Source organism: Corynebacterium sp. HMSC27B11, assembly GCF_001815985.1.
In the GTDB taxonomy this organism is placed as follows: domain Bacteria; phylum Actinomycetota; class Actinomycetes; order Mycobacteriales; family Mycobacteriaceae; genus Corynebacterium.
In genome coordinates, this window is record NZ_KV823538.1 from 1 (window position 1) to 57,671 (window position 57,671).

The following is a 57,671-nucleotide window of genomic DNA, read 5'->3' on the forward strand; positions in this document are numbered from 1 at the left end:
AAACCAGTCCAACTTTCGGGGGCTAGTTCAATCCCCCCTGCACAGTCCCCGCACAGTGCGGCTTCACTTGCTCGCATAGCCCCACGCAACGTTTGTGACGGGAGTGGCAAAAGTGAAATGTGTCCTGCGTTATAATCAGGCCATGTCTGCGCCGCTCTATGCCGATGCCGATCGGTGGATGGATCGTGACGACTCGCCCGCCGGCGGTCGCACGGTCCGCGGCCTCATTGCCCCAGCCATGGCGCTGCCCAAGCGCTTCCTCAACTTCATCTCCACCACGCCCGGGATCCTGACGATCATTTCCTTCCTGCTCGTCGCCGCGATCCTCGCCGCCGGTGGCGCGATGGCGCTGAGCTCCACCTGGCGGCAGAACGACCTCAACACCCTAGTCAGCCGCACCGAACCGCTCTCCAACGCGGCCCAGGAACTCTTCAACTCCCTCTCCGTCGCGGACTCCGCCGCCACCACGGAGTTCCTCGAAACCAAGGAACAGAGCTCCACCCAGTCGCAGAGCTACGACCGGCACATCGCCAACGCCAGCCAGGAGATCATCAAGGCCTCCGCCGGAATCGACAACGTCGACTCCCGTGAGATGGAGCTCGTCCTCCAGCTGCAGACGGATCTGCCCCGCTACGTCGAGCTCGTCTCCGAAGCGAGCGCGAACGACCGCTTCCGCAACCCCGTCGGTGCGTCCTACCTGACCCAGGCCTCCCACCTGATGCAGCGGACCATGCTGCCCGCCGCCGAGGAGCTGTACACCATCACCTCCACGCAGGTCAGCGAGCAGCAACGCCACGTGATCTCGCCGATGTGGTTCCCGCTCTCCGGGCTCATCGCCGCGGTCGTGCTGCTGACCATCGCGCAGCTGTGGCTCTCGGCCAACACCAACCGCGTATTCAACATCGGCTACCTGATCGCCACGATGCTCATGGTCATCGCCCTGCTCGTAGCGTCCATCAGCGCGGGCTGGACCTGGAAGGCCGGAACCAACTGGATCCAGTCCTCCATGGGCCCGCTCGAAACACTCACCCAGCAGCGCATCGCCGCCCAGCAGGCCCGCACCGGCGAAGCGCTGGGCCTGGTGCAGCGCAGCTACGGCGACGACAACCAGGAGGAATTCTCCAGGACCATCGCCCGGATCGACAACGAGCTCGAGTCCATCCGCGACTCCGTAGTCTCCCCACACCGCATCGTCCTGGCCCTCGAGCACCTCCAGAAATGGGACGCCGCCCACGCCGTCATGGTCTACGAACTGCAGCACGGCAACTTCAAGGCCGCCTCCGCCGCCGCCCTGGGCTCCCCATCCGACGACGACCAGCAGGCCGTCGTCGCGAACTCCAACCGCTCCCCCAAGGACGTCCAACTCGACCTACGCACCAGCTACACGCTCTTCGACGAGGAGCTGCAGGAGCTGATCAGCGAGTCCCGCGAGCAGCTGCGCGACGTGCTCACCGCAGGGCAGTCGGCCGCACAGCGGACCGCGACGATCGTCGCCATCATGACCGCCGTCGCCGCGATCGCCACGCTCGCCGGCACCAGGCCGAGGGTGAGGGAGTACCTGTGATGATCAACACCAACCGCCGCAACGCCCGCGCAGGCCGCTCCCGCCTGCGCCGGAGCACCGCCGCACTCCTCGGCACCACGACCCTGCTCACCGGCTGTGCCACCACTCCGACCAGCCCGTCCTGGCCGATCGTGGCCCGCGAGCCCGACGCCGACCTGCCCGCGCAGGCGCGCATCTACGACACCGCAGACCTCGAGCCCGTCCACACCGAATACGCGGAACCCCTCGGCTCCCTGGCCCCCACCGCAGCCAGTGTGAAGGAGAACGTGCCGAATATCTCCAAGCGCGGCCGCCTCATCGTGGGCGTGGCGCAGTCCCTCTACCGGCTGGGATACCGGGACCCGGAGAGCTCCGACCTGATCGGCTTCGAGGTCGATCTCGCCCGCGAGATCGCCCGCGATATCTTCGGCGACCCCGACAAGGTGGAATTCCGCTACGTGGAATCCCGCCACCGCGAGGACGCCCTCCGCACCGGCGACGTGGACCTCGTGCTGCGCACCATGACCACCACGCGGGAACGCCAGAAGGCGCTGGAGTTCTCCATCCCCTACCTGCACATCGAGGAGCGCCTACTAACGCAGAAGGGCTCCGGCATCGAATCTGTCGCCGACCTCAAAAACAAGACCGTCTGCGCCTCCCAGGACTTCCCGCCCGGCATGGTGGCCCACCACCTCCACCCCAAGCGCATCCTGCAGACCCGCACGTGGACCGATTGCCTCATGGCCATGCAGCAGGGGCAGGTGGACGCCATCTACTCCGACGACGCGATCCTCTCCGGGCTCGCCGCCCAGGACCCGGACACCCATCTCATCGGAGCATCCCTGGGCGAGGGCTACTACGGCGTGGCCATGGCACCATCCGGCAAGGTCGTGGGGCCCGGCGCGGAGTCCCTCGACGAGGACGACGAGCACGTGAGCTGGCAGAGCGAGGGGCTCACCCGGCAGGTCAACCGCACCCTCGAGCGGCTGCGGGACACCGGGGAGCTGAACCGGATGTATAAGCACTGGCTCGAGCAGTACCTGGGGCCCGCGCGAGAGCTGCCCGCCCGCTACCGCACGCCAGAGGAATCCGCTGCGTTGAAGAAGGAACGCGAGGAATACAACAGGGAGCAGATTCCGGGCATCGAGGAAGAGAAGGGAGGCGAGTAGAAGATGAGCGAGAAGGACGCAGCAGAGCCGAAGGTCCCGGAGCAGGACCGCAACGTGGACCCGGATGCCGGGCCACCAACCGAGGCCGTGGACCGCACCGAACCGGACGCAGCGACCGGGCCTGACGTCGTCACCGGCGGCACCGCGGAGCACCCGGAACCGGACGTGACCACCGGCCCGGCGACCGAACCCGGCGCCGCGAGGAAGGACGAGGGCGACGGCGACGGTGGCACCGAGGCCGTCGTCTTCGACCCCTTCGCCGACGACGATGACGAGGAAGAATTCGACCTCGCGGACCTCGGCGACCTCTCCGACCTCATCGAACCCGGCAGCACCGCCCAAGGGCGCAGCCAGGCTGACGTCCCCACCTCCGCCACCGAGGTCGGCAGCAGTACCAGCGGAGCGACCACCGACCCCGTCAAAGTCGACTCCGGGGAACGCTCCCGCCGGGAGGCGCTCTCCACCTTCCGCGAGCTGCGTGGCGCGGCGCGCGAGGGCAAGAACGTCGCCGACGGCATGGTCCACCTGCCGTTCATCACACCCACCGTCCCCGAAGAAGCGATCATTGACCCCAGCGCGGCCATCGCGAAGGGCATCGACCCTCCCACGCTGAAGGCCGGGGACCTCATCGCAGGACAATACGAAATCCTGGGCCCCATCGCCCACGGCGGCCTGGGATGGATCTACATCGCGACCGACCACAACGTCGCGAACCGCTACGTCGTCCTCAAGGGCCTGATGGCGACCGAGAACGAGCACGAACGCGCCGTCGCCGACTCCGAACGCGCCTTCCTCGCGGACATCACCCACCCCGGCATCGTGAAGATTTTCAACTTCATCGACGATCCTCGCTCCCCCGGCGGATTCATCGTCATGGAGTTCGTGGGCGGGCCGTCTCTGCGCGAACGGCGCCGCGAATCCCCCGACAACACGCTGCCGGTAGACATCGCCATCGGCTACATGCTGGAGGTTCTGCCCGCCCTGGACTACCTGCACTCCCGCGGGGTGGTCTACAACGACCTCAAGCCCGACAACATCATCATCACCGAGGACCAGGTCAAGCTCATCGACCTCGGCGCGGTCAGCGGCATCGGGGCGTACGGGCACATCTTCGGCACCAAGGGCTTCCAGGCGCCCGAGATCGCCAGCACCGGGCCGACCGTGGCCAGCGATATTTACACGGTGGGGCGGACGTTGGCCTCGCTGGTCGTGAACCTGCCCATCACCGATGGCGCCTACGATCCCGAGCTGCCCACCCCGGAGGAGGAACCGCTGTTCCAGCGGTATATGTCCCTCTACCGGCTGCTGCTGCGGGCCACCGACCCGGACCCGAATAAGCGCTTCAGCTCCGCGGTCACGCTCGCGAACCAGATGGTCGGCGTGCTGCGCGAGGTGCTGGCGATCCGGGATCGGGTGCAGCACGCGCACCTGGACACCCGCTTCACCGCGCAGCGCTCCACCTACGGCACGAAGCACATGCTTTTCCGCACCGACCAGCTCATCGACGGCATCCCGCGGTCCGTGGAGATCGCTGCCTCGGAGGTCATCGCGGCACTCCCACTGCCGCTGACCGAACCGAGCGATCCCGGCGCGTCGCTGCTCTCCGCTGCGCGCTACACGGAGCCCGGGGAAGTGCTGGACACGCTGGAGTCCGCGGCCAAGCAGCCCCAGATGTCCAGCTCCGTGGAGATCCCGCTGACGATGGTGCGGGCGCGGCTGGACATGGGGCAGGCCCAGGAGGCGCAGGACAAGCTCGACGAGGTGCAGGACTGGCTGGGCGGAGACTGGCGCTTCCGGTGGCTCTCCGGTGTCGCAGCACTCCTGCGCAGCGACTTCGTGACCGCGCAGTACCACTTCAACGAGGTGCTGCACCTGCTGCCCGGCGAGCCGGCGCCGAAGTTGGCGCTCGCGGCGACGAACGAGCTGCTTATGCAGCAGCAGGGGGTCAACACCACCAAGCTGCTGGACGACGAGACCGCCCAGCTGGGTGCGATGCTCTCCTATGCCTACCGCACGCCGATCACCGAGGATGTGAAGGTGCCGCCGGCGCGGCACTTGTCTCAGGAGCCCGCCACACTGCGGATGCAGACGATGCGACTGTACGGGCTGGTGTGGGCCACGAACCCCACGACCGTGTCTTCCGCCTTTGGTCTTGCGCGGCAGCTGACCGCTGAAGGGCTGGTGGACGCCGCGGTCGGCGTGCTGGACCGGGTGCCGCTGGCCTCGCGCCACCACCGGTTGGCGCGGCTGACCAGCATTCTCATGCTGATCAGCGACCGGAGTAGGCTCTCGGAGTCCCGGATCCGGCGCGCGGCGCGGCGGTTGGAGATCATGCCGACGAACGAGCCGCGGATGCAGCAGGTCCGCCTCGCGGTGATGCTGGCAGGGCTGAACTGGATTTACATCAATAAGAAGAAGGGCAACGACGTGAGCAGCGAAAGCCCGCTCTTCGACGTGCCATTCACGGAGCGAGGGCTGCGGCTGGGGCTGGAGCAGGGGCTGCGGATGCTGGCGCGGCAGGCACAGTTTGATCTGCACCGCTTCCGCCTGGTGGATATGGCGAATATGATCCGCCCGCGCACCTGGTTCTGATGCGCTTAGCGCGCTCCCACCGAGGCGCTCGCCTAGGATCAGACCCATGATGATCCGCTCGGCACGCCGCGCCACCGGTCGCGGCCTCGCACGCGGTGCCACCCGTCGCGCGCCGCATCGCACCACGCGCCGCACGTCGCGCTTCGTGGCCGCGCTCGCCGCTGCACTCGCGGGGATGCTCGCGCTCGCCGCTTGCTCCTCGGAGAACGCTTCGAACGGGCCCCTGCGTGTCTTCGCCGCGGCCTCGCTGAGCGTTGCCGGCGATGACCTGCTGGAGCTCTACGCCGCCGAGCACGACGGCCAGCAGATTGAATGGAACTTCGCTGGCTCCTCCGCCCTCGTCCGCCAGATCGAGCAGGGCTCCCCGGCCGATGCGTTCATCTCCGCTGACGAGAAGAACATGGACAAGGCCCTGAAGCTGCCGGAGTTCAGCAACGTCACGGACCGCGAGGAGCCGCGCATCGTCGCCACCAACCAGCTCGTCCTGGCCGTCGCAGAAAACCCCAAGACCCAGATCAACTCTCTCGAGGACCTAGCCAAGGGCGCGCGCGTCGCCATCTGCGCCCCGGAGGTCCCGTGCGGCACCCTCGCCCACGAGGCGCTGAAGAAGGCCGGCACCCCAATCGAGCTGCAGAACCCCTCCGAAGAGGCCAACGTCTCGAACGTCGCCACCAAGGTCGCCACCGGCCAGGTGGACGCGGGCTTTATCTACGCCTCCGACGCCGCCGCCATCCAGCGCCAGGGCAAGAAGATCACCACCCTGCCGGCCGAGCACGTTTCCCCGAATAAGTACCCCGCTGCCAGCACGGATGCCGGGGCGAATCACTCCGCCACCGAGTTCGTCCGCTGGCTCGCCTCCCCAGAAGCCCAGCGCATCCTCGCTGAGCACGGCTTCGGCCCTGGAGAGTCCGAAGAGTGAGCACACGCGCCTTCCCCCTCTGGACACTCGCGCTAGCAGTCCCGGCCTTCGCGCTGATCGCGGGCCCGATGCTGGGGCTGCTGCTCAACATTCCGTGGCCGAAGGCGCTGCAGCTCGTCACCGCCCCTGAGGTGCTGACCTCGCTGGGGCTCTCGCTGTCCACCGCCGCGATCGCCACCGCGCTCTCCGGGCTATTCGGTGTCCCTCTGGCGCTGTGGCTCGCTCGCCTCCAGCGCCGCCGCCCGGGGTTGTCGCAGCTCATCCAGCTCGCTGTTTACGCCCCGCTGGTGCTCTCCCCCGTGGTCAGCGGCCTGGCACTCGTGTTTTTCTGGGGACGTCCCGGCCTGCTTGGCCCCTTGCTGGATCGCGCGGGCTGGTCGGTCGCCTACACGACGTTGGGAGTCGTGGTGGTGCAGGTTTTCGTCGCCCTCCCCTTCGTCGTCGCGACCGCGGTAACGGCGCTGCGCTCGGTTCCGGATTCCGTTCAGGACGCCGCCGCCGTGGACGGCGCGAGCAGGTCCGAGGCGCTGCGGTTGATCATTCTGCCGATCGCGTGGCCGGGGATTGCAGTGGGATTGGTGTTGGCCTTCGCCCGCTCGCTGGGCGAGTACGGGGCTACGTTGACCTTTGCCGGTAATGTCGCCGGCCGGACCCGCACCCTGCCGCTGCTCATCGAGTTGGGCTTGAGCTCCAACGATATGGACTGCGCGCTGGGGGCCTGCCTGGTGTTGCTGGCGGTGTACGTCCTGGTCGTAGGCGGTATCGCTGGGCTGCGCCTGGTGCAGCCCAGCCGCCGTGGCTAAGGCGTGTCTGCCGCGAAAGTTAAGCTGTCTAGCGAAAGCTAATTCTTGCCCCAAGGAGTGTGGAGAATATGTCCGACCCGCAGCCGCAGCTGACGCATGTGCGCGGTGATGGCTCCGCCCACATGGTGGACGTCACCGCCAAGTCCGAGACCACCCGCACCGCGACGGCGGAGGGCTTCCTGCGGACGCGGGAGGACGTCCTCGCCATGATCTTCCAGGACGGCGACGGCGACCAGGCCGGACTGCCGAAGGGAGATGCGCTGCCTGTGGCGCGAGTCGCCGGGATCATGGGTGCGAAGAAGACCCCGGAGATTATTCCGCTGTGCCACCCACTCCCGCTGGGCAAGATCACCATTGACTTCGAGAAAGTCACCGATCCCGCCCCTGCCGTGCGGATTCTCGCAACGGTGAAGACCCGCGGTGTCACCGGTGTCGAGATGGAGGCGCTCACCGCCGTGAGCAGCGCGGCTCTGACGGTGTACGACATGATCAAGGCCGTGGATAAGCACGCCGAGATCACGGGCCTGCGGGTGCTGGCGAAGGCCGGCGGCAAGTCCGGGGATTGGAGCGTTAATGACTAGCACGGAATCGGCGCAGGAACTCCGGGCGAGGAACGCCGGCCGCACGGGGCTGGTGATCGTCGCGTCCACCCGGGCGGCCGCCGGCGAGTACGAGGACCGCTCCGGCATCATCGCTGTGGAGTGGCTGCGGGAACGGGGCATCGACACCCCGGATGCGCTGATCGTCGCCGACGCGGACGTCCCCGCAGTCATCGATCAGCTCTTCACCGGCGACGGGAGCACGGGAGTTGCGGGTGCCGGTGCCGGTAACCTCCCGGAGCTCGACGCACTACCCGACGTGGTGCTCACTTCCGGGGGCACCGGGATCTCCCCCAGTGACGTCACCGTGGATGCGGTGGAGCGCGTGCTCACTCGCCCACTGCCGGGCATCGCCGCTGAGTTCTTCCGGGTCGGAGGGGCCAAGGTGCCGACGGCGATCCTCTCCCGCTGCGTCGCCGGGATCGTCGACCGCCCCAAACCGGCCTTCGTGATGACGCTGCCCGGGTCCCGCGGCGGGGTGCGTGATGGGCTGGAGGTGCTGGACGGGGTGCTCGAGCACCTGCTGGACCAGCTCGCGGGTGGCGGCGACCACGAGGCCAAGGCTGCACAAGCCCCGACGGCAGAAGCTTCACCACCTGCGCCCACGCACGTTCCTGAGTCAAGCGCTGCCGAGCAGAACCACACGCTGCACGGGAGCGGCTGCTGCCACAGACCAGCCGTCCCCGATCCGCCGCACGTCGCGGAACAGACGGGCGTCGTCGTCCACACTCGGATCACCGAGGAGCCGCTGGAATCGCTGCTCAGCTCGGCGAAGGACGTCACCGCCACCCCAGCGATGGGCGCAGTCAGCACCTTCGAGGGTGTGGTGCGCGACCACGATGGTGGCGAGCTCGTCGACACCCTGACCTATAGCTGCCACCCCAGCGCGGCGCACGTGCTGCGGGAAGTGGTGGAAGAGGTCGTGGCCACCCACCCCGACGTCCGCGCCTGGGTGGCTCACCGCACCGGACCGCTGGAGATCGGTGACCTGGCGTTCCTCGTGATCGTCGCCGCTGCGCACCGCGGCCCAGCCTTCGCCGCCACCGCGGAGCTGGCCGACCAGGTTAAGGCGCGGGTGCCGATCTGGAAGGAGCAAAAACTCCGCAGCGGGGCCACCACCTGGGTCGGGCTCGATAGCTAAAGCCCCGCAGCAGGGGCTGCGGGGCTGCAGGGCTGTGAGATGTGGGCGGGTCCCACCCTCGGGTTCCGGCGAGCCCCGCCTCGCTTGCCTCTCCTCTCCCCTTTTTCCGCTCCCGCGCGCCCTCCACCCCCACCGTTTTGCAGAGTTTAAGGTCGCAAAAGCCACAAAAACCGACATCAAACTCTGCAAAACGCATATGAGAGTCGACCAAAAGCGGATAAGGGAGAGCGAATCATGAAAGGCCAAGACCACACCCCTCAGCCGTGCCACCCCCCGCCCTGCGACACTTCATTCTGCGTTTGATTCCACGTCATCTCGGCGTCCTAACCTCTCGGATTGTCCAACAAAGCAGCGCAACAATCGGAGATGAATAACCCCTTGCCATCCGACAATCCCACCCCAAACCGCAAGGTCAGCCGCCGTTCCCTGCTGGGCGGCGGCTCCATCCTCGCCGCCACCGCAGCCGCCACCGGGTTCGTGACGAACGCCCAGGCCCAGTCCTCGCACAGCTCATTCTTCGGCTCCAGCAACGGCTCCTCCAACCCAGGCGGAGCCAACCCCGACGCTGGCGTCCACGGCAAGCTCCCACTGCGCTTCCAGCCCAACGGCCGCTTCAAGATCGTCCAGTTCAACGACACTCAGGACGACCACCTCACCGACCGCCGCACCATCGAATTCATGGGCAAAGTCCTCGACCAGGAGAAGCCGAACTTCGCGCTCATCAACGGCGACGTCATCACTTCCGGTCCGAAGAACCCCCGCCAGGTCTACGAAGCCATCAACAACGTGGTCCTGCCGATGGAGTCCCGCTCCATCCCGTGGGCGATCACCTTCGGCAATCATGATGAAGACTCTGTCGAGGACGCCAACACCGGCGTGTATGAGCGCCACATGGCCGAGTTCGTTCGCCAATACAAGCACAACCTGAACCCGGTGGCGCCCGACCGCCCCTTCGGCCACTCCGATGCCCAACTGTTGATCGCGTCTGCCAAGAATCCGGCACAGGCCAGGTTCGCGATTTGGCTGCTCGATTCGGGCAACTACCTGCCCGAGGCCGACCCCGTGCAAGACAACGACGACGTTCCCAGCTACGACTACATCCGCCCAGCTCAGGTGGAATGGTACGTCGGCAAGTCCATCGAGGCCGAGAAGCGCTATGGAGCGAAGATCCCCGGCCTCATGTACTTCCACATCCCCACCTACGAGCACCGCGACATGTGGTTCGGAGGCCCGGCCAAGCACCTCGCGGCTAGCCACGCCAAGGCCAAGTCCACCTTCAACATCGAGGGTGTGAAGAACGAGGACGTGTACTACGGCTCCTTCAACTCCGGGATCTACGGCGCAGCGCGCGACCGGGGTGATGTCCTGGGCATTTACTGCGGCCACGACCACATCAATAGCTATAAAGGCGACTACTTCGGCGTGGAACTCGGCTACTGCCCGGGCACTGGTTTCGCCCCTTATGGCCTGATGGACGGCACGTGGCAGCAGCACACTCTCCGCGGTGCGCGTGTGTTCGAGCTCAATGAGAACTCGGAGAAGATCTACGAGTCCACCCGGCTGCTCTTCGCCAAGGACATGGGCGTGGACATGCAGCCGAAGAAGCAGCCCATCGCGAAACCAGCCGCGCTGCCGAGCTACGTGAAGTTCCCGCGCTAGCCGCGCGGTGCTACTCCACAGCGGGGCCACCACCTGGGTCGGCCTGGATAGCTAGAGCCCCGCGCACCCTCCCCTCCCCCGTTTTGCAGAGTTTAAGGTCGCAAAACACCCAAAAAGCAGCACTAAACTCTGCAAAACAAAGGAAGAAGCTGGTGGCCCGCAAGCCACCAGCTACCCCCTCACTGCTCGGCGAGTCCTACTGCTCGGCCAGCTCCATCGCGTACTGCGCGATAGCCAGCTCCTCGTTCGTCGGAACCACGAAGACCTTGATCTTCGAGTCATCCGTGGAGATCACACGCGGACCCTCCACGCCCTCCTTGTTGAGGTTGCGATCCTCGTCGATCTTGATGCCGAAGCCCTCCAGATCAGCCATCGCATCCTTACGCACGAACGCAGCGTTCTCGCCGACACCAGCGGTGAAGGTGATCGCATCCGTGTGGCCCAGGATCAGCATGTAAGAGCCGATGAAGCGACGCAGCTGGTGGATGTAGATGTCGTAGGCCAGGCTGGCGTCGTGATCGCCTTGATCCATCAGCTCCTTGATCTCGCGGAAGTCGTTGACACCCGCGATGCCCTTCAGACCGGAGTTCCGGTTGAAGAGGTTATCGATCTCGTCGACCTTCATGCTGCCGGCGCGTGCCAGGTGGAAGATCACACTCGGGTCGATGTCACCGGTACGGGTACCCATGACCAGACCAGCCAGCGGGGTCAGGCCCATGGAGGTGTCGATCGCCTCGCCGCCGCGGATCGCCGCGGCAGAGGCACCGTTGCCCAGGTGCAGGGTAATCTGGTTGACCTTCTCCGGCTCGCGGCCCATGATCTTCGGCACCGCGCGGGAGACGAACTCGTGGCTGGTGCCGTGGAAGCCGTAGCGGCGGATGTTGTACTTGTCCGCGACCTCCTTGTTGAGGCCGTAGTGCGCCGCGTGCTCCGGCAGGGTGGAGAAGAACGCCGTATCGAAGACCGCGACGTGCGGCACGTGGCCCAGCAGGGCGCGGGCGTTCTTGATGCCGTCGATGTTCGCTGGGTTGTGCAGTGGCGCCAGCGGGACGAGCTTCTCGATCTCAGCGACCATCTTGTCGTCGATCAGCACGGGCTCGGAGAAGGTCGCACCACCGTGCACGACACGGTGACCAACCGCGATGAGGTTCAGGTCCTGCGGGCCGCAGCCCAGCAGGGACATCATGCCGAACGCACGCTCCAGGCCCACCGAGTGGGACAGGATCGGGCGGGAGTCCTCCATCTTCGTGGTGGCCGTGGCGATCTTAATGTGGCCCTTCGGCTCACCGATCTTCTCGACGATACCGGTGATGAACGGCTCTTCGTGCGCATCTGCGCTCGGGTCCAAGACCTGGAACTTGATGGAGGAGGAACCGGAGTTCAGAACCAGGACGAATTCGATCTCGCCTGCTGCTGGATCGTGCTCGGAGGGTGCCATGATGATTGTCCTTTCGGGGGGCAGTGGTGAGGGGTGAGTGGTGGTTTTATAGTCGGGTGCTTAGCCGGCCTGGATCGCGGTGATCGCCACGGTGTTGACGATGTCCGGGACGGTCGCGCCACGGGACAGGTCGTTGACTGGCTTGTTCAGGCCCTGCAGAATCGGGCCGACCGCCAACGCGTTCGCCGTGCGCTGCACCGCCTTGTAGGTGATGTTCCCACTGTTCAGGTCGGGGAAGATGAAGACGTTGGCCTTGCCTGCCACGTCCGATTCCGGCATCTTCTTCTTACCGACGGAAGCGACGGCAGCCGCGTCGAACTGCAGTGGTCCGTCCAGCTGCAGGTCCGGGTTGTCTGCCTTCGCCTTCTCGACAGCGGCGGCGACGGCCTCGACGTCCTCGCCCGCACCGGAGGTTCCGGTGGAGTAGGACAGCATCGCGACCTTCGGGTCGATGCCGAACTGGGCGGCCGTCTTCGCGGACACCGCAGCGATCTCGGCGAGCTGCTCGGAGGTCGGGTTCGGGTTAACCGCGCAGTCGCCGAAGGCCCACAGGTAGCCGTCCATGACCATGAGGAAGATGGAGCTGACCACGGACGCACCCGGGGCGGTCTTGATGATCTGGAAGCTCGGGCGGATGGTGTGCGCGGTGGTGTGCGCCGCGCCGGAGACCAGCCCGTCGGCCAGGCCCTTGTGAACCATCATCGTGGCGTAGTAGGAGATGTCCTTCATGGTCTCCCGCGCCTCGTCGATGGTCACGCCCTTGGCCTTGCGCAGCTCCGCGAAGTCCTGGGCGAACTCCTCGAGCTGGGTACCGCTATTCGGGTCCGTCAGCGTCGCACCGGAGAGGTCCAGCTGCAGCTCGCGGGCACGGTGCGCGATCGCGCTCGGGTCGCCCAGGATGGTCAGGCGGCAGACATTCTGCTCGAGCAGCTGGTGGGCCGCCTGCAGGATGCGGTCGTCGTCGCCCTCCGGCAGGACGATGTGCGCGTTCTTCTCACGGGCCTGGATGATGAGGTTGCGCTCGAAGAGCTCCGGGCCGACGATCGGCTCGCGAGTCTCGGACTTGTGGACGCTGCCCAGCTCGACGTAGCTGATGGCCTCGCCCTCGCATTCCAGCGCGGAGGAGGTGCTGGCTGGCCCCTCCAACATGGCGATGCCCGCCGGGACACGACCGATGCGGACGAGCTGGCCGAGCGACTGCTGCACGGAGATGCGGTCGGCGTCGGAACCTGCGACGAGGATGTGAGAGGCGCCCAGCGCGCCGGCAAGGCGGGCGTCGAAGGAGACGGACCCCGTACCAACGAGGACGTCGGCGCTGGTGGTGCTGCCGAATTCCAGAGCCTGAGGGAAGTCCGGGTGGGACGGACGGATGTGTTCAAAAAGGTCGGCGCTGCTGCCGCCACCGGCGTTAGCTGCCTCGATGATCTTGGGGCGCTGCGCTGCTGCGCTAGCCAGGGGGCTCACGACTGCTGTGACGGTCACCTAGTTCATCCTCCAGGGCTTCGTAGCGGTTAGCCGACCACAGTTCTCTTATGTCAGTGGTGGGCTCGCAGCCCGCCACTATTACTGTGATCGGCTTCACTTTCTAGGTGAAACCATAACGTAACGCGCGTCACAACGCACGCCCGCTTCGCGACCCTCTACACCCCTTTCCTACCCCTATCTATCTCCATGATTGAGCCTTCAGGGGGTCGAAAACGGCAGCACCCCCGAGTGCGCTAGCGCCGTTCCCCTGCGTGCACCCGGCTATAGCGCTGGTCGGCGTAACGATCCGCATCCGGATCCACGCCCTGCTTGCCTGCCGTCATCTCAGCGGAGCCTTCTGCGTCCGCCTGGGCAGTCGGCGTTGCGCCAGCGCCCTCGATGTCCGTCTCAGCGGAGCCCTTGGCAACCGACTTAGCGCGTGCCCCGGCCTTGCCTCGCCACAGCCCCCAGAGCACGATGACGGCGAGGACGGCCAGGCCGATCTCCACCGCGCGCAGGCTCACCGTTCCCCCGGCGACCAGGCGGGAAGAGTTCAGCAGCACGAGCAGGAGCCCCACCAGACCACCGAGGACGGTGGGGTTGGCGCGACTGACCGCCCAGGCCGCGATCGGCGCGGCGATCACACCGCCGACCAGCAGGCCGGCCACTGGCTGCCACAGGGACAGGAACTGCGGGCCCAGCCCGAAGATGAACCCCGCGGAGGCCGCAATAGAAACCAGGAACTCCGCGGCGTTGACCGTCCCAATCACCTTCCGCGGCTGAGTCTTAGCGACCGTCAGCAGCGTGGAGGTGGTCATGGGCCCCCATCCGCCGCCACCGCTGGCGTCCAGGAAGCCACTGGTGATGCCAAGAACCCCCAGGCCGATGCGAGAGCGAGGTGCCCGGCGCGCGGTGTCCCGCTGCTTTTCCTCCTTCGTCTTCGACGCCTGCTTGGCGCTGGAGAGGAAGAGCGAGCGGAAAAGCAGCCACAATCCGAGCAGCAGTAGGAAGCTCGTCACCACGGGTTCCGCAGCGGCGGTGGAGATCTTGGAGAGCACCGTCGCCCCCAGGAAGGCGCCGATCGCGCCCGGCACGCCGAGGGCAAAAACGGCCGGCCAGTGCACATTGCCGAGCTTCCAGTGGGCCGCACCGGAGCAGGCGGTCGTGCCCACCTCGGCGAGGTGGACGGCAGCGCTGGCCGCGGCGGGGCCGATACCGGTGATCAGCAGCACCGTCGTGGCGGTGACTCCGAAGGCCATGCCCAGGGCTCCATCGACGAGCTGTGCAGCCAGACCAGCGATGGCGAAAAGCAGGATCTTCCTCATGCCGGCACCCTCTCCGCAGTCCAGTGGCTCGCAGTGACACCATCAGCCACGCCGGTCAGGGACGCCACCCGTGCGGTCACCAGCGGGGCGATCGCGGTGCCGAGTGGGCCCGCAGCGATCGCGCCCGGCACATCGACCCCCTTATCCAGCAGCAGGCCCGGGGCGAAGAACAGCGGCAGCACCGCGGTGGGTGCGGCCTGCGCCCCAGCGCGCTGGTCCAGCTCCTCGCGGTGCTGGGCCACGCTAATTCCTCCGCCGGTGGCGAAGATCGCCCGGGCGGGAATCCCCAGCAAGCGGCCGACCTCGGCGGCCAAATCCTCGACCGCCTCGTTGGCACCCGGCACAGAGGATCCGACGGCGTACACCACCGCGTCTCCCACCGAAGCGGCCACCGCGCGGTGGCCGTGAGCCTTTCGCCACTGCCCCACGAGGAGCTCAGCCACATCAGCACCCAAGCCAATCGGCTCGGTGGCACGCAGGGCCACCCCGTGGTTCCGCTCCGCCTCCGCAATGGCCGCGGGGACGTCCTTGCGCAGGTGGAAGGCGCTGGTGAACAGCAAGGGCATGACAACAGCCCGACGATGACCAGCGGCTCGCAGCTCGCCGACCACGGCGTCCAAGGTGAACTCGGAGAAGTCCAGGAAAGCTGCACGCGCACCGACCTCACGGGCAATCGCGTGCACGACCTCCTCGGCACCGCGGCGTCGCGAGCCGTGAGCCAGCACGATCACCGGCTCCGGCTGGGCGAAAGACTCGGCACACATCAGCTGCTCACCAAGCCCGCGGTCAATGTATCCCCGGTCGAGGGATTGATCAGCAGGAAGGAGCCCGTCTGACCGCCCCGGACATAGGCCTCCACTGGCAGCGGGTCGGCCACCGCCACGCGGATACGGGCGACGTCGTTCTGCTCCAGGGCGGTGGCCGGCTCCCCGGCCTCCCCCGCCTCCGCAGCCGCGCCATCGGCGATGCTCAGCTGCTCGTCGATGCCCAGCACGCGGGCGCGGACCTCTGCCGGACCGTAGCGCAGCAGCAGGTTAGAACCGACGCGCACCGGCGCGTCCGCCAGGTGGAAGGCCAGCGCAGAGAACTGGGTAACCGGCTCGGGCAGGGTCTCGTCGGAAAGGATGGAGCCGCGGGAGATGTCCAGCTCATCCTCCAGGCGGAGGGTAACGGACTGCCCGGCGGTGGCGCGCTGCTGCGGGCCGTCCGGGGTATCGATGCCAGCGACGCGGGAGCTGCGGAAACCAGCATGAACCGCGTCCCCGACCGCGACCTCGCCGGAGGTGATGCGACCGGCGTAGCCCCGGTAGTCGGTGGCGTGGTCCCGAATGACGAACTGCACCGGGAAGCGGAACTCCTCGGCGGCCACGGCGGCGGGACGGGCGTCCTCGAGGATCGTCAGCACGGATTCGCCCTCGTACCACGGGGTGTTCTCGGACTTGGAGACGACGTTATCGCCCACCAGCGCGCTGATCGGGACGATGTCCACGACCGGCAGCTTCTCCTCGCCGAAGGCGCCGCGCAGCTCGTCGACGAGCTCGCGCACCTGGCCCGCGGTGGTTTCGAAGGCCTCCTGGGAGTAGTCCACCGCGTCGATCTTGTTCACGGCGACGACGACCTGCGGGATGTCCAGCAGGGCGGCGACGGTGAGGTGGCGGCGGGTCTGCTCGATCACGCCGTTACGGACGTCGACGAGGATGACCACCAGGTCGGAGGTGGACATGCCGGTGACGGTGTTGCGGGTGTACTGAACGTGGCCCGGGGTGTCCGCGAGGATGAAGCTGCGGCGGTCGGAGGCGAAGTAGCGGTAGGCCACGTCGATGGTGATGCCCTGTTCGCGCTCGGCGCGCAGGCCGTCGACCAGCAGCGAGAGGTCGGGGTTCTGCAGGCCACGGGCGGCGGAGACACGCTCCACGGACTCCAACTGATCGGCCAGGATGGACTTGGTGTCGTGCAGCAAGCGGCCCACGAAGGTGGACTTGCCGTCGTCGACGGAGCCGGCGGTGCACAGGCGCAGGGTCGGAGCTTCCTCGTAGGACGTCGCCGTGGTTGCGCTCACCTTTTCGGCCCCGGTGGTCGTGGTGGATTCGGTGAGGGTGGTCGGGGCGGTCATCAGAAGTAGCCTTCCTTCTTGCGGTCTTCCATGGCGGATTCAGAGAGCTTGTCGTCGGCGCGGGTCGCGCCGCGCTCGGTGGTGGTGGAGGTGAGGATTTCCTCGATCACCTCTTGCGGGGTGGTGGCGTCGGAAAGCACCGCGCCGGTGCAGGACATGTCGCCCACGGTGCGGTAGCGGACCGTCTTGGTGACCGTCTCCTCGCCCTCGCGGGGGCCACCCCACTCGCCGGCGGAGAGCCACATGCCGCCACGGTTGAAGACCTCCCGCTGGTGGGAGTAGTAGATCGGTGGCAGCTCGAGCTTGCGGTCGCGGATGTAGTGCCACACGTCTGCCTCAGTCCAGTTGGAGATCGGGAAGACGCGCATGTTCTCGCCAGCCTGCAGCTTGCCGTTGTACAGGCCCCACAGCTCGGGGCGCTGACGGCGGGGGTTCCAGCCACCGAAGCCGTCGCGGATGGAGAACACGCGCTCCTTGGCACGTGCCTTCTCCTCGTCACGGCGAGCGCCGCCGAGGACGGCGTCGTAACCGCGCTGCTGGATGGTCTCGACGAGGGGGACGGTCTGCAGCGGGTTGCGGGAACCGTCCGGGCGCTCCTGCAGCGCGCCGCTATCGATCCAGTCCTGGACGTGCGCGACGTGCAGGTTGATGCGCGGATCGGCAGCGATGCGGTCGCGGAACTCGAGAACCTCCGGGAAGTTGTGGCCGGTGTCCACGTGCAGCAGCTCGAAGGGAACCGGCGCGGGGTGGAAGGCCCGCTTGGCTAGCTCCAGGACGACGACGGAGTCCTTGCCTCCGGAGAAAAGCAGTGCCGGTCGGTCGAACTGGCCGGCGACCTCCCGCAGGATGTGGAGGGATTCGGCCTCCAGCTCCGCGAGGTGCGGGCTGGAGAGCTCGGTGTTCTGTTGTGCGTTGGTCTCTTCTGCGTTGATAGTCGTGGTGCTCATACGTGTAGTCCGCATTCTGTTTTGTTGGTTCCTGCCCAGCGCCCGGAGCGGGGGTCCTCCCCCTCGGCGACGGGCAGGGTGCAGGTGGCGCAGCCGATGGACGGGTAGCCCTGCTTAGTCAGTGGGTTGATGATGAGGTCGTTGTCTTCGATGAAGCGCTGGACGTCGTCGTCGGTCCATGCCGCGATCGGGTTGAGCTTCAGCCGACCGGTGCGGTCCACCTCGATGACGGGGGTGTTCGCACGCAGCGGGGAGTCGACGCGGCGGACGCCGGAGACCCAGGCCTCGAAGGGGTCGAGCATCCTCGCGAGGGGCTCGACCTTGCGCATTCGGCAACAAGCCGTGGGGTTGCGCTGGTACAGGTTCGGCCCGTACACGTCGTCCTGCTCCGCGCGGCTCAGGGTCGGGGTGATGCGGCGCAGCGGAAGGTTGTAACGCTCCTCGACGGCGGCGGCGGTGTCGAGGGTTTCCGGGAAGTGGTACCCGGTGTCGAGGAAGACGAGCTCGGCATCGGCCTGCTGGCCATCAAATGCCCGCTGGGCCAGCTCGGCGAGGATCGTGTCCTGCATGCTGAGGGTGATGGCCACGGGCCCGTCCAGCTGCTCGGCTGCCCAGGAGAGTATCTCTGCGGCGCTGGCGTTTTCCAGCTTGTCCTTCCAGGTGGCGACCAGCTCTTCGTGGTAGCTGCGACGGTCGTCGGGGATCGGGGTGGTTGTGGTCTGGGCAGGCTGCCCATCTGGCTGGGCGGGGCTGACCTCGGGGGCACGCCAGTTGTCGTTGTGGGTGTTGAGGCTCAACAGGGGCTGAGGCTGTTGAGTGATGCCTGCCTGGGAATTGCGCTCCGGCACTGCGGCTCCTCGTTGCGTTCTTGTCGTCGTGTTTGTCGTCGTTTGTTCTGCCGTGTGGTGAGCCCGGCTTCCCCTCGGAGGAGTAGAAAGCCAGACAGACCGCTCGGTCTAGGATTAGGGCACATACTAGGCGGGAATTGTGACACATGCAATAGAAGCGCAAAAGCCCGCCCGAGAAAAGAGCGACCACCTGCACTTTTACTTAGACCGCCTGGTCTACTTCCCAGCCCTAAACGACGAAAATATAGCCCCAATAACGAAGTAATCCCCCGTCCGATAGCATCAACCTCACAAATACCCCCCTCACCACCGAAGAAATCACATGACCGGATTGCCTTTGATGGGCGTCTTCGTTCTCGCGATCGTGGCGCTCATCCTGATGATCTCCAAGCTGCGTATCCACCCATTCCTGTCGCTGCTTTTCGTCTCCCTCGTCTTCGGACTCATCGGAGGCGTGCCACTGCTCGATGCGAAGGACGCCGATGGTGAAGTCATCACCACCGGCATCACCAGCCTCATCGGCGAAGGATTCTCCAGCACCTTCAAGTCCTTCGGCCTCGTCATCATCTTCGGCACGCTGATCGGTTACGTCCTGGAGAAAACCGGCGCCGCCTTCCAGCTCGCCGACGCACTCGTGCGCCTCATCGGCAAGAGGCACCCAGTGCTGGCCATTCAGCTGATGGGCTGGATCGTGTGTATCCCGGTGTTCTCCGATTCCGGGTTCGTCATCCTCAACCCGGTGCGCCGAGCCCTCGCGCAGCGCACCGGCGCCTCCCCCGTAGCGATGGCCATCGCCCTCTCGGCGGGACTTTTCACCTCCCACGTCTTCATCCCACCAACCCCCGGCCCCATTGCCTCGGCCTCCAACCTCGGCCTGGAGGATAACCTCCTGCTCGTCATCGGCCTGGGCATGCTCGTGTCCATCCCGGTGCTGATCGTCTCCTACTTCTTCTCCGTGTACATCGGCAAGAAGATCACCACGCCGGAGTCTGAGGTCATCCCAGATCAGGACGTCGAAGCCGCCTACGAGGAGCTGCGTAACTCCTACACCCGACTGCCGAGCACCCTGACCTCGGTGCTCCCGATCATCGCCCCGATCATCCTCATGGCCGGTGGCTCGATCGCAAACATGTTCAAGTGGACCGAGGGGCTCGGACGCCTCATCGTCTTCCTGGGCAACCCAATGCTCGCCCTCGCGATCGGCTTCCTGCTCGCCGTGATCCTGCTGGCTGAAACCCACATGATGGACCGCTTCCACCAGTTCACCGAGGAGGGCCTGCGCATCGTCGGCCCGATCATCTTCATCACCGCAGCCGGTGGCGTGCTGGGCAAAGTCATCGCCGAGACGGATGTCGTCGACTTCATCTCCAACAACGCCACCGAACTGGCAGGCCTCGGCCTGTTCTTCCCGTTCCTCGTCGCCGCCCTCTTCAAGACGGCACAGGGTTCGGCGACGGTTGCCATGGTCACGACCTCCGGCATCGTCGCCCCGCTCCTGCCCGTTCTTGGCCTGGAGACCCCACTGCAGGTCGGCCTCGCCGTCATGGCGATCTCCGCCGGCTCCCTGACCGTGTCCCACGCGAATGACTCGCACTTCTGGGTCGTCACGAACTTCTCCAAGATGACCCCTCAGCAGGCCTACCGCTCGCAGACCGTGGTGACTGGCCTCATGGGCGTCACCGCAATGCTCTTCGTGTGGGTATTGAGCCTGTTTATCGTCTAGCACCACGAAAGTTTCCCTAAGCCGAGGCCCTTCGGGGCTTCGGCTTCGTGCTTTCCACACCATGCCCAACGAAGGATTTACACTCGAAGCCATGAAATTTGCCGTCATGCCGGACTCGTTCAAGGGAGCGCTCAGCGCCGGCGAGGCCACCGCCGCCATCACCCGCGGGCTCCTGCGGGCGATACCCGACGCCCAGATCAGCACCATCCCCATGGCCGACGGCGGGGAGGGCACCGTCGAGGCCATGCTCGCGGCCCACCAGGGTGAGCACGGCGACGCCGGAGAAAGCACCAATGACTTCCCGCGCCGCGTGAGTTGCAAGGTCTCCGGCCCCCACGGCCCCACCGCCCCACCCGTGGTGGCGACCTACGCCCTGCTGGACGAAGCCACCGCCGTCATCGAGATGGCAGCCGCCGCAGGACTGCCGCTCATGGGCGAGAACCGCGACGTCGAGAACTCGACCACCTACGGTGTCGGCGAGCTGATCCGCGACGCCGTCGACAACGGTGCGACGCGCATCCTCATCGGAGCGGGTGGTTCCGCCACCAACGACCTGGGCTGCGGGGCGGTCGCCGCGCTCGGCGCCGTGTTCCGCGACGCGTCCGGCGAGGAGGTCCTCCCCACCGGGGCCACGCTGGCTGATGTCCATTCTCTCGACCTTTCCGGCATTCCGGACGCCATCACCGCGGCCTCGATCACGGTTCTCGCTGATATCGATAACCCGATCCTCGGCCCCCGTGGCTGCGCAGCCATCTTCGCCCCGCAGAAGGGTGCGGACGCCGAGTGCGTGGCCCGGCTGGAAAGCGGCGCGGAACACCTGACGAAGGTTCTCGCCCGGAGCTGCGGGACATCGATCGCGGACCTGCCCGGCGCGGGTGCAGCCGGTGGCTTCGCCGGCGGGCTCGTAGCAACCCTGGGAGCGAAGATTCGCCCCGGCATCGACGCACTCTTGGACGCCGTGGGTTTCGACTCCCTCGCCGCGGGGGTGGATGCCGTCATCACCGCAGAGGGCCAGATCGATGGCCAATCGCTCTCCGGGAAAGTGCCGGTGGGCATCGCCCGGCGCGCGGGCGGCATCCCGGTATTCGTGCTGGCAGGATCCGTCGGCGCGACGGAGAACAACAGCGGCGCGGCGAGTGACATGCAGCCGCTCTACGACGCCGGGATCACCGCGGTCTTCACCATCGGCCAGCGCCCGGAGCCGCTCCATGCCGCGATCGCTGGCACGGCCGGCAACCTCGAATCCACGGCCGAGAACCTGGCCCGCACGCTGGCCGCCCACACAGCATGAACCGCAGACCCATGAAGCACGCCAAAAACCTCACCCGCATCGCGCGCAACTCCGTCAGCAGCCTAGCCGCGGAGGTCCGCTCGCGGATCAAGGAGAAGAAGGCCCGCCTCGCCCCGAAGCCCGGAGCACCACGCCCGGTCAGGCCGGGAATCCGCGACCTCGATGCCACCGGCGTCCTCACCGTCCAGGACCACGGCACGGACATCCCCCTGCACTGGTACGAGGTCGGCCCCAGCGGCGACTCTGCCGCGGAGACGGGCGACGCGGAACCGCTGACGATCGTCTTCATCCACGGCTTCACCCTCGGCGCGGACTCCTGGTACCGCCAGTTCCGCGGGCTACGTAAGGAGCTGCCGGGCGTGCGTCTCCTCACCCTTGACCTGCGCGGTCACGGCAAGACCGGCGCGGTGCCACCCTCGTCGTGTTCGACGGACACGGCGGCGCAGGACGTCCTGGCCGTCGTCGCCGAACGCGCACCGGCCGGAAAGCTGATCCTCGTCGGCCACTCCCTCGGCGGGCAGATCGCATTCGCCGCGCTACGGCGCGCACCGGAGGACGTGCGGCAGCGTATCGCGGGGTTCGTGCTGGTATCCACAGCCATCGACCGCTTCGCCGCGAACGGTATCCCGGAGCTGCTGAATCTGCGCAGTGTCGGCTGGCTGGCCGGGCTGCTGAAGGCCTCGCCGAAGCGGGTTCGCAAGCTGCGCGACAAGATCGCCGGCCTGATCGCCCCGGCGCTCGCGATCGCGGTGTTCTCCCGACCCACGAACCGCCAGGTCATCGACCTGCACGCCTACATGATCAACGAAACGCCACTGGACACGTACCTAGGCTTCCTCGATGACCTGCGCGGGCACGATGAATACGACGCCGTCCCGTATCTTTCCGGTCTGCCCGGGATCGTCCTCGTCGGGGACAACGACGACGTCACCTCACGCGAACAGGCTGAAAAGATCGTTGCTGCGTGGCCGGGCGCGGAGCTGATCGAGGTCGCCAACGCGGGCCACATGCTCCCCTTGGAGGCTCCGAAGGAGGTCAACGCGGCGATCGCGCGACTGGCAGAGAGGGTCGCGGGAGGTACGACGCACCCCCAACAGCGCTGAGACATCGTTACTGAAGCATGAGCTGACGTGTACACCCCACACCACGGTCCAGAACGCCAGAGTCCCCGGCCAAAGGACCGGGGACTCACGAGGCACAAGTGCTAGAGCTGGAGCCAGCAAAAGCGAATGCCACTGTCTACTGTGGCGCTGACACCAACTGCGCGTCGAGCTGACGGTTTTTCAGGTCCTTGCGCAGGATCTTTCCGGTGGCAGATTTTGGAACAGCGTCCACAACCTCCACGATGCGAACCTTCTTATCCGGCGCCACCCGCTCCGCAACCCACGCCTTCAGCTCCTCCGGGTCAATCTCTGCCGGAACGCCAGCGGAATTCTGCTGCGGGACAACAAAAGCTCGAGGAATCTCTTCGCCATCCCCCTCGCGCACGTAGCCGACCACCGCGGCGTCAGAAATGTCATCCCGGGTCAGGAGCAGCGCCTCCAGCTCTGCCGGAGGCACCTGGTAGCCCTTGTATTTGATCAATTCCTTCGCGCGATCAACGACGTAGCAATTACCTTCCGAATCCACGGCGACCATGTCGCCGGTGCGCAACCAACCATCCGGCAGCAGAGTCCGGGCCGTGGCCTCCTCGTTGTTGAGATAGCCCTTCATCACCTGCGGACCGCGGACCCACATTTCACCAACCGCCGATCGTTCGCCCGACTGTGTGGGCGCGGGAATCTCCGGCAGATCATCCTTGGAGATATCAACGATCTTGATCTCGGTATTTGGCAACGGAGCGCCAACGGACTCTAGAGGCGTCACGTTAACCAAAGAGTTATGGGTAACCGGGGAGGTTTCAGTCATCCCAAAGCCCTGGTAGATATCCACGCTGAGCCGCTGCTGCACCGCGATGGCAAGCTCCCGGTCGAGGGGTGCAGCTCCGGACTGGATAGCGCGCAGAGAGCTCAGGTCATAGGATTCCACCGCCGGGTGCTTCGCGAGTAGAACAGCGATCGGCGGCGCGATGAAGGTGCAGTCAATGTTGAATCGCTCGTGTGCTGACAAGAAGGATTCCAACTCGAACTTCGGCAGCGTGACCATTGTGCAGCCCTGAAACAGAGCCGCCCCAAGCAGGCAGTTCATACCGTAAATGTGGAAGAAGGGAAGGACGCCGCAGACCACCGAGCCGGTTTTCATGCCATTGTGCTGCATGGACGGGGACACCTGGAAGAGATTGGCGACCAGGTTCTGGTGACTCAGCTTCACACCCTTCGGAATCCCTGTGGTTCCCGAAGAAAACGGCAACACAGCAATATCCTCGTCCGCGTTGATTTCAACCTCAGGCGCAGTGTGATTTTCAGCGAGAAGCGCCTTGAGCCCAGCCTCGGCATCGGTGAGGTTAATAACCCCTTCAGCCGGAATCCCCTTCGCCTGCGCAGCTTCCATGCCTGCGGTGCCCAGCAGATCTGTGGTGAGCAGCATCTTTGCATCCGCCGCCCGCAACTGCTTTTCAGCATCCTCAGCAGTCGCCAAGGAGCCTAGCGTCGTCACCGTGGCCCCGGATCGAAGAATGCCGAAGTAGGAGATGACAAACGCGGCATGGTTGGGGCAGTGCAGCGCAACCACGTCCCCCTTCCCGACCCCGCGAGCGGCGAGAGCGCCTGCCATGCGCTCGTAACTCGCCTTCAATTCTTGAAATGTCATCTCATCGCCGGTCAAACCGTCGATGAGCGCAGTTTTGTTTGCCAGCCCGCCCGACAGGTCGCCGAAGATGGCGTCATAAAGAGGAATCTGTGGGATTGTGACGTCTGGATAAGGGCTTGGGATGGGCATAGCGGTAATCCTTTCGGCGTATCAACGAACCGCGGAGCGTGACCCATAGTGGAAATCTGAAACGTGATTCAGGTCACAAGCGCGAGGTTAGCAGAAGCCCTTTCCCTGGCAAATGTTTTTCTCGAAAAACAACCACGCGGGCGGCTACCCATCGCCGGTCGCCCCATCAGCGACCCCGTCCGGACTATCGCAAGTGAAGCAAGCGCTCCGCTCCGTCGAAAAGGTGCGAGTGCTCGTTGTAGCTCACGAGACGCACCGGAGTAAGCCCATCCACGCCTCGGCCCGCTCCATCGAACGGCGCCACCTCCAGCTGGCGAGCACCTCCAACCCACCCATCAGCATTAGCTCCCGACCTCTCTGGGAGAACCCTAAGCACAGTCAAAGACGCGGTGTAGGTACGCCCAATTAGGTGACGGAAATTGGAACCAAAGAGCGAAGACACAATCACACTAATCGGGCCACCGCTCGTCGCCACGACCACATCCCTCCCTTGAGCAAGATCTACTACAGCCGCGAACGCACCGAGCACCTCCCTGCGGAAATCTTGAAACTCCGGAGCCTCCACCCAACGATCCAGCGCCCGATCCAACACAACCCCCAGCAGGCGATGCCCCTCGACGAGCAGCTCCCCATCCCCGCCGTCTGCCGCCTGCCGATAAACCTCCGCCAAGCGGTCACGCTCTTCCGGATGCTCGTCAAGATAGGGCATCACGACAGAATCGGAGTTGAACTCGCACCACCCCTCCATGACGGCTGGATCAATGTCGAGCGACTCGGCGAGCGGAGCCAAGGTGTCGCGCTGGCGACGCAAGGGTCCCGATACAAGAGCTGCACCCCCTTTGAGCCTTCGCTGCAGCTCCGCAGCCACGAGCCGCGCTTGCCGATGCCCAACGCGGGTGAGGCGATCGTATTGCTCCTCCATTCCCCGCTGCCATTGCCCCCGCCCTGCAGCAGCAGAATCCGCCTGGCCATGCCGGAGCAGGTAGATCGTTCCTGTCATGCGAAAATTCAACTTTCTGAGATATCGGGCATTCTAAGGTGCCTTAGGATCAAGTCTATGGCCACACATCCACCCCAGGAGCAACTCCAGAAAACTGAGAAGCTATCGCCCAGAGCCGCCGCCCGGCGCGAGGAAATCCTCACCGCTGCCCGGAAAGTTTTTGTCCGCGATGGTTATACCGCGACAAAGCTCCTCGATGTTGCTAAAGAGGCCGGATGCGCAGCGGGAACGCTGTATACCTACTTCGAGAACCGCGAAGATCTCTTCACAGCCGTCCTGCAACAAGTTGAACATGAGATGCGCAGCGCCAGCGGAAGAATAGCCAGCGATGACCCCCGCGAACTCATCAGCGCCGCCAATCGCGCCTATGTCGAAAGCTACGCCGACAATGCCCCGGAACTCGCGCTGATGGAGCAGGTTTCGCAAACCCATCCCGAAATGCACAAACTGCGCACGTCGCGGGCGCGGGGATTCACCTCCCGGAACCAACGGCTCATCAAGTCATTGCAGGACGATGGCACTCTCGCCAGCGACCGGGACGCCGAAATGCTCGCCCTCAGCTTGTCCATCATGGTCTCGCGACTGTGCTACTCAGTGTTCGTTGAAAACATGATCCCCGATGCCGGCGAGGCAGACGGTGCCGCCACGGCCGAGGAACATAAAGCGCGCACTATTGAGCGCATCGTCAGCACCGTCAACGACATCTGGTTTCGCACACTAGGCCTCTAGGTCACCAAAAAAGGGCCAGGCCCCAACCATCGCAGGTCGCCTCCAACTCCCCCGAAAAGGTAGCCAGGACTGAAATCCCCGAAACGATTGAATCGTGATTCAACTCACATTAGGATCAACGTTGTTCACCGAAACAACACACAGTGGCAGGTAGGGCCTCATGTCTCACCACACCCCAGCAAACAAGCCGATCACCTACGACTACTCCGGTCACAACGCGATCGTGACCGGTGGCACCCGTGGCATCGGATACGCCACGGCTCGACTATTGGCTGCCAGTGGCGCGAACGTAACGATCACCGGCCGCAAACAAGAAACCGTCGAACCCGCTGCTGCAGCCATTCAGGCCGAAGCTGCCGAGCTGAGCCCCAACGCCGGTCGCGTCATCGGAATCGCTGCTCACGTCGCAGGCCCCGATGCAGCCCGAAGGACCTGCGAGGCCACGGTTCAAGAATTCGGCAGCATTGACGTCCTGATCAACAACGCCGGAACCAACCCCGCCTACGGACCAATCCACAAGCAGAGCCCCGAAGCCATGGCGAAGACCTACGAAGTCAACGTCATCGGCCCCGTCATCTGGACCGCCGCCGCGAAGGACGCAGGCATGGGAACCGACCGCAAGGGCGCGGTCGTCAACCTCTCCTCCATCGGCGCTCTCACCGAGGAAGCAAAGCTCGGCGTCTACAACGGGACCAAAGCTGCGCTGCTGCACATGACCCGCCAGATGGCCAACGAGCTCGCCCCCACCATCCACGTCAACTCGATCGCCCCAGGCGTGGTGCGCACCAAGCTCTCCGAAGCGCTGTGGAAGGAACACGAAGACGCCGTCGCGGCTATCACCCCCGCGCAGCGGATTGGCGAGCCCGAAGACATCGCCGCTGCTATCGCCTTCCTCGCAGCACCCGCAACGACCTGGCTCATTGGTGAAAACCTCGTTGTCGATGGCGGCATGCTCGTCCAGCCCTAAGTCCGATCACCCACCCAAGCAACAGCACCCCAAACAGCCCAGAACGAGGAAAGATATGGACTTCGCACCCAGCGCGCGCTCGAAGGAGTATCAGGAACAGCTCCTTCGCTTCATGGATGAACACGTTTACCCGGCCGAGCCGATCTATCACCAGCAGATGACCGAGTCCGGCGATCCGCACCACCACCCAGCGATCCTTGAAGACCTCAAAGCCGAAGCCAAGAAGCAGGGCCTATGGAACCTCTTCCACCCCCACCCCGGCACGGGCCCGGGTTTGAGCAACGTCGACTACGCCCCATTGGCAGAAATCATGGGTCGCTCCCCCGAACTCGCCCCCGAAGCCTGCAATTGCAACGCCCCGGATACGGGGAACATGGAGGTTCTCGAGCTTTATGGAACTGATGCTCACCGCAGGGAGTACCTGAATCCGCTGCTCGACGGTAAAATCCGCTCCGCATTCGCCATGACCGAACCTGGAGTCGCCTCCTCAGATGCCACCAATGTGTCCATGCGCATGGAACGGGTTACCGGTTACACAGCGGAAGGCTCGAATAAGCCCCTCGATGGGTATGTACTTAACGGGCGGAAGTGGTTTAGCTCGAACGGCATGCGGCCCAATCTCAAGGTGCTCATCGTCATGGGCAAGACCAACCCAGAGGCTGAGCCCCACCGCCAGCAGTCCATGCTGGTTGTCCCCGCCGACGCCCCCGGCGTCCGAATCCTTCGCGACCTTCCCGTCTTCGGCTTCCACGACCGCGAAGGCCACGCCGAACTGGAATTTAAGGACGTATTCGTCCCCGACCACGACATCCTCCTGGAGGAGGGAGCGGGTTTTCGGATCTCCCAGGACCGCTTGGGACCAGGTCGGATTCACCACTGCATGCGTGCCATCGGCATGGCAGAACGCGCACTCGAGCTGATGTGCGAACGAGCCTTGTCTCGAAGCACCTTCGGCAAAGCGCTGGCCGAGCGCGACACGATCCAAGAACGCATCGCCAACGCCCGCATCGACATCGAGCAGGCCCGGCTATTGACTTTGAAGGCCGCCTGGATGATGGACACGGTCGGCAATAAGGCTGCTCGCCAGGAAATTGCTGCCATCAAGGTTGCTGCCCCACAGGTCGCGCTCCGCATCGTGGACGAAGCCATCCAAGTATTCGGTGGCGAGGGTGTGACCTCCGATACCCCGCTGGCTCACATGTGGGCTGGCCTGCGATCACTCCGGCTGGCCGATGGCCCGGATGAGGTCCATCGCATGACCATCGCCCGACAAGAACTGCGCAAATACAAGTAGAACCCCGGCACAGCACAGACCTATCGAAGGAGCCACGGTGAACGACCCAACAACCGGCAGCCACAATTCAGCCACGAAGAACCCGGCCGTACCGTTCAATATGGAAGAGCTGAAGACGTGGCTCACCCGCATCACCCCATTGAACGGTGATCTCGCGCTCAACCGCGTTGGAAACGGGCAGTCCAACCTCACGTTCCTCGTCGAAGACACCACTGGCGCGCGCTGCATCGTCCGCCGCCCGCCACTGGGAAAACTTGCCGCCAGCGCCCACAACGTCGTGCGCGAAGGAAAGATCATGGCGGCCCTTCACGACACCGAGGTGCCCGTCCCGGTGATCTACGGCAGCACCGACGAGCTCGCCGACCATGGTCAATCTGTCTCCGACGCCCCCGTCGTGGCGATGAGCATGGTCGACGGAGTGACCATTAGCTCTGCAGAAGCCGCTTCCCCTTTGGGGCTGGACATCCGGCACAAAATCGCCACCAACATGCTGGACGCGATGATCCACATCCACGGCGTCAACCTCGCATCCACCGGACTGGACACGCTGGCATCCCACGACCCCTACGCCCCACGACAGCTCAAGCGCTGGTCCGGGCAATGGGATAAGACCAAGACGCGGGAATTGCCTGCGCTCGATAAACTCACGGCTCTCCTGGAGGAACACACCCCGGAACAAAAGGAAACGGTGCTGGTGCACGGCGACCTACACGTCGGCAACGTCATAGCCAACCCAGACGACGGCACCATCAACGCGGTCATCGACTGGGAGCTCACCACGCTGGGAGACCCCCTCGCTGACGTGGGAACCATGCTTGCTTATTGGCCGGTCAAGGACGGACTGGTCCTCCCTGGATTTGAAGCACCCCTCCTCGACGGATTCCCGAAGGGTGAAGAACTAGCCGAGCGCTATCTAGACGCCACGGGACGGGACAGAAAGGCATTGGCTTTTTGGCACGTCCTGGGGCTATGGAAAGTTGCGATCATCTGCGAAGGCGTGGTGCGCCGCGTCATGCAGAATCCCAGCAACCGCGCCTCCGGAGGCGCCCCCACCCAGGAGATGGTGGAGTGGATTGTCGCCGAGGCGCAGCAGACCGCGCGGGAGTACGGGCTCAGCTAGGCAGCGACATTAGGCAGAGAACGCCCGGCAAGCTCACTAAGCTGGGCGCCATGGCAACCCGAACCCCGCAAGAGTGGATCACCGACTACCCCCTCCTTGAGCGCCTCGTCGCGCTCGAGGAGACCCTATGGCTGAAGCCCGACCTGCCCCGCGCCGAAGAGGGCCTGGCGCACGTCGGAATCGGCCCTGACCAGATCCAGGACGCCGCGGACCGACTAAAGCGCTTCGCCCCCTACCTGCAGCAGGTCTTCCCGGAGACCGCGCCAAGTGCTGGCGTCATCGAATCCCCGCTGCGCCACGTGCCCGCGATGAAGGAAGCGATCGAGGACCTCACCGGGCAGCGAATCGAGGGGCAGCTGTGGGCGAAGCTCGACTCCCACCTGCCGATCTCCGGTTCGATCAAGGCCCGCGGCGGGATCTACGAGGTCCTCCAGCACGCTGAGGCCCTCGCCCTGGAGCACGGCCTGATCACCCCGGACAGCGACTACCGGCTCCTCGACTCCGCCGAGGCCCGCGAGCTCTTCGGCCAGCACCGCGTGGCCGTGGGGTCCACCGGCAACCTGGGGCTGTCCATCGGCATCATGAGCGCCAAGCTGGGCTTCCAAGCCGCGGTCCACATGAGCGCGGATGCCCGGCAGTGGAAGAAGGACCTGCTGCGCTCCCACGGCGTGGAGGTCGTGGAGTACGAGCAGGACTACTCCGTCGCCGTCGCCGCTGGTCGCAAAGCCGCCGAGGACGACGACCGCGTCTACTTCGTGGACGACGAGAACTCCGTCTCCCTCTTCCTCGGTTACGCGGTCGCCGGGGCGCGACTGGCCGGCCAGCTGCAGGCCATGGACGTCCGTATCACCGAGGAGGAACCACTCCACGTCTACCTGCCCTGCGGGGTCGGCGGTGGCCCGGGTGGTGTCGCTTTCGGCATCAAGGCCATCTTCGGCGACGCGGCGCGCTGCTACTTCGCCGAGCCCACCCACTCCCCCGCCATGTTCATCGGGGTGCACACCGGCGCCCACGACCAGCTGGCAGTGCAGGACTTCGGCATCGACAACATCACCGCCGCCGATGGGCTTGCCGTGGGGCGGCCCTCCGGCTTCGTCGGCGAGCGGATGCAGTACCTCATCGACGGCTACTACACAGTCAGCGACGAGAACATGTTCCGGGGCGTTGCGCTCTTCGACCGCTCCGAGGATGTGCAGTGCGAGCCGAGCTCCGCGACCAGCTTCTTCGGCCCCGGTGCCATTGGCCGGGCGGGCACCCACCTGGCCTGGATCACGGGCGGGGCGATGGTGCCGGAAGAGGAGATGGCTAGCTACATCGCCCGCGGCGAGGAGCTGCTCGAGGGCTAGCCTCGTTTATATAAAGCAAGTGGCCGCGGGGAGAACCCGCAGCCACTGCGCTCTTGAGTTATTACTCAGCCATTACAGCGCTGGGGAAAGACCTGCGCCCGACTGGTCAGACACCCGGTAGAGGTGCTCGTTGACGAACTCGCCAACGCCCCAGCGAGCGAGCTCGCGGCCATAGCCGGAGCGACCGATTCCGCCGAAGGGCAGGCCCGCCCCGGTGACAGCGTGCTCGTTGATGAAGGTCATGCCGTCGCGAAGCTGCTCGGCGACCTCGCGGGCCGCGTCCAGGTCGGTGCTCCACACGGAGCTGGAGAGGCCGTAGTCGGAATCGTTCGCGATCTCGATGGCCTCCGCTGCGTCCTTAGCGCGGTACACGATCGCCACGGGCCCGAAGATCTCGTTGCAGCCAACGTCCGCCTTGGGGTCCACGTCGACCAGCAGGGTCGGCTCCATGAAGGCGCCCTCGCGGTCGATGGCCTTACCACCGACGCGAATGGTGGCTTCACCGTTCTTCTCCGCCTCGGCGAGGCGCTCGACGATCTCATCGCGGGCACCGATGGAGGACAGCGGACCGACATCGGCGTTCTCGTCGTCGAATGCGCCGACCTTCATCTCGCCGATGCGCTTCTCCAGCGTTTCGACGGTGCGGTCATAGAACTCGTCCATGACGATCAGGCGCTTCGGGGCGTTACAGGCCTGGCCGGTGTTGTACATGCGGATCTTGGTGAACTGCTCCAGCACCCAGTCCAGGTTCTCATCGTCGAGCACGATGAAGGGGTCGTTGCCGCCCAGCTCCAGCAGGGACTTCTTGTAGTGCTCGCCGGCGGTCTTCGCCACGGCGGCACCAGCCTGCTCGGAGCCGGTGAGGGACACACCCGCCACGCGCTTATCCGCCACGAAGGCATCCATCTGGGAGCCGGAGGCGTACACGTTGATGAAAGCATCCTTCGGCAGCCCGGCCTGCTCCAGCAGGTCCTGACAAGCCTGGGAGGACAGCGGGCAGATGGAAGCGTGCTTCAGAACCAGGGTGTTGCCCAGCAGCAGGTTCGGTGCTGCCCAGCGGGCGACCTGGTAGTAGGGGAAGTTCCACGGCATGATGCCCAGAATCACGCCCAGGGGCTCCTTGCGCACCCAGGTCTGCTGTGCGCCCTGCTGGGAAAGCTGCTCATCTGCCAGGAGCTCGTGGGCGTGCTCGGCGTACCAGGTGAAAATGTCCGAGACGATGTCGATCTCCGCCTCGGCCCAGCGGGTCAGCTTGCCCATCTCGCGCCCGATGTGTTCCGCCAGCTGCTTCTTGTTCTCCTGGAACAGCTTCGCGGTCTTCCGCAGGACGTCCGCGCGCTGCGCGATGGGGGTCTTGCGCCACTGCTCGCCTGCGGCGGTGGCGCGATCCAGAATTGCATCGCGGTCGGCATCATCGATGCGGTTGAACTGCTCTTCTTCTTGGCCAGTACTTGGGTTCTGCAATGCAAAAGTGCTCATGGCCCCTGCCTACCAGATGCATTCGGCCGTGTCAGGGGGCGAAAACAAGAACCCCGGCCCGCGGTATAAGTACCGAAGGCCGGGGATTCACCGTGTGCCCAGCGCTTTAGGTCAGGCCAGCAGGCCGTGGAATTTCACCGAAAACTCGCGACGGCACTCGCGGCACTGCCAGGAATTATCCGTTTCCGTGGTCGGAAACAGATTCTCCCCCATGCAGTAGGGGCAAAAGTTCACGGTCACACGCCGACCGTTGCTGTGCCCGGACTTCCGAACCCTTCCCCCCAGCGCTAGAGCCAGAGGTCTTCGAGCAGTTGGACAGCAAAGCCATCCTGCCGGGCGCGGAAGCGGCTAAGGATACGGCGGTTCGCCCCGTTATCCCCCAGCCCCAAGGCTCGAGAAATCACAGAGCGCAGGGCTTCATCATCGCCTTCCGGATCCTCACCCACGTGTTCAGCGAGCGCGGCTAACCCCTCGGCTCCCTGCTGTGGCCGGGCGCGCTCCAGGGAGAAGTATTCGCCCTCGTGGAAGTCCAGCCAAACCCGCTCTCCCTCACCGATCCCCTGATGCTCCAGCAAACGTCGAATGGTTCCCAGGGTGTTACTGGTTGGCCCCCAGGTCACTCGCTGCGTACCAATCTCACTGGGCAGTTCGGCCGACTCGTTATATTTCAACCCCAGCATATGGATCACTCCGCCGGGAACCCCACTGCCGGAGCCACGGAGGTGGTCACTGGTTACGGTGATCAGCAACTTCCACCTGCCATCACGCCAATACATGCCGCGAGAGTCCTCCGGCGTGGAGGTCTTTTCCGGTGCCGCCGAACGCCACTTGACGATTCCATCAACCAGCTCGAACTGGCCGGTTGATGCATAGGTCCGCACCGAATTTTCCGCGACGTCAAATTTGGCGGGGAGTTCTGTCAGCAAGGCGGTCAGCGGGACCCCCTCATCTCCCGCGTCAGTCGCGGCGACGAGACGGCGCTCAATAAGTTTCGCCAGCGTGCTGTATTCCTCATACCCCCACTCCGGCAGCGCCCACTTAGTCGCACTGACCCTCACGATCCCCTCGGAAGCGTTCAAGGAATTCGCCAAGGAACGATTCGTCCTCCCCTGTCCAATCGCCTCATACAACGAATCGAGATCTTGCGGCTCGCCACGGATGGAGAGAACCCCCGCCCCAAGAGCAGGGAGCGAACGAGTTTGGGTGAGCACGTGCCCCTCGAACAATCGATACCCACAGTCATCGAGCCAGTCACGCAGGTCAGCGGGGCTTAGTGCCGTGCGCTCCTCCACCCAGTCCAACGGAACCACCCCATAGTCATCGCTGCCCTGCTTGAGTAGATTTTCGGTCCGCTCCCGAGCCACCTTCAGAGATGGGAAGCACACCCAGTCCTCCTCAATTGCGAAGGAATCATCTACCGCATCGATAATCTCCGCGAGGCGTAGGCCCCAACCGGGAACCTCATCTCGCAGCTCTGGGAGCTGCTCGACGATCCCACCGATGCGCGCCACCGGGAAAGCATGGGCTGCCATCGCCTCCCGAAGCTCAGCCACTGCCCCGCGATTGGCCAGCTCCTCCAGGCGACTCGCGAGCGGGCTCTGTAGCTGACGTACGCGTTCACGGGTCAAGCCCAATTCTTGACCGAGCGTATCCAGGGTGGCCGGCGAGGTAGTGCCCAGCCTCTTCCGGGCGATGAGCTGCTCACGTGTGTCCAAACCGGCATAAAAATCCGCCAGCGCGGAAGACGCTGTCCCCCGCACCAGGAGTTTCACCTGCTGATAGTCCCCCTCCGGGTCGGTTAGCTGAGCCAAAACGTCGGCAGCTCGGCCACTGAGCATCCCGTTGGCCGAGTCGGGTAGCAGAGCCTTATCCAGGCCGCGGTGTTGATTAGCGATCAGCCCCAGGGCATCCTGCGCAACATTCAGTGCTGCCATCAGCGACTCGCGACTGGGCTCCTCGTAAAAGACTTCCGACGCGGAATCAGAGCTTCCCGAGTAGAAATCATCCATATAAGCGCTGTCTTCCTCCGGGGTATAGTCCGGTGTCTCGACCTCGGGCGGAATAGTCACCGTTGCTTCGGGTGTTATCCGCTCCTCCTCATCACTGATGCCCGCCAGCAGCACAGAAAACTCCTGCTCGGCCAGGATTGGAATTTCATAGCGCCGCGCCTTCTTCGCCTTGCTGCTCAAGGAGTCCACGTCGGCGGCAACCAACACCCGAGTGTTCTTCGTCAAGGACCCCGGAATGAGCCCGTGCTCTCGGATCTCTTTCTCCCACTCGGATCGGGGCCTGTTCATCTCCCCGGTCAAGGTCACCCGGTCACCCGGACGCAGTTCCAACGGCTGGGTCTCCTCAGTAGTGGCCTGCTCCTGTTCGTAATGAGCCGCCTCTGCTGCCTCGCGAGTCAACGGCACAGCCGAATTGGCGGTCAACTGGCTCAGCGGGCGGGCGTCGATGGTGATAGACGCAGCCCCGGGGAGCGTCACTCCGTTCCGAAGGAAGTATTGGAAAAGCGCCGCGGTGGCCTCGGCATCCGCCAGGGCGGTGTGAGCGTTCCGGTTGCTGATACCCGCGCGGGTGAGCACATCCCCCAGTTTGCTGGGCATGCCGGGGAAAAGCCGCTTAGAAAGCTCCATGGTGCAGACATACCCGGGGAGGGTTTCCTCCGGAGCCAGGCCCGCGCGGGCCAATTCCTGCGAGAGCATCCGGGCGTCGAAGCGCGCGTTGTGAGCGACCAGCACTCGGCCGTCTAGGAGGCCGAAGAGCTCCCGCGCAATCTGGGTGAAAGCCGGCGCGTCTTTCACGTGTCGGCCGTAGACCCCATGGATCGAACTATTGGGAATATCGCGGTCCGGGTTGATCAGACTGGACCAGTGGCCCTCCACATCACCGGTGGCAGAAAGTAGGACGACCCCGATTTCCAGCACGCGGTGGGCGGTACTGAAACCGGTGGTCTCGACGTCGAGAACGGCAAATCCTGGGCTTCCGAGCTCCTGCATGTCGCTTATCCTACTGTGAGCTGCGTCCCGGCTAGCCGTATTCCACACGCCGGCCGAGCAGGGAATACCCGATCAGGCCAGCAGGCCGTGGAATTTCACCGAAAACTCGCGACGGCACTCGCGGCACTGCCAGGAATTATCCGTTTCCGTGGTCGGAAACAGGTTCTCCCCCATGCAGTAGGGGCAGAAGTTCACGGTCGCACGCCGGCCATTGCTGTGGCCGGACTTCCCACCGATCGCCTGGTTCACCGGTGGCAGGGAATCAGTATCGGGAACACTCATCGCAGGGCCTCCTCCTCAGCGCGGGCCACCCAGGAGCTGAACTCCTCGCCGGCCTCGCGCTGCTCCTTGAAGTTCTCAACGACGCGGACCACGTAGTCGCCGACGTCCTCGGAGAACACGTTGTTGCCGCGCAGCTTGTGGCCGAAGCCCGGCTCGAGGCCGACCTTGCCGCCCAGGTGCACCTGGAAGCCCTCGACGCGGTTGCCGTCCTCATCGGTCAGCACCTTGCCGGATAGACCGATATCCGCGACCTGGGAACGGGCGCAGGAGTTCGGGCAGCCGTTCAGGGAGATCTTCAGCGGGACGTCGAGGTCGCCGACCCGCTCCTCCAGCTCGTCGACCAGCTGGATGGCGCGCTGCTTCGTCACGACGTGCGCGAGCTTGCAGAACTCCAGGCCGGTGCAGCTGATGATGTCGCGGCGGAATGCCGAAGGCTTCGCGGAGAGGCCTTCCTTCTCCAGCTCGGCGGCGAGCTTGTCTGCATTCTCCGGGGTCAGATCCAGGAAGAGCAGCTCCTTATCGGGGGTCGTGCGCAGCCGCGTGGAGCCATAGGACTCGGCGAGCTCCGCGAGACGCTGTAGCTGGGCGCCGTCGGTGTGTCCCACCGTGGGCTTGACCCCCAGGTAGACCTTGCCGTCCCGCTGCTCGTGGATACCGATGTGGTCGCGGTAGCCGGGGTACTCGCCCGGGTCCGGACCGTCGACGAGCTTGCGGCCGAGGTAGTCCTCCTCCAGCACCTTGCGGAACTTCTCGATACCCCAGTCGGCGACGAGGAACTTCAGGCGCGCGCGGTTGCGGACCTTGCGGTAGCCATAGTCGCGGAAGATGCGGACCACGCCGGCCCACACCTCCGGGACCTCGTCCAGGGGCACCCAGGCTCCGAGGCGCTGGGAGAGCATCGGGTTGGTGGACAGCCCGCCACCGACCCAGACGTCGAAGCCGGGGCCGTGCTCCGGGTGGTTCGAGCCGATAAACGCCAGGTCCTGGATCTCGTGGGTGACGTCCTGGCGGGAGTTACCGCTAATCGCGGACTTGAACTTGCGTGGCAGGTTGTCGAACTCGCCGCTGGTAAGTAGTTCTTCCTTGATGGTGTGAATGGCCGGGGTGGCATCGATAATCTCGTCGGCAGCGATACCGGCGACCGGGGAGCCCAGGATGACGCGGGGGACGTCGCCGCAGCCGAAGTTGGTGTCCAGCCCGACGCCCTCGAGCTTGTCCCAGATGGTCGGGACGTCCTCGATGCGGATCCAGTGCAGCTGGACGTTCTGGCGGTCGGTGAAGTCCGCGGTATCGCGGGCGTAGTCGCTGGAAATCTCGCCGATGACGCGCAACTGCTCGCTGCTGACCAGTCCGCCGTCGAGGCGGATGCGCATCATGAAGTAATTATCCTGCAGCTCTTCGGTACTCAGCGTGGAGGTGGCCACGCCGTCGAGGCCAGGGCGGCGCTGGGTATAAAGACCGACCCACTTGAAGCGGGGCGCGAGGTCCTCCTTCGGGATGGAGTCGAAGCCCTGCTTCGCGTAGGTCCCGCGAATGCGGTCAATGACGCCGAGGCCGGCGTCTTCTTGCTTAATCTTCTCGTCGTCGTTGAGCGGAGTAGTGCCGTCGACGAGCCACTGGCCTTGCGGCCGGGGCTTACGTTTCGGCCTCGGTCGGGTGGTGGTAGTTGCAGTCATGGTGAATTTCTCCAGTTAATCGTGCGTTGTGGCGGTCTTGCCTGGATCCGCAGCGCGGGCTGCAGATCAACCTACACTAGACAGACCGTGCGGTCTATAACTGGACACACTAAACCCCTGAGACAGGAAGTTGCAAGCAATTTCAGCAAAGCCAATTGCGTAAAATAGACAATGCTGTCTACACTCTGTTGTGATCCACCCCCCAGAATCTCGCAATCCCCTCACGGTGGGATTAGCTTGGTGGGTGAAGAATATGCACTTAGAACCAACGATTGGACCCTGAATAAAAGTGTCAGACGCAGCAAAGACCACTCGTCCGCTCCGCATCGCGGTCATCGGATCCGGCCCAGCCGGCATTTACGCATCCAACGCCCTCGCCAAGGCCACCATCCCGGAGGGCAACGGCGACACCACCTTCGACGGCGTGAGCGTGGACATCTTCGAGCGCATGCCAGCCCCATTCGGGCTCATCCGCTACGGCGTCGCACCCGACCACCCCCGCATCAAGGGCATTATCCGCTCCCTGCACCGCGTCCTCGACCAGCCGCAGATCCGCCTGTTCGGCAACGTCAACATCGGCGAGGACGTCACCCTCGAGGAGCTCAAGCAGCACTACGACTCCGTCATCTACGCCACCGGCGCGACCAAGGACCGCGACCTCAACCTGCCGGGAGCGGAAGCCTCCCACGGTGGCGCTGAGTTCGTCGGCTTCTACGACGCCAACCCGAAGTTCTCCGAGGACTGGAACCTGGACGCCGAATCCGTCGCCGTCATCGGCGTCGGCAACGTCGGCCTCGACGTCGCGCGTGTCATCGCGAAGACCGGCGACGAACTGCTCACCACCGAAATCCCGGACAACGTCTACGAGTCCCTGAAGAAGAACAAGGCCAAGGAGGTCCACCTCTTCGGCCGCCGCGGCCCCGCCCAGGCGAAGTTCACCCCACTGGAGCTGAAGGAGCTCAGCTACTCCGACAACATCCAGGTCATCGTCGACCCGGAGGACATCCAGTACGACGCCGCCTCCGAGGAGGCCCGCCGCGGTTCCAAGATCACCGACATGGTCTGCTCCCTGCTGGAGCAGTACGCCATCGCCGACCCGGGCGAGGAGCCGCACCGCGTCTACATCCACTTCTTCGAGTCTCCGAAGGAGATCAAGACGGACGCTGAGGGCAATGTCACCGCCCTGGTCACCGAGCGCACGAAGCTCAACGGCGACGGCTCCGTCTCCACCACCGGCGAGACCCGCGAGTGGCCGGTCGGCGCGGTCTACCGCACCGTCGGCTACAAGTCCGACCAGCAGGCCGACCTGCCGTGGGACGAGAAGGAGAACGTCCTGCCGAACGTCGGCGGTCGCGTGCTTACCGAAGGCCCCACTGCGGACGGCATCGCAGGTGTGCCGGGCAGCGCCGACCCGGAGGCCGAGAAGCGCGAGACCCTGCCAGGCGTATACGCCACCGGCTGGATCCGCCGCGGCCCCGTCGGCCTGATCGGTAACACCAAGGGCGACGCCAACGAGGCCGTCGACAACCTGCTGACCGACGTCGCAAAGGGCATCGGCTTCCAGCCAGCAAAGCCGGAGCTGGAGAGCGTCGAGGAGCTGCTGCGCTCCAAGAACATCTCCTGGACCGACTGGGAGGGCTGGTACGCCCTGGACAAGCACGAGCGCGAACTCGGCGAGGCCGAGGGCCGCGAGCGCAAGAAGGTCCGCGAGTGGGACGAGATGCACCACCACTCTAAGTACACCGGGGAGTAAGCATCCCCTGGTCGGAGCGGCAGCAAAGGCCACGCCGACCGCACCCCCACGCACACGGGGAGAGCCCAGGCCCAGTAGTTAGCAAAAACTAACATTCCTACTGCAAAGGCACAGCTCTACCCCCGTTTTGCGTGGGGGTTTCCTTTCCCCTTCAGAGCCCTTGTGGCTTAGGTAACATGCGATTCATGACTCTGGAAAACGACGCCGTAGAAGAAGCACCAAAGGTCTACATCACCGGGCGAACCCTGCTGTCCATGCCCGCGTACCAGGTCCACGCCCTCTACAAGCTGCGGGTGGACGTCTTCGTTAACGAACAGCGCGCTGCGTTCCCGGAGATCGATGACCAGGACGCCCTGCCGGAGACCCACCACCTGCTGGCCTACGTCCACCCCGGCAGCGGCCCGGACTACCCGTGGGGCACCGCCGACCCCGGCTCCCCCATGCGGCTCGTGGGCACCGTGCGGGTCTTCGGACCGCCGGAGGAACAGCACATCGGCCGCCTCTGCGTCCACCCGGACCTGCGCGGCTACGGGATCGCGCACAACCTCTTCGCGCGCTCCCTGGAGGTCGTCCGCGAGCGCGCCGCAGCCCTGGATCCCACGACCCAGAAGTCGATCGTGAAGATCGAGGCGCAGAGCCACTCAGTGCCCTTCTACGAGGGCTACGGTTTCGCTACCGTGGGCGAGCCCTTCGACGTCGAGGGCATCGACCACGTGGAGATGCAGCTCGAGCTCGACTAGCCGGCGGCTAGCACTCCCCGCAGGTCACCGCCGGGTCGGCCGCGCAGTCCTCGCACAGCAGGATCTGTTCGCGGCACTCGGAGTTCTCGCAGTTGTGGAAGGTATTCGTCGCCGCCCCACAGTTCTTGCAGAAGCCGAGCTGCTTCGCATCCTCGGAGAACTCCATGTGCATGCGCTTGTCGAAGACGTACAGTGATCCCTCCCAGAGGCCCTTATCCCCGTACTTCTCGCCGTAGCGGACGATGCCGCCGTCGATCTGGTAGACCTCCTCGAAGCCGCGGTTCTTCATCAGCGCGCTGAGGACCTCGCACCGGATTCCGCCCGTGCAGTAGCTAACGACCGGCTTGTCCTTCATCCAGTCGTACTTGCCGCTCTCCAGTTCCTTGATGAAGTCGTGGGTGGTCTCCACGTCTGGGACGACGGCGTTCTTGAACCGGCCGATTTCGGCCTCCATCGCGTTGCGTCCGTCGAAGAAGACGACGTCGTCGCCGCGCTCCTCGACCAGCTTGTTGACCTCTTCCGGCTTCAGGTGGGTCCCTCCCCCGATGACGCCGTTCTCGTCCACCTTCAGCTCGCCCGGCGCTCCGAAGGCGACGATCTCGTCGCGCACCTTGACCGACAGGCGCGGGAAGTCCTCCGCCCCGCCCTGCGACCACTTGAACTCCATGCCCTTGAAGCCGGGGTATTCGCGGGTGCGGCGCGCGTACTGCTTGCAGGCGTGCAAGGATCCTCCCACGGTGCCGTTGATGCCGTGTTCGGAGATGAGGATGCGCCCGGTCAGGCCGAGGTTTTCGCAGAGCTGCTTCTGCCACAGCATGATCGCCGTGGGGTCCGCGATGGGTGTGAACCAGTAGTACAGCAGGATGCGGGATTCTTTGAGGTCGGTCGCGCTAACAGCCATGCCTCAAAGTGTAGCCCCACCAGCGGGGACGCCCTAAACCGCCGGGAGCTGCACCAACGGTGCCGGGCTAGTCCACCGCAGGCTGCTCGCCCGTCGGCAGGTCGGCCTCGTCCTCGGTCGAGTGACCGGCATCCTCGGCAGTCGTGCGGTCCTCGTGGGTGGCCTCCGCTACCCGCATCTTGATGGCCCCGGCGGCATCGGCGGCGCGGTCGCGGGCGTCCTCGATCGTCTCCGCGGTGGAGACGGCCACGCCCATGCGGCGTCGGCTGTAGCCGACCGGCTTTCCGAAGAGGCGGACCTTCGTCTCCGGGACGGCGAGCGCCTCCGCCAGGCCGTGATACTCCACCGCAGCGCCTTCCGGCAGGTCCTCGCAAAGGATCACGGCGGATGCTCCCGGGGAGATCAGGGTCGTATCGATCGGCAGGCCCAGCACCGCGCGGGCGTGCAGCTCGAACTCGCTGCAGCGCTGCGTGCCAATGGTCACCATGCCCGTGTCGTGCGGCCGCGGGGAGACCTCGGAGAAGTACACATCATCGCCCTTGATGAACAGCTCCACGCCGAACACTCCCCGGCCGCCCAGGGCGTTGGTCACGCGTGCCGCCACCGAGCGGGCATTATCCAGCGCGGAGTCCCCCATCGTCGCGGGCTGCCAGGACTCCACATACTTGCCGAGGTCCTGGCGGTGGCCGATGGGCTCGCAGAACCACGTGGCGGGCTGGCCGCTGACCGGGTCGATGCTGCGCACCGTGAGCAGGGTGATCTCGTAGTCGAAGGGGACGAACTGCTCGACGATGACCCTCTCGCAGTTCACGCGCACATCGGAGAGCGCGAAGTCCCAGGCGGCGTCGAGCTCGTCGGCGCTGGCCACGTAGCTCTGGCCGCGCCCCGCGGAGGACACGACCGGCTTGACCACGCACGGGAAGCCGATCTCCTCGGCCGCGGCGTGCAGCTCCTCCGGGGTGGCGGCGAAGCGGTGCACGCCCGTGGGGATGCCGAGCTCCTCGCTGACCATCGTGCGGATCTTCTCGCGGTCCATCGTCAGCTGCGCTGCCCGCGCCGTCGGGGCGACGGTGACGGCCCCCTCGGCTTCCAGTTCGGCGAGGACGTCCACCGCCAGCGCCTCGATTTCCGGGACCACGATGTGCGGGCGGACCTCAGTGATGAGTTCGCGCAGTGCCTCGCCGTCCATGAGGTCCAACACGTGCGCGTGATTGGCCACGTTGTGTGCGGGCGCGCCCTGGTAGCGATCCACGGCGTGCACCTCCACGCCGAACCTCTGGAGGGCAATGGTCAACTCACGGCCGAGCTCACCGGCCCCCAGGATCATGACGACTGTCGCGCAGTCACTGTTGGGGGTGCCGATCGCTTGTGGGGTGTACATGAAGCGCAATTCTAGCTGGCAATGCGGGCGCGTCTAATCCGCTTTCGAGATCATCACGCAGCCAGGCAGCGATCCCAGGACCTGCGAACTGCGCAGACCCGACCGCTAACACGGGCGCAACGCACAAGTGGCTTTGCCGTTCTGAGGCGCCCATAATGGAGCCATGAGCTCGCAGTTTTCGAACCCCCAGCCCACTTCTGATTCGGCCACCGGCGCCGGCCAGTTCTCCTGCTCCCGCCGCAGCCTGCTGCGCGGTGCGGCTCTGGCCACGGCAGCCACGGCCGCGGGCGCGCTGCTCGCCGCCTGCGCTGGTGAGGAGACCGTAGCGAAGGCCGCGAAAACCGACATTCCGGTCGGTGGGGCGAAGATCATCGATAACTGGATCATCGCGCAGCCGGAGAAGGATAAGTTCATGGCCTACTCCACCGAGTGCCCGCACGCCCGCGGCCGCATCGACGAGATCGCCGAGCAGGAGGGCATGACCGTCGCGATCTGCCCAAAGCACGGCTCGGTCTTCGACACCGCCACTGGTGATGTGGTGGAGGGGCCCTCCCGCGACCCGATGGCCCTGGCCCGCGACGTCCAGGTCAACGAGGACGCCGTCGAGGTCATCAACTAGCGCGACCCCTCCCAGGGCCGTGGCCTGGGTGTTTTAATCCTGCGCGATGACGATCGAGCGGTCGCTCACCGCGTCCGCCACCCGTTGGTCGTGGCAGGTCCACAGCACCGCGGGCTTCCGATCCTGGCGTACGAAGGCGTCGATGCCCTCCAGCAGCTTGCGGTGGCCGTCCACATCCAGGCCCACCGTCGGCTCGTCGAGCAGCAGGACGTCCGGCTGGCCAGCCATCGTCGCAGCCACGAGCACCAGCCGGCGATCGGAGGTGGGAACGTCCAGGGGGTGTTCCTCGGCCCACTTCTCCAGGCCAAAGATTTCCAGCGCCTTCCGGTCGCCAGCGACCTCATCGATCACCCGGCGGTGAAGGAAGGACTGGTCCAGCGCGGTGGGCGCCCAGCCGCAGCGACCGGCAGTGATGGTGCCCTCGTAGTCCACCAGGCCGAGTGCCGCCAGCATCAAAGAGGTCTTGCCGCAGCCATTGGGCCCGGCGATGTGGGTGACCTGGCCAGCCGGGGCGTCGACCGTAAACGGCCCCAGGCCACGAACCTGGACGTTCCGGGCAGACAACGCAACCCGCTGCGCGGCGACGTCGTCGGCACTGGCGTGAGCACTGGCCTCGTCGGAGCGGGTACGGGGAGGGAAAACCGGCAGGTCGAACTCCGGAATCGGCCGCTGACGCAACTCGCCGTCGGAAAGCTGGAACTGCTGAACTGCTGCCTCGGATACCGCGGACGGGCGGCGATCGTAGACCGTCACCTCGCCGGGATAGGCGTCTAGCACCTCGGCGAGCTGGTTGACCGCAGCGGTATCCAGCCCGTCCAGCGGGCAGTCGAGAACCAGCGCCCCGGGACGGGTCAACAGCGCTTGGGCGATCGCCATGCGGCGGGTCTGCCCGGTGGACAGCCGCATCGGGTCCTGGCCCGCGACGTGCTGCAAACTCCAGGTCTGAAGGGCCTGGTCCACGCGGGGGCGCATCTGCTCCCGCGACACGCCCTGTTGCTCCATGCCGAAGGCCAGCTCTTCGGCCACCGTGGCGCGCAGCAGCGAAATGTGGGCGGAGGCGTTGTTCCCCACCCAGGCGGCCCCCGTCGCCTCCGCTGCTTCCCAGGCGTGGTCCGATAGCCCATCGCCCCAGATAAAACGGGTCACTGGCATGGCGCTAGCTCACTCCAATCCAGACGATGGCCGCGCAGGTGGCGGCGATCATTCCCCAGCGCAGAACGCGCTGCCCCACCGGGTTCGCAACCGGGTTCAGCACGGTGCGCGGGCCGGGGTCCCCGATCCCAGTGCGTTGCAGGGGCCGGGCGCGCTGCGCGGCATCGTCCACCAGCCCCACGATCAGGGGCATCACGAAGTTCAGCTTCCCGCGCACCCCTGCGGTGTTCACCCCGCGGGCGGTGAACATCTGGTGCAGCGTCTCCACCCGTGCCCGGGCCATCGGATACAGCCGGATGGTCGAGCCCACGACGTAAACGATCTTCGCGGGGAACTGCTCCTGCATCGCCCGCATCAACCGGTCCCCATCCACGAAGGAACCCAGGGTCAAACCAATCGCCGCGGCACCAAAGAGGCGCAGGGAGAGCAAGCCCGCAAGCTGCATGCCGTCGGAGGTCAGCGGACCGAAAACGGGGTGCTGACCAAACGGGGCGTGCATCAAAAACAGGCCCACGGTGGTCGGGATCGCGAGCAGCACCGCCGCGAACAGCGGGCCACGAGCAGTCCGGAAAAAGGCTGCGAGCAGGGCGGCGATCCCCAGCGCGGTGAGCGAGACAACCAGCTTGTGGGCCAGCAACACCACGACCACCGCGCAGATGGCGGCGGTCAGCGGCGTATAGGGGTGGAGTTTTCTCACTTGCTCTCGGGGCTGAAGGTCACGCGGGTGCGCTTCGGCAGCCAGCGCAGCACCAGCCACACGATGGTGAAGACGATGAGCTTATCGATCGGATCGGAGGTCCAGGACTGCAGGAACACAGCAGTCAGCTGGTCGAAGCCGAGGCCGCGATAAGCCGTGACCAGCAGGCCGGTTCCGGTGCCCGCGGTGCCGCCAAAGATGAAGGAAGCCACCGGCGCGGAGAGCAGCGCCGTGATGAAGCCGACGACGAGGCCCGCCCCACCCACGCGCCACCACGTGCCGACGAAGAGCTTGCGCAGCAGACCGGAGGCCACGCCGACGAAGGCATAGGCGGCGGCGAAGGGCACGACGGTCGGGTTGAAGGTGCCCCACACCAGGGAACTCAGCACACCTGTGACCAGGCCCGCCCAGGGGCCGGCGAGCGCGCCGACCAAAACGGTGCCGATGGAGTCCAGGTACAGCGGCAGCGGCAGGCCCATGGTGCCGATGACCTGGCCGGTAATGATGTTCAGCGCCAGGGCCACCGGGATCAGCGAGAGGGTGCGCACCGGCAGCTGCGGCACGACCGCGATCAGGGCAAGAATCGCCGGAACCAAGAAGCCCACGAGCGCGATCGTGGAGCTGCGGGAGTCAGCCAGCGACTCCCAATTCGAGTCCGTGGGCTGGGAGATGACGAGGGTCAACCACGTCGCGGCGATGATGAGAACCGCCAGGCCGAGAAGGCTTTTTTGCATGCGTGACATAGCTATTCCAAACAGGGTTGAAGTGATCCCCGAAAAGCCTATGTCACCTCGGCGCGGGAAACGTGGAAAGTTGCTCAAACATCCTGGTCGATGGACTTAAGTTTCGTCAAATGATCACGCCGGGTTTCCCGCGCGGCCGGGCGGGGTGGACGCCACACTCAACCTGACTGGTCGAGCACTGTTTCTTACACAGCAATTGACAGACCAAGCTGTCTAGTGTTTTATATCACTCAACGCACAACGGTTCGCCGCGAGCACCTGCCGACCCCTGGAGCCCCGGACACGGTCGGTAGGAACCGTTGGTTTTGCCTGAGATATTCGCCTAGCCACCAGTCTGTGGGTCACCACTGCCACAGCCGCTAGGAAATATCACCCGGGGTTTCATGCTTTCTTGCGCCTTCGGGTTGGGCACGACCGCTGTGTGAGTCACCAAACACCAACCACGAAGAAGGAAAACATGACTTTCCACGCAACCACCGCCGGGGTCCCACGCATCGGACCTGATCGCGAGCTCAAGAAAGCACTCGAAGCCTACTGGCGCGACTCCGCCACGGGCCGCGACCTCGCCGGCACCGCCACCCGCCTGGTCAACGACTACACCGACGGCCTGGTCAACGAGGGCCTCGACTCCGCTCCCTTCCAGGGTCGCTCCTACTACGACGCCGTCCTCGACACCTCCGCGATCCTCGGCGCACTGCCGGAGCGCGTTGCCGAGATCAGCGACCACGAGAACGATGGCCTGCCGCAGTTCATCGACCGCCTCTTCGCCGCCGCCCGCGGCACCGCCGAGCTGCCGGCCTCCGCGATGACCAAGTGGTTCGACACCAACTACCACTACATCGTCCCGGAGCTGTCCGCTGACCAGGAGTTCCGCCTCGAGGACGGCGCCTGGCTGGACGACATTCGCGACCAGGTCAACCGCCACGGCGATAAGGTCCGCCCGGTCCTCGTCGGCCCGTTCACCTACCTGGCACTGGCCCGCTCCACCGACGGCTCCAACCCGCTGGAGCACCTGGAGTCCCTCTTCGAGACCTACGGCCGCCTGCTGCCGCGCATCGCTAACCGTGGCGTCACCTGGCTGCAGCTCGACGAGCCCTCCCTGGTCACCGACGTCGATCCAGCCACCCTGTCCCGCGTCAAGGCTGGTTACAAGAAGCTCACCCAGGTCGCCCACGACGCCGGTCTGAAGCTGCTGGTCCAGACGTACTACGGCGACGCCGACCAGGCCATCAAGACCCTCAGCGGTCTGGGCATCGACGCTTTCGGCGCCGACCTCGTCGCTGGTGGCAAGGAGCTGCCGAGCTGGACCGGCGAGGAGCTGCTGGTCGCCGGTGTCGTCGACGGCCGCAACATCTGGCGCACCGACCTGGACGCGGCCCTGGAGACCCTGAAGGCGCTGGCCGAGCGTGGCCCGGTCGCCGTCTCCACCTCCGCGTCCCTGCTGCACGTGCCGTACACCCTGGCCCGCGAGACCACCCTGGGCGACGAGCTGCGCAGCTGGCTGGCGTTCGGAGAGGAGAAGATCCGCGAGGTCGCCCTCCTCTCCCGCGTCCTGCGCGGTGAGGGCACCGAGGCCGACGAGAAGGCGCTGGCCGAGGCCCGCGAAGCCGTGCAGTCCCGCGCGACCTCCAAGCTGACCCACAACGACGAGGTCCGTGAGCGCACCGCCAAGATCACCGAGGAAGACCGCCACCGCGGTGATATCGAGGAGCGCCGCAAGGCCCAGCAGGAGGAGCTGAACCTCCCGCCACTGCCGACCACCACGATCGGTTCCTTCCCGCAGACCACTCAGATCCGCCAGGCGCGCGCGAAGCTGCGCAAGGGTGAAATCACCGAGGAACAGTACACCCAGGCGATGCGCGACGAAATCGCGGACGTCATCGAGCGCCAGGAGAAGCTGGATCTGGACGTCCTCGTCCACGGTGAGCCGGAGCGCAACGACATGGTGCAGTACTTCTCCGAGCAGCTGGAGGGCTACCACTCCACCGAGCACGCGTGGGTGCAGTCCTACGGTTCCCGCTGCGTCCGTCCGCCAATCCTGTTCGGCGACGTCCGTCGTCCGGAGCCGATGACCGTCTCCTGGTTCGAGGAGGCCCAGAAGCTGACCGACAAGCCGGTCAAGGGCATGCTCACCGGTCCGGTGACGATGCTCGCGTGGTCCTTCGTCCGCGACGACCAGCCGCTGGGCGAGACCGCCGACCAGGTTGCCCTGGCACTGCGTGACGAGATCGACGACCTCGTCTCCGCTGGTGCGAAGGTTGTTCAGGTCGACGAGCCGGCCATCCGCGAGCTGCTGCCGCTGCGCGAGGCTGAGCAGCCGGCGTACCTGAAGTGGGCCGTGGGCTCCTTCCGCCTGGCCACCTCCGGCGTGGCGCCGAAGACTCAGATCCACACCCACATGTGCTACTCGGAGTTCAACGAGCTCATCGGCACGGTCGGCGACCTCGACGCGGATGTCACCTCCATCGAGGCTGCCCGCAACGGCATGCAGGTGCTCGCCGCCCTGCACGAGGCGGGCTACGACCTGGGTGTCGGCCCGGGCGTGTGGGACATCCACTCCCCGCGTGTCCCGAAGCAGGAGGAGGTCGACCAGCTGCTGGCCGATGCGCTGGCTAACGTCGCCCCAGAGCTGCTGTGGGTCAACCCGGACTGTGGCCTGAAGACCCGTGGCTGGGAGGAGACCACCGCCAGCCTCGAGGTGCTGGTCGACGCCGCGAAGAAGGCGCGCGCCACCCTCTAAAAACCGCGCTCTAGACCCCGCGCTGGGTTAAGCATTCGGCCCCGCGCTGCAGGAGAAACTTTCTGCGGCGCGGGGCCGTTGCCATGCTTTAGAGCGTATGGCTAGCCGTTGAAGTAGGCGCTGACTTTGCCGGCGACCTTCTCCGGTGCAACGAGCATCACACCGTGGGCGTGGCCCGGCACCTGCACGGCCTCGCCGCCGAGAGCCTTCTGCATCTTCCAGATGGCGTCGCCGGTGACCGCCGAATCATTCGTGAATCCCACGTGCAGGGGCTTGGTCTCCAGCTTCTCGCCGTTGATTGGCGCTCCCGGGTGCGGCAGTGGCCAGCCCGCGCAGACGCGCCCCGAGCCGAGGTTGCCCTCGATCGCGGAGATCGAGTCGCCGCCGGTGAGCTGGTCGATGAACAGTTGCGGCAGCATCTCGGGCTTGGTCGGCGTGGCGTTGTCGTTGCAGACGATCGAGAGTTCCACGGAGCCCAGGGAGGTCATCTGCTCCAGCAGGCCCATGGTTTCTTCCTCGGAGAGCTCCTTGCCAGTCACGGGGTTGATCGGCCGACCGTTCGGCCCCAGTTCCTGGCCCGCCATCTTCGGCGGCTTGCCCGTGCGGATGTACTCGGCGAGCTTCGGGCGCATCTCCGGGTTATACAGCGCCCCGAAGTAGGTGAAGGTGAACAGCGGGGAGGCCAGCGTGGCCTGCTGCTTGCCCTTGGCGAGCGTGACCATGGCCGAGCCGAGTCGCCACGCGGGCGGCAAAGCCTGGTTCGCGACGGGCAGCGCGATATTGGCGTGCTCCTTCAACCCCGCTGGGAGGTCTCCGATCTCAGCCGGCGGCGGCGTGACCTGCGCGGGTGCGCCGCTTTCCTTATCAATGACGGCCGACCAGCGCTGGTAGACCTGCAGCGGCGTGGTGCCCAGGTGGTACTCATCGTCCCGGTCGGCGATCCACTGGAAGACATCGTGCAGCCCGTCGCGGCGCCAGGACTCGCGGTCGCGGCCGGTCTTGAACCACAGGCTCTCCGGGCTCGCGGAGCTATCGATCAGCGCCTTGCCGGTGTGCTGCGGGAACATCGTGGCGTAGGTGCCCATGAGAACCCCACCGTAGGAGACGCCGTAGAGGTTGAGGCGCTCCTCCCCCAGCAGCTGGCGGGCTCGGTCGAGGTCGCGGGCGGTGTTTGCGGTGGTGACCTGCTGGGAGTAGCCGGGCTGCTCGAGGTTGCACAGGTCGCGGAAGAGCCCGGCGGCGAGGGTCGGGATGACACCGCTGGCGAGGTGCCCGAAGCTACACTTCAGCGCCTCCCCGTGGGCGAGGCCGCGGGGCTGGACCGCGATGAGGTCGTAGTGCTTCTGCACGTCGGCGGGGAGCTTGACCCGCTGCCCGTTGAGCTTGTCTGGGGCGGCGTTGTCCGCGAACATCTCCAGCGCGCTGCCGCCCGGGCCGCCCGGGTTACCGGCGATGACGCCGCGCTTGGCGCCGGTCGCCGGGATCTTGCTCATCGTGAGCGTGATCTTCTGCCCATCGGGCTGCGAGTAGTCCATAGGCACCTGGAACTCCGCGCACTTCGCCCGCTTCGCGACGAAGACGTCCGCGGGGCAATCGCCCCAGGAAAGTTGCTGTGTCTCCGCGGTCGCTGCCGGGGCGACCAGGGCGCTGAGTAGTCCGAGGCCTCCCAGCATTCCTGCAATTTTGTGACCTACTCGCATTAAGGGGCTGCTCCTCACCGTGTTTTCTCGTCCGTGTCTCTTCTCAGCCGTGCCCTCGCCGCTGAACACGCGTTCTTGCGTCTCAGCGCGTTGCCCTTGGCTACAAGCGACCTGATACTTCGCGGTGGAAAGTCTAACAAGAGCCCCGGACGCGCCGCCGGGGAAGGCTCAAGGCTCGCCGGCCAACAGCTCGCCGAAGCGCTCCAGCACCCGAGTCGCGTCCAGGCGCTCCAGCACCCGCGCATTCGGGGTGAGCTGCGGGCCGAAGGGTGGCTGCGGATCAAGGGCCAGGGTCGCACCCCGAGTGAGTTCGGAGTCGGCCTCCACATCCACGTGGAACTCAGTTGCCTCGAAGCCCACGTCCTCCAGCAGCACCATCGCGGCGGCAAGGTCGTGGATTTGCGCCTGATAGCCAACCCCGACCTGCTCGTGGAACTCGAAGTAGAACTCAATAGCGGCGGTCAGCAGCTGGCCGAGCTGCGACTCCGCCTGCGCGCCCTCCCGGCCGCCTCGATGGGCACCTGCTTGGGCGCCATCGAGCCCACCAACCCAGTCGCGGAGCCGCTCCGGGGAGAGCAACACCTGCTCGGTCATGTTCAGCGGGGCGATCACGGGCAGGGGTGCGCCCTCGGGCCAGTGCTGCAGGGAATACTTCAGGGCGTGCGGGTCCACCCACGCGTTCCACTCCGCGACCGGGGTGGTGTTGCCGGGATACCCAAATGCCCCGCCCATGATGACCACCTGGCAGCCCCGCAGCACCTCCGGGGCGTGCTCCACCGCCCAGGCCAGGTTCGTCGCAGGCCCACACACCAGCAGGTGGGTGGGCTGCGCATCCGCCCAGTGGGCCACCGCCGCAGCCGCGGTGCCATCCGGTGTGCTGCCGCCCGGCGCGAGGGGCGCTTCAGCCTGCCCTGGCGATCCCTCCGCCTGCCCCCGCCGGGCGTCGCCGGACTCTCCCAGCCAGTACCCCAGCCCCCGCGGCCCATGGGTTTCCGGCGTCGTCACCAAAGGCAGCACCCGCGGGTGCGCCGCGCCGATCGTGATCTTCGGGATCACAGCATCCGACTCCTCACCGCGTTGGGCGCGGTGACGTCCTAAAGAAGAAGGTCCCCACTGCTGGGCGGCGACCCGGAGAACTTCTGCGGAATTACGGGCGGCGTCATCGGCGGTGCAGTTGCCGGCGCTGGTGGTCACCGAGAGGTCAATCCGCCCGGCCAGATGCAACCGGTAGAGGTAGACCAGGGCCAGGGCATCGTCGATGCCGGTGTCCACGTCGGCCACGACTGTCAAGGAAGGTGTGCTCACAAACTCTCACGCTACCGATCACCACGACCGCCGGGTAAGGTACACCAAAGTTATTGGTAATACTTTTCTTTTACCCGGCGCGCGATCGCCCGCGCGCCACATTGAGCGAGGGATAACCCGTGGCCAAGCACCATAAGAACACGACGCAGCGGTGGAGCACACCCCAGTGGATGCTGGCCATCGGCCTGGCGGTATTCGCCATCGCCACCCTCGCCGGACTCGTCGTGCAGTGGCCGCACAGCAGCGAGGAGCCCAAGGTCACCCCGGCGTACCAGAACTCCGGCTACGCGGGGCCACTGACCAGCGGCGAGGTGCTCTTCACCCGCGCCGCGAAGTGCGGGGCCACCGAGATCGGCGTGACCAGCGAAGCGATCCCGGAGGATAAGAACCCCTTCGCGGAGAAGCACTGCACGCAGGTCATCGTCCGGCTCACTGACGGCGCCGACGAGGGAAAATACACCGCACTAGAGTCCCGCCACATGCCCGGCGAACCGGAGCTACATGAGGGCGATAGCATCAAGCTAATCCACAGCCACGGCACCTACGCCTTCCAGGACTACGACCGCACAGGCCCACTGTGGGCGTGGGTGCTGGCCACGATCGTGCTGATCATCGCGGTCGGCCGCTGGCGCGGGCTGCGGGCCCTCGTGGGACTGGCGATCACGATGGTCATGATCCTCGCCTTCCTGCTGCCCGCGTTGCTGCGGGGTGGCTCCCCGCTGTGGTTGGCGGTGACGACGGCGGCGACCGTCATCCTCCTCGTCGTCTTCCTCGTCCACGGGGTGAACTGGAAATCCGCGGCCGCGATGGGCGGTTCCCTGGTGGCGGTGGCCATCGCCACGGCGCTATCGGGGCTGGCCATCGACTCCACCTCTCTGCGGGGTTTGGGGGATGAATCGAATCTGCAGATCCTGCTCTACCTGCCGGAGCTCGACATCACCGGGCTGATGCTGGCCGGAATGATCATCGGCGCGCTGGGCGTACTCAACGACGCCACGATCGCGCAGGCCTCTACGATCACTGAACTCAAGCGCGCGGAGCCGGACGCCTCGGCCTGGCAGCTTTTCCGCAACGCCATGCGGGTCGGCGAGGATCACATCGCTTCGATGGTCTACACCCTGGTGTTGGGGTACGCGGGTGTGGCGATCCCCATGATGCTGCTGCTGAGCATCTCCGGTCGGCCGATCGAGCAGGTGCTGACTTCGGACGTGATGGCCACCGAGCTGCTGCGTTCCGTCACGGGCGCGATCGCGTTGCTGCTCGCGATTCCGCTGACTACCGCCATCGCGGCTGTGACCGCGGACCCAAACAGCAGGGATTCGGGGCACGCGCATATCCACAGCCATTAGGATTAAATTCATGACGAATAACCCGGTATCCAATGCTGCAATTTTGAAGCCTCTGCCGCTGCCGGAGCTAGAGGACACCCTGGGTCGGTTGCGGCATGTGGTCAGTGCCGTGGCCAGCAACGATCAGCTGGTCCACACCGACGAGGCCATCGCCTCTTTCAAGCAGCAGGAGGGCCCGCGCCTGCAGGCTCAGCTGCGGGAGTTCGCCGAGGAGAAGGAGGCCGAAAACTCCAGCTGGCTGGCCGAGCAGTGGCTGGATGATTACCTCGACGTCCGCACCTCCCTCCCGGTGACCACGAACGTCGGCTTCCAGGCACGCATCGACGTCGCCGGCGAGGGTCTGGATCGGGTGGCTCGCGTCATCCGCCGCCTTGCGGAGGTGCACCTGATGCAGGCGCGCGGGCAGATGCCGGAGGAGCGCGACTTCCGCGATAACCCACTGAGCTCGACGCAGTGGCGCTGCTTCAACGGCGGCCTGCGCCACCCGAATGTGGATCGCGACGAGATCCTGCGCTGCACCAAGGGGGCGCGCAGCCGCCGGATCGGCGTGCTTCATGAGGGGCGGATGTGGAATGTTCCCATTTCGGACGGCAGCGGGCATGCTCTGTCCATCTCCACGATCCGCGCCGCGCTCGGCAAGATCGTCGATGCTCCAGCCCCGGAGGCTGAGGCGGATGGCGAGGCGGCGCTCGCCGCGCGCCCGGGTTTTGCGGACATGAGCTACCTGGGCTCGGGTCTGCTGGCGGAGCCCTTCAACGAGATGATCCGCGACCGCGACAACGCGGAGACCTATGACCAGCTGCGTGACCAGCTCTTCCACGTCTCTCTCGATTCGACCCGCGGCTCCGAGGAGGAGCTGCTGCGCCGCGCCGCGTTTAGCACCGGGCTGGCCTGGGTCTACAAGCCGATCACCTACGTGATCAGCACGGTGCAGAACTTCCAGGCCATGCACGTGGAGCATTCCACGGTGGACGGCGCGACCCTGGTCACGGCGCTGCGGCGCATCCAGGAGGTCAAGGTCAAGGACGAGGCCCCGGGCTCGCCCGCGCTGGCTCGCCCCGAGGAGCTGACCTGGGTTCGGGTGCCTGAAGAGCTGGCGAGCGTGGGAACCCCGGGCGGGGCGAGCGTTGGCGCGGAGCCGGAGCTGCGCATCGTGGATGCCCCTCGCCTGCCGCAGGATGAGATTCCCTTCAAGTTCAGTGCCGATGCGATGAGCCAGCTGATCCTCACCCTGGCTCAGGAGCTGACCTTTGGCCGCACCCGCGGTGTCTACGAGGCCGTGGACATGCGCGAGTACAAGGCCGGACGCACGGAATGCCTGCGCGCTGCGACTCCGGAGGCAGTGGCCTTCGCTAAGGCCTTGATCAAGGCCGAGGACGCGGAGTCCGCTGCGGCAGATGCGGAACTCCGCGAGAAGCTGGACGCAGTGTTGGCCGCCCACCGGGGGTGGGTGAAGAGCTGCAAGGCGGGCGCGGGGATCGACCGCCACCTGTGGGCACTGAACTTCACCGCCCGGAAGTCCGAGGAGGACGCCGACGGCATCGCCCTACTCAAGGACGAGGGGGTAGCGCTCGCGCTGCGGGACTTCCTCTCCACGACATCGGTGGGTTCGGCGGATCAGCTGATTCGCTACGCCTTCGCCCCGAGCGTCGCCGAGGGCTTCGGTGTGAACTACACCCCGGATCAGGAGCACATCGAGTACCTGGTGAGCTACAGCGAGAGCGCAGAGGATCCACAGTGGTTCCTGGAGAACCTCGTGACTGCTGGCCAGCTGCTCGCCGACTACCTGGGCGCATTGGAAAAATAGGCTTCCGGCTAGGCCGGCGCGGATACGTCCGCGTCGGCCTTTATTTATTGCTTGAATTACCTATTCCAAAGCAAGGAATGTATTTGGTGATATCAATCACCATCAAGAAACTAATGGCCTTAATCACATTTCAACATCCCCATTACACGAACTGTCTTTTAGGTGTTTGACCATTACTTTAGTGCTTCACATCACCCCCTTACCCCCTCCTTAAAACTGGTAGACTTCTGGGTGTCATGGCTCCTGCCGCATTAATGATTAGCAATAGGCATTAATCGGCAGAGCGGTGAGCTAATAAGGGTTCACCCAATCATTCTTTGACCACAGGAGAGACATGCACCTCACAGCACGAGAGCAGGAGAAGCTTCTCATTGTTGTCGCCGCCGACGTGGCGCGTCGCCGCAAGGAGCGCGGCGTTAAGCTGAACCACCCAGAGGCGGTCGCGTACATCACCGCCGAGCTCATGGAGGGCGCGCGTGACGGCAAGACCGTCGCCGAGCTCATGAGCGAAGGCCAGCAGTACCTGACTCGCGACGACGTCATGGAAGGCGTCCCGGAGATGATTTCCGACGTCCAGGTGGAGACCACCTTCCCGGACGGCACGAAGCTTGTCACTGTCCACAACCCGATCCGCTAAGTAGCGCCCAAACCTTCACGTTTGGCCACGCAACCGGCACGCTTCGAGAGGATTTTCTCAATGACCATTTCCGGTGAGTACTTCATCGGCGACGAGCCGATCATTCTGAACGAGGGTCGCGAGACCACGACCATCGAGGTCACCAACACCGGCGACCGCCCGATCCAGATCGGATCCCACTTCCACTTCTACGAGATCAACAAGGCTGTGGAGTTCGACCGCGACGCTGCCTACGGCAAGCGCCTCGACATCCCCGCTGGCACCGCTGTCCGCCTCGAGCCAGGCGACAAGCGCACCGTGGACCTGGTGGACTTCGGTGGCCACCGTCAGGCCTATGGCTTCAACCAGCAGGTCAACGGCCCGCTGGACTAAGCCGTTTAAAAACAGCGAACAACTTCTCACACTTCACTCCTAAGGAGAGCATTCATGGCTTACGAGATTTCTCGTCAGCAGTACGGGGAGCTGTACGGCCCGACCACGGGTGACGGCATTCGTCTTGCTGATACCGACCTGGTTCTGCGCATCGAAAAGGACCTCACCGCTAAGGGCGACGAGGTTGGCTTCGGTGGCGGCAAGGTGATCCGCGAGGGCATGGGCATGAACGCCCGCATGACCCGCGACGAGGGTGTCGTGGACACCGTCATCACCAACGCGATCATCGTCGACCACTCCGGCATCTTTAAGGCCGACATCGGTATCCGCGACGGCCTGATCGTCGGCATCGGTCGCGCAGGCAACCCGGACATCCAGGACGATATCGACATCCCGGTCGGCGTCAACACCGAGGCCTACGCCGGTGAACACACCATCGTGACCGCGGGCGCGATCGATACCCACATTCACATGATCTCCCCGGATCAGTTCGACACTGCACTGTCGAACGGCACCACCACTTTCATCGGCGGTGGCACCGGCCCGGCTGATGGCACCAAGGCCACGACCATCACCCCGGGCGAGTGGCACATCCACCGCATGATCGAGGCCACCTCCGACGCACCGGTGAACATCGGCCTCCTCGGCAAGGGACACGCGGCAGTTCCAGGCCCCCTGAAGGCCCAGATCCGCGCCGGCGCCATCGGGCTGAAGATCCACGAGGACTGGGGGGCTACCCGCTCCGCCATCGACACCTCGCTGCAGGTTGCCGATGAGCTGGACGTCCAGATCGCTATCCACACGGATACGCTGAACGAGTACGGTTACCTCGAGGACACGATTAAGGCCATCGACCACCGCACGATCCACACCTTCCACACCGAGGGTGCTGGCGGTGGCCACGCTCCGGACATCATCGCCATCGCTGGCGAGGAGAACGTGATTCCAGCGTCGACCAACCCGACTCTGCCGTTCACCAAGAACACCGTCGATGAGCACCTCGACATGCTCATGGTTTGCCACCACCTGAACAAGGACATCCCGGAGGATGTCGCGTTCGCGGACTCCCGTATTCGCGGCGAGACGATTGGTGTTGAGGACGTGCTGCACGACCTCGGTGTGTTCTCCATTACCTCCTCCGACTCCCAGGCCATGGGCCGCGTCGGTGAGGTCGTCCTGCGCACCTGGCAGGTCGCACACATCAACAAGCAGCAGCGCGGTCCACTGGAGGGCGACTCCGAGGGCAACGACAACAACCGCATCAAGCGCTACGTCTCCAAGTACACCATCAACCCGGCCATCGCTCACGGCATTAGCCACCTCGTTGGTTCCGTGGAGGTCGGCAAGATGGCTGACCTGGTGCTCTGGGAGCCGCGCTTCTTCGGCGTGAAGCCGAAGGTGGTCCTGAAGTCCGGCCAGGCTGCATACTCCGAGATGGGCGACTCCAACGGTTCCATCCCGACCCCGCAGCCGGTGACCTACCGTCGCAACTGGGGTGCTACCGGCGCAGCCGCCGAGACTTCCGCGGTAACCTTCGTTCCGGGTGTTGCACTGCAGTCCGGCGTCGAAGACAAGCTGCGTGGCGGTCGTGCGCTGCTCGAGGCGCGCGACATGCGCGAGGTCACCAAGAAGGATCTGAAGCACAACGCAGCCACCCCGAAGATCGAGGTGGATCCGCAGACCTACCAGGTTCGTCTGGACGGCGAGCTCGTCGAGGGCTCCAAGCCGACCGAGACCCTGCCAATGGGCCAGAAGTTCTTCCTCTTCTAAAGCCAAAGGCAGTATTGCTTCTGTGATCTAATGCACCGCGACCGGCGGCTTTTGCCGCCATTGCGGTGCATTCTTTTTCGTTAGACTTGAGGCTGCGCAAATAAACACGCAGTCAATTGAGCAACGTCATTTATTAGGAGCCGGAAATGATTATCACCGAGATTCTGGGGAACCGCGCACAGCTCTCCACCGATGAGATCGGCCAGTACACCGAGGAAAAGGTCAAGCTGCCGAACCTCGACCTGGTCAAGCGCATCCAGCGCGTCACCACCGACGCTGACCGCGAGATCGGCCTCCGCCTGCCGTCGGAGGTCAAGGAGCTCAAGGACGGCGACATCCTGTACCAGAACGACGGCCTGCTGATCACCGTCGAGGTACTGCCGACCGACGTCCTGGTCTACCGCCCGCGCAACACCCTGGAGATGGGCAAGGTCGCCCACTCCCTGGGCAACCGCCACCTCCAGGCCCAGTTCTTCGGTGAGGATTCCGAATACGGCGAGACCGTCATGGTGCTCCAGTACGACCACACGGTCGAGGACCACCTCAAGCACGTCGACGCGCAGTACACGCGCGAAGACCGAGTTATGCCGGAGGCATTCCGCCATGCAGAACACTCCCACTAAGAGCAAGAAGAACGGAAAGAAGGCCGAGCAGGCCGAAAC

At 65.2% G+C, this 57,671-nt stretch carries 47 protein-coding genes (1 of these 47 running past the window's edge); 27 read left to right on the forward strand and 20 right to left on the reverse strand.

Features of this window, described 5'->3' with window-relative positions; genetic code table 11:
* The first annotated feature begins 142 nt into the window (after positions 1-142).
* The 8 genes from HMPREF3097_RS01165 (at position 143) to HMPREF3097_RS01200 (ending at position 10,425) form a co-directional block, all read left to right on the forward strand.
* The gene (locus HMPREF3097_RS01165) at positions 143-1,564 is read left to right on the forward strand and encodes a hypothetical protein (protein WP_246821163.1); all 1,422 of its coding nucleotides are present in this window, start codon (positions 143-145) and stop codon (positions 1,562-1,564) included.
* Complete coding sequence (locus HMPREF3097_RS01170) at positions 1,564-2,712, forward strand: transporter substrate-binding domain-containing protein (protein ID WP_070760267.1); 1,149 nt, start codon at positions 1,564-1,566, stop codon at positions 2,710-2,712. The genes HMPREF3097_RS01165 and HMPREF3097_RS01170 overlap by 1 nt, the downstream gene beginning before the upstream one ends.
* Positions 2,713-2,715: 3 nt before the next feature.
* Positions 2,716-5,304 (forward strand): serine/threonine protein kinase, encoded by a 2,589-nt coding sequence (locus HMPREF3097_RS01175; protein WP_070760269.1) that lies wholly within the window; start codon positions 2,716-2,718, stop codon positions 5,302-5,304.
* 46 nt (positions 5,305-5,350) lie between these two features.
* A complete protein-coding gene (modA, locus tag HMPREF3097_RS01180; protein ID WP_083317916.1) occupies positions 5,351-6,223 on the forward strand; it encodes a molybdate ABC transporter substrate-binding protein in 873 nt (290 codons plus the stop codon).
* On the forward strand, positions 6,220-7,026 hold the full coding sequence (locus HMPREF3097_RS01185) for an ABC transporter permease (RefSeq protein ID WP_070760271.1): 807 nt from the start codon (positions 6,220-6,222) through the stop codon (positions 7,024-7,026). Before modA ends, HMPREF3097_RS01185 begins: the two co-directional genes overlap by 4 nt.
* 68 nt (positions 7,027-7,094) lie before the next feature.
* Positions 7,095-7,607, forward strand: a complete 513-nt coding sequence (gene moaC / locus HMPREF3097_RS01190) for a cyclic pyranopterin monophosphate synthase MoaC (protein WP_015381930.1) — start codon at positions 7,095-7,097, stop codon at positions 7,605-7,607.
* On the forward strand, positions 7,600-8,766 hold the full coding sequence (locus tag HMPREF3097_RS10050; protein ID WP_012360971.1) for a molybdenum cofactor biosynthesis protein MoaE: 1,167 nt from the start codon (positions 7,600-7,602) through the stop codon (positions 8,764-8,766). Before moaC ends, HMPREF3097_RS10050 begins: the two co-directional genes overlap by 8 nt.
* 366 nt (positions 8,767-9,132) lie before the next feature.
* The gene (locus HMPREF3097_RS01200) at positions 9,133-10,425 is read left to right on the forward strand and encodes a metallophosphoesterase family protein (protein WP_246821164.1); all 1,293 of its coding nucleotides are present in this window, start codon (positions 9,133-9,135) and stop codon (positions 10,423-10,425) included.
* Positions 10,426-10,621: 196 nt separating this feature from the next.
* On the opposite strand, the gene HMPREF3097_RS01205 is transcribed toward HMPREF3097_RS01200, so the two are convergent.
* From HMPREF3097_RS01205 to HMPREF3097_RS01235, 7 genes are all read right to left on the reverse strand, one after another.
* Positions 10,622-11,863 carry an acetate kinase gene (locus tag HMPREF3097_RS01205; protein ID WP_070760273.1) on the reverse strand — a complete coding sequence of 414 codons (1,242 nt, stop codon included), beginning with the start codon at positions 11,861-11,863 and terminating at the stop codon, positions 10,622-10,624.
* 60 nt (positions 11,864-11,923) lie between these two features.
* A complete protein-coding gene (pta, locus tag HMPREF3097_RS01210; RefSeq protein WP_371260061.1) occupies positions 11,924-13,285 on the reverse strand; it encodes a phosphate acetyltransferase in 1,362 nt (453 codons plus the stop codon).
* 296 nt (positions 13,286-13,581) lie between these two features.
* Positions 13,582-14,652, reverse strand: a complete 1,071-nt coding sequence (locus tag HMPREF3097_RS01215) for a sulfite exporter TauE/SafE family protein (RefSeq protein ID WP_070760277.1) — start codon at positions 14,650-14,652, stop codon at positions 13,582-13,584.
* A complete protein-coding gene (locus HMPREF3097_RS01220) occupies positions 14,649-15,416 on the reverse strand; it encodes a sirohydrochlorin chelatase (RefSeq protein ID WP_070760279.1) in 768 nt (255 codons plus the stop codon). Before HMPREF3097_RS01220 ends, HMPREF3097_RS01215 begins: the two co-directional genes overlap by 4 nt.
* The gene (locus tag HMPREF3097_RS01225; protein WP_070760281.1) at positions 15,416-16,765 is read right to left on the reverse strand and encodes a sulfate adenylyltransferase subunit 1; all 1,350 of its coding nucleotides are present in this window, start codon (positions 16,763-16,765) and stop codon (positions 15,416-15,418) included. Before HMPREF3097_RS01225 ends, HMPREF3097_RS01220 begins: the two co-directional genes overlap by 1 nt.
* The gene (gene cysD, locus HMPREF3097_RS01230; protein WP_210398501.1) at positions 16,765-17,712 is read right to left on the reverse strand and encodes a sulfate adenylyltransferase subunit CysD; all 948 of its coding nucleotides are present in this window, start codon (positions 17,710-17,712) and stop codon (positions 16,765-16,767) included. The genes HMPREF3097_RS01225 and cysD overlap by 1 nt, the downstream gene beginning before the upstream one ends.
* Positions 17,709-18,560, reverse strand: coding sequence for a phosphoadenylyl-sulfate reductase (locus HMPREF3097_RS01235; protein WP_210398502.1), 852 nt, complete (start codon positions 18,558-18,560; stop codon positions 17,709-17,711). Before HMPREF3097_RS01235 ends, cysD begins: the two co-directional genes overlap by 4 nt.
* A gap of 322 nt (positions 18,561-18,882) precedes the next feature.
* Here HMPREF3097_RS01235 and HMPREF3097_RS01240 point away from each other — a divergent pair, with 322 nt between their 5' ends.
* From HMPREF3097_RS01240 to HMPREF3097_RS01250, 3 genes are all read left to right on the forward strand, one after another.
* Complete coding sequence (locus HMPREF3097_RS01240; protein WP_070760283.1) at positions 18,883-20,283, forward strand: GntP family permease; 1,401 nt, start codon at positions 18,883-18,885, stop codon at positions 20,281-20,283.
* A 91-nt stretch (positions 20,284-20,374) separates the two neighbouring features.
* The gene (locus tag HMPREF3097_RS01245; protein ID WP_070760285.1) at positions 20,375-21,574 is read left to right on the forward strand and encodes a glycerate kinase family protein; all 1,200 of its coding nucleotides are present in this window, start codon (positions 20,375-20,377) and stop codon (positions 21,572-21,574) included.
* A gap of 11 nt (positions 21,575-21,585) precedes the next feature.
* Positions 21,586-22,677 (forward strand): alpha/beta fold hydrolase, encoded by a 1,092-nt coding sequence (locus HMPREF3097_RS01250; protein ID WP_083317917.1) that lies wholly within the window; start codon positions 21,586-21,588, stop codon positions 22,675-22,677.
* A gap of 136 nt (positions 22,678-22,813) precedes the next feature.
* On the opposite strand, the gene HMPREF3097_RS01255 is transcribed toward HMPREF3097_RS01250, so the two are convergent.
* Both HMPREF3097_RS01255 and HMPREF3097_RS01260 read right to left on the reverse strand, forming a co-directional pair.
* Entirely contained in the window at positions 22,814-24,451 is a 1,638-nt protein-coding gene (locus tag HMPREF3097_RS01255) for an AMP-binding protein (protein ID WP_070760287.1), read from the reverse strand.
* A 184-nt stretch (positions 24,452-24,635) separates the two neighbouring features.
* Positions 24,636-25,451, reverse strand: a complete 816-nt coding sequence (locus HMPREF3097_RS01260) for a histidine phosphatase family protein (protein WP_070760289.1) — start codon at positions 25,449-25,451, stop codon at positions 24,636-24,638.
* Positions 25,452-25,508: 57 nt separating this feature from the next.
* Here HMPREF3097_RS01260 and HMPREF3097_RS01265 point away from each other — a divergent pair, with 57 nt between their 5' ends.
* The 5 genes from HMPREF3097_RS01265 (at position 25,509) to HMPREF3097_RS01285 (ending at position 30,907) form a co-directional block, all read left to right on the forward strand.
* Positions 25,509-26,180: a TetR/AcrR family transcriptional regulator gene (locus HMPREF3097_RS01265; RefSeq protein WP_070760291.1), complete on the forward strand. Its 672-nt coding sequence runs from the start codon at positions 25,509-25,511 to the stop codon at positions 26,178-26,180.
* A 160-nt stretch (positions 26,181-26,340) separates the two neighbouring features.
* Positions 26,341-27,147 carry an SDR family oxidoreductase gene (locus HMPREF3097_RS01270; protein ID WP_070760292.1) on the forward strand — a complete coding sequence of 269 codons (807 nt, stop codon included), beginning with the start codon at positions 26,341-26,343 and terminating at the stop codon, positions 27,145-27,147.
* 55 nt (positions 27,148-27,202) lie between these two features.
* Positions 27,203-28,441 (forward strand): acyl-CoA dehydrogenase family protein, encoded by a 1,239-nt coding sequence (locus HMPREF3097_RS01275; protein ID WP_070760293.1) that lies wholly within the window; start codon positions 27,203-27,205, stop codon positions 28,439-28,441.
* 37 nt (positions 28,442-28,478) lie between these two features.
* Complete coding sequence (locus HMPREF3097_RS01280) at positions 28,479-29,561, forward strand: phosphotransferase family protein (protein WP_070760295.1); 1,083 nt, start codon at positions 28,479-28,481, stop codon at positions 29,559-29,561.
* Positions 29,562-29,611: 50 nt separating this feature from the next.
* Positions 29,612-30,907, forward strand: coding sequence for a D-serine ammonia-lyase (locus HMPREF3097_RS01285; RefSeq protein ID WP_070760297.1), 1,296 nt, complete (start codon positions 29,612-29,614; stop codon positions 30,905-30,907).
* Positions 30,908-30,979: 72 nt separating this feature from the next.
* Here HMPREF3097_RS01285 and HMPREF3097_RS01290 read toward each other — a convergent pair whose 3' ends face one another.
* From HMPREF3097_RS01290 to HMPREF3097_RS01305, 4 genes are all read right to left on the reverse strand, one after another.
* On the reverse strand, positions 30,980-32,386 hold the full coding sequence (locus tag HMPREF3097_RS01290) for an NAD-dependent succinate-semialdehyde dehydrogenase (RefSeq protein ID WP_070760299.1): 1,407 nt from the start codon (positions 32,384-32,386) through the stop codon (positions 30,980-30,982).
* Positions 32,387-32,673: 287 nt separating this feature from the next.
* Positions 32,674-35,385 (reverse strand): exonuclease domain-containing protein, encoded by a 2,712-nt coding sequence (locus HMPREF3097_RS01295; RefSeq protein WP_070760301.1) that lies wholly within the window; start codon positions 35,383-35,385, stop codon positions 32,674-32,676.
* Positions 35,386-35,457: 72 nt separating this feature from the next.
* Positions 35,458-35,667 carry a hypothetical protein gene (locus HMPREF3097_RS01300; RefSeq protein ID WP_015381947.1) on the reverse strand — a complete coding sequence of 70 codons (210 nt, stop codon included), beginning with the start codon at positions 35,665-35,667 and terminating at the stop codon, positions 35,458-35,460.
* Positions 35,664-37,343 (reverse strand): nitrite/sulfite reductase, encoded by a 1,680-nt coding sequence (locus tag HMPREF3097_RS01305; protein ID WP_070760304.1) that lies wholly within the window; start codon positions 37,341-37,343, stop codon positions 35,664-35,666. Before HMPREF3097_RS01305 ends, HMPREF3097_RS01300 begins: the two co-directional genes overlap by 4 nt.
* A gap of 289 nt (positions 37,344-37,632) precedes the next feature.
* Between HMPREF3097_RS01305 and HMPREF3097_RS01310 the strand changes: the two genes are divergently transcribed.
* Positions 37,633-39,096, forward strand: a complete 1,464-nt coding sequence (locus tag HMPREF3097_RS01310) for an FAD-dependent oxidoreductase (protein WP_070760305.1) — start codon at positions 37,633-37,635, stop codon at positions 39,094-39,096.
* Positions 39,097-39,272: 176 nt separating this feature from the next.
* Positions 39,273-39,836, forward strand: a complete 564-nt coding sequence (locus tag HMPREF3097_RS01315) for a GNAT family N-acetyltransferase (protein ID WP_070760307.1) — start codon at positions 39,273-39,275, stop codon at positions 39,834-39,836.
* 7 nt (positions 39,837-39,843) lie between these two features.
* On the opposite strand, the gene HMPREF3097_RS01320 is transcribed toward HMPREF3097_RS01315, so the two are convergent.
* Both HMPREF3097_RS01320 and purT read right to left on the reverse strand, forming a co-directional pair.
* Positions 39,844-40,737: an oxygen-dependent tRNA uridine(34) hydroxylase TrhO gene (locus HMPREF3097_RS01320; RefSeq protein ID WP_070760309.1), complete on the reverse strand. Its 894-nt coding sequence runs from the start codon at positions 40,735-40,737 to the stop codon at positions 39,844-39,846.
* Between the two features lie 67 nt (positions 40,738-40,804).
* Complete coding sequence (gene purT / locus HMPREF3097_RS01325; RefSeq protein ID WP_070760311.1) at positions 40,805-42,118, reverse strand: formate-dependent phosphoribosylglycinamide formyltransferase; 1,314 nt, start codon at positions 42,116-42,118, stop codon at positions 40,805-40,807.
* Between the two features lie 163 nt (positions 42,119-42,281).
* Between purT and HMPREF3097_RS01330 the strand changes: the two genes are divergently transcribed.
* Entirely contained in the window at positions 42,282-42,737 is a 456-nt protein-coding gene (locus tag HMPREF3097_RS01330) for a Rieske (2Fe-2S) protein (RefSeq protein ID WP_070760313.1), read from the forward strand.
* 33 nt (positions 42,738-42,770) lie between these two features.
* Here HMPREF3097_RS01330 and HMPREF3097_RS01335 read toward each other — a convergent pair whose 3' ends face one another.
* The 3 genes from HMPREF3097_RS01335 to HMPREF3097_RS01345 are packed head-to-tail and all read right to left on the reverse strand — an operon-like array spanning position 42,771 to position 45,329.
* Positions 42,771-43,889: an ATP-binding cassette domain-containing protein gene (locus HMPREF3097_RS01335; protein ID WP_070760315.1), complete on the reverse strand. Its 1,119-nt coding sequence runs from the start codon at positions 43,887-43,889 to the stop codon at positions 42,771-42,773.
* 4 nt (positions 43,890-43,893) lie between these two features.
* Complete coding sequence (locus tag HMPREF3097_RS01340) at positions 43,894-44,586, reverse strand: energy-coupling factor transporter transmembrane component T family protein (protein ID WP_246821165.1); 693 nt, start codon at positions 44,584-44,586, stop codon at positions 43,894-43,896.
* Complete coding sequence (locus HMPREF3097_RS01345; protein WP_070759458.1) at positions 44,583-45,329, reverse strand: glycosyl transferase family 9; 747 nt, start codon at positions 45,327-45,329, stop codon at positions 44,583-44,585. The genes HMPREF3097_RS01340 and HMPREF3097_RS01345 overlap by 4 nt, the downstream gene beginning before the upstream one ends.
* A gap of 457 nt (positions 45,330-45,786) precedes the next feature.
* Here HMPREF3097_RS01345 and metE point away from each other — a divergent pair, with 457 nt between their 5' ends.
* Positions 45,787-48,069: a 5-methyltetrahydropteroyltriglutamate--homocysteine S-methyltransferase gene (gene metE, locus HMPREF3097_RS01350; RefSeq protein ID WP_070759456.1), complete on the forward strand. Its 2,283-nt coding sequence runs from the start codon at positions 45,787-45,789 to the stop codon at positions 48,067-48,069.
* Between the two features lie 101 nt (positions 48,070-48,170).
* Here the strand turns inward: metE and HMPREF3097_RS01355 are convergent, their stop codons facing one another.
* Complete coding sequence (locus tag HMPREF3097_RS01355; protein ID WP_246821167.1) at positions 48,171-49,742, reverse strand: alpha/beta fold hydrolase; 1,572 nt, start codon at positions 49,740-49,742, stop codon at positions 48,171-48,173.
* 195 nt (positions 49,743-49,937) lie between these two features.
* On the reverse strand, positions 49,938-51,074 hold the full coding sequence (locus tag HMPREF3097_RS01360; protein ID WP_070760321.1) for a nucleoside hydrolase: 1,137 nt from the start codon (positions 51,072-51,074) through the stop codon (positions 49,938-49,940).
* 119 nt (positions 51,075-51,193) lie between these two features.
* Between HMPREF3097_RS01360 and HMPREF3097_RS01365 the strand changes: the two genes are divergently transcribed.
* The 7 genes from HMPREF3097_RS01365 to HMPREF3097_RS01395 all read left to right on the forward strand — a co-directional run.
* Positions 51,194-52,423: a YibE/F family protein gene (locus tag HMPREF3097_RS01365; RefSeq protein ID WP_070760323.1), complete on the forward strand. Its 1,230-nt coding sequence runs from the start codon at positions 51,194-51,196 to the stop codon at positions 52,421-52,423.
* A gap of 10 nt (positions 52,424-52,433) precedes the next feature.
* A complete protein-coding gene (locus HMPREF3097_RS01370) occupies positions 52,434-54,230 on the forward strand; it encodes a choline/carnitine O-acyltransferase (RefSeq protein ID WP_070760325.1) in 1,797 nt (598 codons plus the stop codon).
* 334 nt (positions 54,231-54,564) lie between these two features.
* Positions 54,565-54,867, forward strand: a complete 303-nt coding sequence (locus HMPREF3097_RS01375; RefSeq protein ID WP_015381961.1) for an urease subunit gamma — start codon at positions 54,565-54,567, stop codon at positions 54,865-54,867.
* A 60-nt stretch (positions 54,868-54,927) separates the two neighbouring features.
* Positions 54,928-55,239 (forward strand): urease subunit beta, encoded by a 312-nt coding sequence (locus HMPREF3097_RS01380; RefSeq protein ID WP_070759448.1) that lies wholly within the window; start codon positions 54,928-54,930, stop codon positions 55,237-55,239.
* Positions 55,240-55,293: 54 nt separating this feature from the next.
* Positions 55,294-57,009: an urease subunit alpha gene (ureC, locus tag HMPREF3097_RS01385; protein ID WP_070760329.1), complete on the forward strand. Its 1,716-nt coding sequence runs from the start codon at positions 55,294-55,296 to the stop codon at positions 57,007-57,009.
* 146 nt (positions 57,010-57,155) lie between these two features.
* Positions 57,156-57,632 (forward strand): urease accessory protein UreE, encoded by a 477-nt coding sequence (ureE, locus tag HMPREF3097_RS01390; RefSeq protein ID WP_070760331.1) that lies wholly within the window; start codon positions 57,156-57,158, stop codon positions 57,630-57,632.
* On the forward strand, positions 57,613-57,671 hold the beginning of the coding sequence (locus tag HMPREF3097_RS01395; RefSeq protein ID WP_070760332.1) for an urease accessory protein UreF. It continues 736 nt past the right edge of the window; only the first 59 of its 795 coding nucleotides appear in the window; its start codon is at positions 57,613-57,615; the stop codon falls past the right edge of the window. The genes ureE and HMPREF3097_RS01395 overlap by 20 nt, the downstream gene beginning before the upstream one ends.

Excerpts from the sequence above, each read along its gene's own strand:
- purT (WP_070760311.1), bottom strand. The coding sequence starts at position 42,118 with ATGTACACCCCACAAGCGATCGGCACCCCCAACAGTGACTGCGCGACA.
- HMPREF3097_RS01345 (WP_070759458.1), bottom strand. The coding sequence starts at position 45,329 with ATGTCACGCATGCAAAAAAGCCTTCTCGGCCTGGCGGTTCTCATCATC.
- HMPREF3097_RS01330 (WP_070760313.1), top strand. The coding sequence starts at position 42,282 with ATGAGCTCGCAGTTTTCGAACCCCCAGCCCACTTCTGATTCGGCCACC.
- ureE (WP_070760331.1), top strand. The coding sequence starts at position 57,156 with ATGATTATCACCGAGATTCTGGGGAACCGCGCACAGCTCTCCACCGAT.
- HMPREF3097_RS01200 (WP_246821164.1), top strand. The coding sequence starts at position 9,133 with ATGAATAACCCCTTGCCATCCGACAATCCCACCCCAAACCGCAAGGTC.
- HMPREF3097_RS01270 (WP_070760292.1), top strand. The coding sequence starts at position 26,341 with ATGTCTCACCACACCCCAGCAAACAAGCCGATCACCTACGACTACTCC.
- HMPREF3097_RS01240 (WP_070760283.1), top strand. The coding sequence starts at position 18,883 with ATGACCGGATTGCCTTTGATGGGCGTCTTCGTTCTCGCGATCGTGGCG.
- HMPREF3097_RS01250 (WP_083317917.1), top strand. The coding sequence starts at position 21,586 with ATGAAGCACGCCAAAAACCTCACCCGCATCGCGCGCAACTCCGTCAGC.
- HMPREF3097_RS01320 (WP_070760309.1), bottom strand. The coding sequence starts at position 40,737 with ATGGCTGTTAGCGCGACCGACCTCAAAGAATCCCGCATCCTGCTGTAC.
- modA (WP_083317916.1), top strand. The coding sequence starts at position 5,351 with ATGATGATCCGCTCGGCACGCCGCGCCACCGGTCGCGGCCTCGCACGC.
- HMPREF3097_RS01255 (WP_070760287.1), bottom strand. The coding sequence starts at position 24,451 with ATGCCCATCCCAAGCCCTTATCCAGACGTCACAATCCCACAGATTCCT.
- HMPREF3097_RS01265 (WP_070760291.1), top strand. The coding sequence starts at position 25,509 with ATGGCCACACATCCACCCCAGGAGCAACTCCAGAAAACTGAGAAGCTA.
- HMPREF3097_RS01300 (WP_015381947.1), bottom strand. The coding sequence starts at position 35,667 with ATGAGTGTTCCCGATACTGATTCCCTGCCACCGGTGAACCAGGCGATC.
- HMPREF3097_RS01245 (WP_070760285.1), top strand. The coding sequence starts at position 20,375 with ATGAAATTTGCCGTCATGCCGGACTCGTTCAAGGGAGCGCTCAGCGCC.
- moaC (WP_015381930.1), top strand. The coding sequence starts at position 7,095 with ATGTCCGACCCGCAGCCGCAGCTGACGCATGTGCGCGGTGATGGCTCC.
- HMPREF3097_RS01225 (WP_070760281.1), bottom strand. The coding sequence starts at position 16,765 with ATGACCGCCCCGACCACCCTCACCGAATCCACCACGACCACCGGGGCC.
- HMPREF3097_RS01370 (WP_070760325.1), top strand. The coding sequence starts at position 52,434 with ATGACGAATAACCCGGTATCCAATGCTGCAATTTTGAAGCCTCTGCCG.
- HMPREF3097_RS01220 (WP_070760279.1), bottom strand. The coding sequence starts at position 15,416 with ATGTGTGCCGAGTCTTTCGCCCAGCCGGAGCCGGTGATCGTGCTGGCT.
- HMPREF3097_RS01170 (WP_070760267.1), top strand. The coding sequence starts at position 1,564 with ATGATCAACACCAACCGCCGCAACGCCCGCGCAGGCCGCTCCCGCCTG.
- HMPREF3097_RS01165 (WP_246821163.1), top strand. The coding sequence starts at position 143 with ATGTCTGCGCCGCTCTATGCCGATGCCGATCGGTGGATGGATCGTGAC.
- HMPREF3097_RS01205 (WP_070760273.1), bottom strand. The coding sequence starts at position 11,863 with ATGGCACCCTCCGAGCACGATCCAGCAGCAGGCGAGATCGAATTCGTC.
- metE (WP_070759456.1), top strand. The coding sequence starts at position 45,787 with ATGACTTTCCACGCAACCACCGCCGGGGTCCCACGCATCGGACCTGAT.
- HMPREF3097_RS01315 (WP_070760307.1), top strand. The coding sequence starts at position 39,273 with ATGCGATTCATGACTCTGGAAAACGACGCCGTAGAAGAAGCACCAAAG.
- HMPREF3097_RS01380 (WP_070759448.1), top strand. The coding sequence starts at position 54,928 with ATGACCATTTCCGGTGAGTACTTCATCGGCGACGAGCCGATCATTCTG.
- HMPREF3097_RS01305 (WP_070760304.1), bottom strand. The coding sequence starts at position 37,343 with ATGACTGCAACTACCACCACCCGACCGAGGCCGAAACGTAAGCCCCGG.
- HMPREF3097_RS10050 (WP_012360971.1), top strand. The coding sequence starts at position 7,600 with ATGACTAGCACGGAATCGGCGCAGGAACTCCGGGCGAGGAACGCCGGC.
- HMPREF3097_RS01355 (WP_246821167.1), bottom strand. The coding sequence starts at position 49,742 with ATGCTGGGAGGCCTCGGACTACTCAGCGCCCTGGTCGCCCCGGCAGCG.
- HMPREF3097_RS01275 (WP_070760293.1), top strand. The coding sequence starts at position 27,203 with ATGGACTTCGCACCCAGCGCGCGCTCGAAGGAGTATCAGGAACAGCTC.
- HMPREF3097_RS01335 (WP_070760315.1), bottom strand. The coding sequence starts at position 43,889 with ATGCCAGTGACCCGTTTTATCTGGGGCGATGGGCTATCGGACCACGCC.
- HMPREF3097_RS01375 (WP_015381961.1), top strand. The coding sequence starts at position 54,565 with ATGCACCTCACAGCACGAGAGCAGGAGAAGCTTCTCATTGTTGTCGCC.
- HMPREF3097_RS01290 (WP_070760299.1), bottom strand. The coding sequence starts at position 32,386 with ATGAGCACTTTTGCATTGCAGAACCCAAGTACTGGCCAAGAAGAAGAG.
- HMPREF3097_RS01295 (WP_070760301.1), bottom strand. The coding sequence starts at position 35,385 with ATGCAGGAGCTCGGAAGCCCAGGATTTGCCGTTCTCGACGTCGAGACC.
- HMPREF3097_RS01285 (WP_070760297.1), top strand. The coding sequence starts at position 29,612 with ATGGCAACCCGAACCCCGCAAGAGTGGATCACCGACTACCCCCTCCTT.
- ureC (WP_070760329.1), top strand. The coding sequence starts at position 55,294 with ATGGCTTACGAGATTTCTCGTCAGCAGTACGGGGAGCTGTACGGCCCG.
- cysD (WP_210398501.1), bottom strand. The coding sequence starts at position 17,712 with ATGAGCACCACGACTATCAACGCAGAAGAGACCAACGCACAACAGAAC.
- HMPREF3097_RS01260 (WP_070760289.1), bottom strand. The coding sequence starts at position 25,451 with ATGACAGGAACGATCTACCTGCTCCGGCATGGCCAGGCGGATTCTGCT.
- HMPREF3097_RS01175 (WP_070760269.1), top strand. The coding sequence starts at position 2,716 with ATGAGCGAGAAGGACGCAGCAGAGCCGAAGGTCCCGGAGCAGGACCGC.
- HMPREF3097_RS01215 (WP_070760277.1), bottom strand. The coding sequence starts at position 14,652 with ATGAGGAAGATCCTGCTTTTCGCCATCGCTGGTCTGGCTGCACAGCTC.